Source organism: Rhodanobacter sp. UC4437_H4, assembly GCF_052978425.1.
The window spans coordinates 1,180,005-1,237,409 of the sequence record NZ_CM129673.1 but is presented as its reverse complement, the minus strand read 5'-3'; the positions used below and the strand labels follow the sequence as shown (position 1 = coordinate 1,237,409).

Annotated in this window: 55 protein-coding genes (2 of these 55 running past the window's edge); 52 read left to right on the top strand and 3 right to left on the bottom strand. The window is 66.8% G+C overall.

All coding sequences use genetic code 11. From position 1 onward, the window contains the following. The 34 genes from rpoC to ACVCL3_RS05715 all read left to right on the top strand — a co-directional run. Positions 1-1,855 carry the 3' end of a DNA-directed RNA polymerase subunit beta' gene (rpoC, locus tag ACVCL3_RS05880; protein ID WP_395117258.1) on the top strand. It extends 2,357 nt beyond the left edge of the window, so the window shows 1,855 of its 4,212 coding nt (coding positions 2,358-4,212); the start codon falls outside the window, past its left edge; the stop codon is at positions 1,853-1,855. Positions 1,856-2,032: 177 nt separating this feature from the next. Next, complete coding sequence (rpsL, locus tag ACVCL3_RS05875) at positions 2,033-2,407, top strand: 30S ribosomal protein S12 (protein ID WP_007083021.1); 375 nt, start codon at positions 2,033-2,035, stop codon at positions 2,405-2,407. 203 nt (positions 2,408-2,610) lie between these two features. Beyond that, the gene (gene rpsG / locus ACVCL3_RS05870; RefSeq protein ID WP_007514548.1) at positions 2,611-3,078 is read left to right on the top strand and encodes a 30S ribosomal protein S7; all 468 of its coding nucleotides are present in this window, start codon (positions 2,611-2,613) and stop codon (positions 3,076-3,078) included. A 192-nt stretch (positions 3,079-3,270) separates the two neighbouring features. Next, positions 3,271-5,388, top strand: a complete 2,118-nt coding sequence (gene fusA, locus ACVCL3_RS05865; protein WP_395117261.1) for an elongation factor G — start codon at positions 3,271-3,273, stop codon at positions 5,386-5,388. Between the two features lie 158 nt (positions 5,389-5,546). Continuing rightward, positions 5,547-6,737: an elongation factor Tu gene (tuf, locus tag ACVCL3_RS05860; protein ID WP_395117250.1), complete on the top strand. Its 1,191-nt coding sequence runs from the start codon at positions 5,547-5,549 to the stop codon at positions 6,735-6,737. Between the two features lie 535 nt (positions 6,738-7,272). Further along, on the top strand, positions 7,273-7,584 hold the full coding sequence (gene rpsJ / locus ACVCL3_RS05855) for a 30S ribosomal protein S10 (protein WP_007082173.1): 312 nt from the start codon (positions 7,273-7,275) through the stop codon (positions 7,582-7,584). Positions 7,585-7,604: 20 nt separating this feature from the next. Then, positions 7,605-8,246: a 50S ribosomal protein L3 gene (rplC, locus tag ACVCL3_RS05850; protein ID WP_395117262.1), complete on the top strand. Its 642-nt coding sequence runs from the start codon at positions 7,605-7,607 to the stop codon at positions 8,244-8,246. An 11-nt stretch (positions 8,247-8,257) separates the two neighbouring features. After that, positions 8,258-8,860 (top strand): 50S ribosomal protein L4, encoded by a 603-nt coding sequence (gene rplD / locus ACVCL3_RS05845; RefSeq protein ID WP_395117264.1) that lies wholly within the window; start codon positions 8,258-8,260, stop codon positions 8,858-8,860. Continuing rightward, positions 8,857-9,150 carry a 50S ribosomal protein L23 gene (rplW, locus tag ACVCL3_RS05840; protein ID WP_395117266.1) on the top strand — a complete coding sequence of 98 codons (294 nt, stop codon included), beginning with the start codon at positions 8,857-8,859 and terminating at the stop codon, positions 9,148-9,150. Before rplD ends, rplW begins: the two co-directional genes overlap by 4 nt. Positions 9,151-9,167: 17 nt before the next feature. Then, positions 9,168-9,992 carry a 50S ribosomal protein L2 gene (gene rplB, locus ACVCL3_RS05835; RefSeq protein ID WP_395117268.1) on the top strand — a complete coding sequence of 275 codons (825 nt, stop codon included), beginning with the start codon at positions 9,168-9,170 and terminating at the stop codon, positions 9,990-9,992. Positions 9,993-10,004: 12 nt separating this feature from the next. Then, positions 10,005-10,277: a 30S ribosomal protein S19 gene (rpsS, locus tag ACVCL3_RS05830; RefSeq protein WP_108473256.1), complete on the top strand. Its 273-nt coding sequence runs from the start codon at positions 10,005-10,007 to the stop codon at positions 10,275-10,277. Beyond that, entirely contained in the window at positions 10,277-10,612 is a 336-nt protein-coding gene (gene rplV, locus ACVCL3_RS05825) for a 50S ribosomal protein L22 (protein ID WP_007082179.1), read from the top strand. The genes rpsS and rplV overlap by 1 nt, the downstream gene beginning before the upstream one ends. A 15-nt stretch (positions 10,613-10,627) precedes the next feature. Next, complete coding sequence (rpsC, locus tag ACVCL3_RS05820; RefSeq protein ID WP_136259089.1) at positions 10,628-11,380, top strand: 30S ribosomal protein S3; 753 nt, start codon at positions 10,628-10,630, stop codon at positions 11,378-11,380. Positions 11,381-11,392: 12 nt separating this feature from the next. Continuing rightward, the gene (gene rplP / locus ACVCL3_RS05815) at positions 11,393-11,806 is read left to right on the top strand and encodes a 50S ribosomal protein L16 (RefSeq protein ID WP_136259088.1); all 414 of its coding nucleotides are present in this window, start codon (positions 11,393-11,395) and stop codon (positions 11,804-11,806) included. Further along, on the top strand, positions 11,806-11,991 hold the full coding sequence (gene rpmC / locus ACVCL3_RS05810; protein WP_136259087.1) for a 50S ribosomal protein L29: 186 nt from the start codon (positions 11,806-11,808) through the stop codon (positions 11,989-11,991). Before rplP ends, rpmC begins: the two co-directional genes overlap by 1 nt. A gap of 12 nt (positions 11,992-12,003) precedes the next feature. Beyond that, positions 12,004-12,264 (top strand): 30S ribosomal protein S17, encoded by a 261-nt coding sequence (gene rpsQ, locus ACVCL3_RS05805; protein ID WP_136259086.1) that lies wholly within the window; start codon positions 12,004-12,006, stop codon positions 12,262-12,264. A 15-nt stretch (positions 12,265-12,279) separates the two neighbouring features. Beyond that, positions 12,280-12,648, top strand: a complete 369-nt coding sequence (gene rplN, locus ACVCL3_RS05800; protein ID WP_395117270.1) for a 50S ribosomal protein L14 — start codon at positions 12,280-12,282, stop codon at positions 12,646-12,648. A gap of 15 nt (positions 12,649-12,663) precedes the next feature. Then, complete coding sequence (rplX, locus tag ACVCL3_RS05795; protein WP_136259084.1) at positions 12,664-12,978, top strand: 50S ribosomal protein L24; 315 nt, start codon at positions 12,664-12,666, stop codon at positions 12,976-12,978. A gap of 8 nt (positions 12,979-12,986) precedes the next feature. Further along, positions 12,987-13,529 carry a 50S ribosomal protein L5 gene (gene rplE, locus ACVCL3_RS05790; RefSeq protein WP_395121356.1) on the top strand — a complete coding sequence of 181 codons (543 nt, stop codon included), beginning with the start codon at positions 12,987-12,989 and terminating at the stop codon, positions 13,527-13,529. A 63-nt stretch (positions 13,530-13,592) separates the two neighbouring features. Then, on the top strand, positions 13,593-13,898 hold the full coding sequence (gene rpsN / locus ACVCL3_RS05785) for a 30S ribosomal protein S14 (protein ID WP_395117272.1): 306 nt from the start codon (positions 13,593-13,595) through the stop codon (positions 13,896-13,898). Between the two features lie 224 nt (positions 13,899-14,122). Continuing rightward, positions 14,123-14,518 carry a 30S ribosomal protein S8 gene (rpsH, locus tag ACVCL3_RS05780; protein WP_395117275.1) on the top strand — a complete coding sequence of 132 codons (396 nt, stop codon included), beginning with the start codon at positions 14,123-14,125 and terminating at the stop codon, positions 14,516-14,518. Positions 14,519-14,529: 11 nt separating this feature from the next. Next, positions 14,530-15,057, top strand: coding sequence for a 50S ribosomal protein L6 (gene rplF / locus ACVCL3_RS05775; protein ID WP_447099333.1), 528 nt, complete (start codon positions 14,530-14,532; stop codon positions 15,055-15,057). Positions 15,058-15,159: 102 nt separating this feature from the next. Next, positions 15,160-15,513 carry a 50S ribosomal protein L18 gene (gene rplR, locus ACVCL3_RS05770; RefSeq protein WP_136259079.1) on the top strand — a complete coding sequence of 118 codons (354 nt, stop codon included), beginning with the start codon at positions 15,160-15,162 and terminating at the stop codon, positions 15,511-15,513. Between the two features lie 151 nt (positions 15,514-15,664). Continuing rightward, positions 15,665-16,174 (top strand): 30S ribosomal protein S5, encoded by a 510-nt coding sequence (gene rpsE / locus ACVCL3_RS05765; protein WP_136259078.1) that lies wholly within the window; start codon positions 15,665-15,667, stop codon positions 16,172-16,174. After that, the gene (rpmD, locus tag ACVCL3_RS05760; protein WP_136259077.1) at positions 16,167-16,364 is read left to right on the top strand and encodes a 50S ribosomal protein L30; all 198 of its coding nucleotides are present in this window, start codon (positions 16,167-16,169) and stop codon (positions 16,362-16,364) included. Before rpsE ends, rpmD begins: the two co-directional genes overlap by 8 nt. Continuing rightward, positions 16,364-16,801 carry a 50S ribosomal protein L15 gene (gene rplO, locus ACVCL3_RS05755; RefSeq protein ID WP_447099479.1) on the top strand — a complete coding sequence of 146 codons (438 nt, stop codon included), beginning with the start codon at positions 16,364-16,366 and terminating at the stop codon, positions 16,799-16,801. Before rpmD ends, rplO begins: the two co-directional genes overlap by 1 nt. 4 nt (positions 16,802-16,805) lie before the next feature. Then, entirely contained in the window at positions 16,806-18,128 is a 1,323-nt protein-coding gene (gene secY / locus ACVCL3_RS05750; protein ID WP_395117281.1) for a preprotein translocase subunit SecY, read from the top strand. A gap of 125 nt (positions 18,129-18,253) precedes the next feature. Further along, positions 18,254-18,610, top strand: coding sequence for a 30S ribosomal protein S13 (gene rpsM, locus ACVCL3_RS05745; RefSeq protein WP_136259074.1), 357 nt, complete (start codon positions 18,254-18,256; stop codon positions 18,608-18,610). Between the two features lie 90 nt (positions 18,611-18,700). Further along, complete coding sequence (gene rpsK, locus ACVCL3_RS05740) at positions 18,701-19,087, top strand: 30S ribosomal protein S11 (protein WP_007513384.1); 387 nt, start codon at positions 18,701-18,703, stop codon at positions 19,085-19,087. Positions 19,088-19,154: 67 nt separating this feature from the next. Next, positions 19,155-19,781, top strand: a complete 627-nt coding sequence (rpsD, locus tag ACVCL3_RS05735; protein ID WP_136259073.1) for a 30S ribosomal protein S4 — start codon at positions 19,155-19,157, stop codon at positions 19,779-19,781. 16 nt (positions 19,782-19,797) lie between these two features. Beyond that, positions 19,798-20,796, top strand: a complete 999-nt coding sequence (locus tag ACVCL3_RS05730; RefSeq protein ID WP_395117283.1) for a DNA-directed RNA polymerase subunit alpha — start codon at positions 19,798-19,800, stop codon at positions 20,794-20,796. 204 nt (positions 20,797-21,000) lie between these two features. Then, entirely contained in the window at positions 21,001-21,384 is a 384-nt protein-coding gene (gene rplQ, locus ACVCL3_RS05725) for a 50S ribosomal protein L17 (protein WP_395117285.1), read from the top strand. Positions 21,385-21,499: 115 nt separating this feature from the next. Then, the gene (locus ACVCL3_RS05720) at positions 21,500-22,063 is read left to right on the top strand and encodes a disulfide bond formation protein B (protein WP_447100693.1); all 564 of its coding nucleotides are present in this window, start codon (positions 21,500-21,502) and stop codon (positions 22,061-22,063) included. Further along, entirely contained in the window at positions 22,060-23,460 is a 1,401-nt protein-coding gene (locus tag ACVCL3_RS05715; protein ID WP_447100692.1) for a class II 3-deoxy-7-phosphoheptulonate synthase, read from the top strand. The genes ACVCL3_RS05720 and ACVCL3_RS05715 overlap by 4 nt, the downstream gene beginning before the upstream one ends. Before the next feature lie 12 nt (positions 23,461-23,472). Here ACVCL3_RS05715 and ACVCL3_RS05710 read toward each other — a convergent pair whose 3' ends face one another. After that, positions 23,473-25,080, bottom strand: coding sequence for an amidase (locus tag ACVCL3_RS05710; RefSeq protein ID WP_447100691.1), 1,608 nt, complete (start codon positions 25,078-25,080; stop codon positions 23,473-23,475). A gap of 95 nt (positions 25,081-25,175) precedes the next feature. Here ACVCL3_RS05710 and ACVCL3_RS05705 point away from each other — a divergent pair, with 95 nt between their 5' ends. Beyond that, positions 25,176-25,946, top strand: coding sequence for a c-type cytochrome (locus tag ACVCL3_RS05705; protein ID WP_447100690.1), 771 nt, complete (start codon positions 25,176-25,178; stop codon positions 25,944-25,946). Positions 25,947-25,959: 13 nt separating this feature from the next. On the opposite strand, the gene ACVCL3_RS05700 is transcribed toward ACVCL3_RS05705, so the two are convergent. Beyond that, complete coding sequence (locus tag ACVCL3_RS05700) at positions 25,960-26,475, bottom strand: mismatch-specific DNA-glycosylase (protein ID WP_447101571.1); 516 nt, start codon at positions 26,473-26,475, stop codon at positions 25,960-25,962. After that, complete coding sequence (locus ACVCL3_RS05695; protein WP_447100689.1) at positions 26,459-27,151, bottom strand: Dph6-related ATP pyrophosphatase; 693 nt, start codon at positions 27,149-27,151, stop codon at positions 26,459-26,461. The genes ACVCL3_RS05700 and ACVCL3_RS05695 overlap by 17 nt, the downstream gene beginning before the upstream one ends. Before the next feature lie 163 nt (positions 27,152-27,314). Here ACVCL3_RS05695 and rng point away from each other — a divergent pair, with 163 nt between their 5' ends. From rng to ACVCL3_RS05610, 17 genes are all read left to right on the top strand, one after another. Beyond that, entirely contained in the window at positions 27,315-28,814 is a 1,500-nt protein-coding gene (gene rng / locus ACVCL3_RS05690) for a ribonuclease G (protein ID WP_447099326.1), read from the top strand. A 21-nt stretch (positions 28,815-28,835) separates the two neighbouring features. Next, entirely contained in the window at positions 28,836-32,780 is a 3,945-nt protein-coding gene (locus ACVCL3_RS05685) for a YhdP family protein (protein WP_447100688.1), read from the top strand. Between the two features lie 67 nt (positions 32,781-32,847). Next, positions 32,848-34,287: a metalloprotease TldD gene (gene tldD / locus ACVCL3_RS05680; RefSeq protein ID WP_447100687.1), complete on the top strand. Its 1,440-nt coding sequence runs from the start codon at positions 32,848-32,850 to the stop codon at positions 34,285-34,287. Positions 34,288-34,369: 82 nt separating this feature from the next. Then, on the top strand, positions 34,370-34,657 hold the full coding sequence (locus ACVCL3_RS05675; protein WP_395117304.1) for a PAAR domain-containing protein: 288 nt from the start codon (positions 34,370-34,372) through the stop codon (positions 34,655-34,657). A 144-nt stretch (positions 34,658-34,801) separates the two neighbouring features. After that, on the top strand, positions 34,802-36,115 hold the full coding sequence (locus ACVCL3_RS05670) for a tetratricopeptide repeat protein (RefSeq protein ID WP_447099478.1): 1,314 nt from the start codon (positions 34,802-34,804) through the stop codon (positions 36,113-36,115). 112 nt (positions 36,116-36,227) lie between these two features. Beyond that, on the top strand, positions 36,228-38,189 hold the full coding sequence (locus ACVCL3_RS05665; RefSeq protein ID WP_395117306.1) for a type VI secretion system Vgr family protein: 1,962 nt from the start codon (positions 36,228-36,230) through the stop codon (positions 38,187-38,189). 11 nt (positions 38,190-38,200) lie between these two features. Next, the gene (locus ACVCL3_RS05660) at positions 38,201-38,743 is read left to right on the top strand and encodes a DUF6931 family protein (protein ID WP_395117308.1); all 543 of its coding nucleotides are present in this window, start codon (positions 38,201-38,203) and stop codon (positions 38,741-38,743) included. Between the two features lie 261 nt (positions 38,744-39,004). Then, on the top strand, positions 39,005-40,345 hold the full coding sequence (gene tagH / locus ACVCL3_RS05655; RefSeq protein ID WP_447100686.1) for a type VI secretion system-associated FHA domain protein TagH: 1,341 nt from the start codon (positions 39,005-39,007) through the stop codon (positions 40,343-40,345). A 201-nt stretch (positions 40,346-40,546) separates the two neighbouring features. Next, entirely contained in the window at positions 40,547-41,881 is a 1,335-nt protein-coding gene (tssK, locus tag ACVCL3_RS05650) for a type VI secretion system baseplate subunit TssK (protein WP_395117312.1), read from the top strand. 4 nt (positions 41,882-41,885) lie between these two features. After that, complete coding sequence (icmH, locus tag ACVCL3_RS05645) at positions 41,886-43,262, top strand: type IVB secretion system protein IcmH/DotU (RefSeq protein WP_447100685.1); 1,377 nt, start codon at positions 41,886-41,888, stop codon at positions 43,260-43,262. Positions 43,263-43,267: 5 nt separating this feature from the next. Continuing rightward, entirely contained in the window at positions 43,268-46,795 is a 3,528-nt protein-coding gene (gene tssM, locus ACVCL3_RS05640) for a type VI secretion system membrane subunit TssM (protein WP_447100684.1), read from the top strand. Between the two features lie 4 nt (positions 46,796-46,799). Beyond that, positions 46,800-48,371, top strand: coding sequence for a type VI secretion system-associated protein TagF (gene tagF / locus ACVCL3_RS05635; RefSeq protein ID WP_447100683.1), 1,572 nt, complete (start codon positions 46,800-46,802; stop codon positions 48,369-48,371). Continuing rightward, complete coding sequence (locus ACVCL3_RS05630; RefSeq protein WP_395117320.1) at positions 48,368-49,084, top strand: PP2C family protein-serine/threonine phosphatase; 717 nt, start codon at positions 48,368-48,370, stop codon at positions 49,082-49,084. The genes tagF and ACVCL3_RS05630 overlap by 4 nt, the downstream gene beginning before the upstream one ends. 16 nt (positions 49,085-49,100) lie before the next feature. Beyond that, positions 49,101-53,501, top strand: a complete 4,401-nt coding sequence (locus ACVCL3_RS05625) for a protein kinase domain-containing protein (RefSeq protein WP_447100682.1) — start codon at positions 49,101-49,103, stop codon at positions 53,499-53,501. Beyond that, entirely contained in the window at positions 53,498-53,869 is a 372-nt protein-coding gene (locus tag ACVCL3_RS05620) for a hypothetical protein (RefSeq protein ID WP_447100681.1), read from the top strand. Before ACVCL3_RS05625 ends, ACVCL3_RS05620 begins: the two co-directional genes overlap by 4 nt. Positions 53,870-54,112: 243 nt before the next feature. Next, on the top strand, positions 54,113-55,882 hold the full coding sequence (locus tag ACVCL3_RS05615; protein ID WP_447101570.1) for a ShlB/FhaC/HecB family hemolysin secretion/activation protein: 1,770 nt from the start codon (positions 54,113-54,115) through the stop codon (positions 55,880-55,882). Positions 55,883-55,896: 14 nt separating this feature from the next. Then, a protein-coding gene (locus tag ACVCL3_RS05610; RefSeq protein WP_447100680.1) for a filamentous hemagglutinin N-terminal domain-containing protein crosses the window boundary here: on the top strand, positions 55,897-57,405 show its 5' portion. Its footprint extends 9,300 nt past the window's final position; only the first 1,509 of its 10,809 coding nucleotides appear in the window; the start codon lies at positions 55,897-55,899; the stop codon falls past the right edge of the window.

Sequence of the window (57,405 nt, the reverse complement as noted above, 5' to 3'; positions counted from 1 at the left end):
CGCGCTGAAGACCGCCAACTCCGGTTACCTGACCCGTCGCCTGGTCGACGTGGCGCAGGACGTGGTCATCACCATGGACGACTGCGGCACCGAGGACGGCATCACCATGCAGCCGATCGTCGAAGGCGGCGACGTGGTCGAGCCGTTGCGCGACCGCGTGCTCGGCCGCGTGGTGGTCGAGGACGTCTACGCCCCGGGCGACGACGACCAGCCGATCGTCACCCGCGACACCCTGCTCAACGAGGCACTGGTCGAGAAGCTGGACAAGGCCGGCGTGCAGATCATCAAGGTGCGTTCGCCGATCACCTGCGAAGCCGAACATGGCGTGTGCAAGCTGTGCTACGGCCGCGATCTGGCCCGTGGCCATCTGGTCAACATGGGCGAGGCCGTGGGCGTGGTGGCCGCGCAGTCGATCGGCGAGCCCGGCACCCAGCTGACCATGCGCACCTTCCACATCGGCGGTGCGGCTTCGCGTGCGGCGGCGGTGGACAACGTGACGGTGAAAACCACCGGTTCGCTGAAGTACAACAACCTGAAGTCGGTGCAGCACAAGCAGGGCCATCTGGTGGCGGTGTCGCGTTCCGGCGAACTGAGCGTGATCGACGCCAGCGGCCGCGAGCGCGAGCGCTACAAGGTGCCGTACGGCGCCACCATCGCGGTCAAGGACGGTGCGGCGGTCAAGCCGGGCCAGACCGTGGCCAACTGGGACCCGCATACCCACCCGATCGTCACCGAGGTGGCTGGCGTGGTGCGCTTCATCGACTTCCTCGACGGCGTCACCGTGCAGAGCCAGACCGACGAACTCACCGGCCTGGAGTCGGCGGTGGTCACCGATCCGAAGCGCCGCGGCGCACAGGCGAAGGACCTGCGTCCGATCGTGCGCCTGGAAGACGCCAAGGGCCGCGAGCTGAAGCTGCCGGGCACCGACATCGCCGCGCAGTACTTCCTGCCGGCCGGTGCCATCGTGTCGATCCAGAACGGCGCCGAGGTGGGCGTGGGCGACGTGATCGCGCGCATTCCGCAGGAAAGCTCGAAGACCCGCGACATCACCGGCGGTCTGCCGCGCGTGGCCGACCTGTTCGAGGCGCGCAAGCCGAAGGAGCCGGCGATCCTGGCCGAGCGTTCGGGCATCGTCAGCTTCGGCAAGGACACCAAGGGCAAGCAGCGCCTGGTCATCAAGGACGTCGACGGCAACGAGCACGAGGAACTGATTCCGAAGTGGCGTCAGGTCATCGTGTTCGAGGGCGAGCATGTGGAGAAGGGCGAAACCGTCGTCGACGGCGAGCCGAGTCCGCATGACATCCTGCGCCTGCTGGGCGTGGAGCCGCTGGCCGGTTACCTGGTCAAGGAGATCCAGGACGTGTATCGCCTGCAGGGCGTGAAGATCAACGACAAGCACATCGAGGCGATCATTCGCCAGATGCTGCGCAAGATCGAGATCGTCGAGCCGGGCGACAGCCATTACCTGCGCGGAGAGCAGATCGAGCGCGTGCGGATCAACGCCGAGAACGAGCGGGCCGTGGCCAAGGGCGAGCGACCGGCCGAATACCAGTCGATCCTGCTTGGCATCACCAAGGCTTCGCTGGCGACCGAGTCGTTCATTTCGGCCGCCTCGTTCCAGGAAACCACCCGCGTGTTGACCGAAGCTGCGGTGCGCGGCACCCGTGATACCTTGCGGGGCCTGAAGGAAAATGTTATTGTCGGCCGTCTCATTCCGGCAGGCACGGGCTTGGCGTACCACGCATTGCGTCGTCGCCAGGGCGGTTTGACCGCCACGGAGCTCGAGACGCTTTCCGGAACCACGCCTGCGACCCCGGTCGCAGAGGTGACCGGTGCAGATGGTGGTGCCGAGTAAGCCCGTTCGAGGCTTCACTCGCTGACATACGAAATGAGGCGCAGGGACGCGCCTCGTGTTCGGGTCAAGGACGGCAGGGCGTCAGCTTGCCCATGGCAAGCGGCTCATGTTAAATTCCCGCTTCTTGGCAGACCGAGCTTGATCGGGCTGCCTTTATGTTTTCAGGAACAGCTACGCATGACGACAGTCAACCAGTTGGTGCGCAAGAACCGCAGTCCCAAGACCTACAAGAGCGGTTCGCCGGCCTTGCAGAGCAGCCCGCAGCGCCGCGGCGTCTGCACGCGCGTTTACACCACCACCCCGAAAAAGCCGAACTCGGCCCTGCGCAAGGTCGCCAAGGTGCGCCTGACCAACGGTTTCGAGGTCATCAGCTACATCGGCGGTGAAGGGCACAACCTGCAGGAGCACTCCGTGGTGCTGATCCGCGGCGGCCGTGTCAAGGACCTGCCGGGTGTGCGCTACCACACGGTGCGCGGCAGCCTCGATTGCGCCGGCGTGACCAAGCGCCGCCAGTCGCGTTCCAAGTACGGCGCCAAGCGCCCGAAGAAGTAACGCCCGGGCCTGCCAGGCAGGCGGGCAGGGTCGACCGCCCGGGTTGCCGGGTCGGGCACCTGCAAGAGTGAGACATCTGGAAAGTGCGGCCATGGACGGGCGCTTTGGCTTCGCAGGCGGGATGCCTGCAAAAACATCGATGCGGCCATAACGGCTGCTTTTCGTGCGGGCAGGGTTGCCTGCGAAAACAACGGACAACAAACATGTCGCGCAAAGGTTCACATCCCGCCCGTCTGGTTCTGCCGGATCCCAAGCATGGCAGCCAGCTGATTGCCCGCTTCATCAACATGGTGATGAAGAGCGGCAAGAAGTCCGTGGCTGAGAGCATCGTTTACGGTGCGCTGCAGCACATCGGCGAAAAGAATGCCGAGCCGGTGGCCCTGGTCGAGAAGGCACTGAACAACATCGCCCCGGCGGTTGAGGTGAAGTCCCGCCGCGTGGGTGGTGCCACCTACCAGGTGCCGGTCGAGGTGCGTCCGGGCCGTCGCATGGCGCTGGCGATGCGCTGGGTCATCGATGCTGCCCGCAAGCGTGGCGAAACCTCGATGCCGCGCAAGCTGGCTGCCGAGCTGCTGGAGGCCTCCGAAAGCCGCGGCGGCGCCGCCAAGAAGCGTGAAGAGACGCACCGCATGGCCGAGGCCAACAAGGCCTTCTCGCACTATCGCTGGTAATTGAAGTTGCGCTTGCCGCCAAACAGTGGCGGCGAGCGACAAAAGCCGCCGTCCATGGCGGACCAGGGATACCGGGCCGCTTCAATGGCGGCCAAAAGCAAGCCGCCTTCAAGGGCGGATTTCTCACAAGCTCTCGGCCCGGACGGCCGCGTCCAGACATGGGGCAGGGCTGCCCGGCAAAGGTAATCATCCATGGCACGCAACACTCCCCTCGACCGCTACCGCAACTTCGGCATCATGGCCCACATCGATGCCGGCAAGACCACGACCACGGAGCGCATCCTGTTCTACACCGGCGTCAGCCACAAGATCGGCGAGGTGCATGACGGCGCGGCCACCATGGACTGGATGGAGCAGGAGCAGGAGCGCGGCATCACCATCACCTCCGCGGCTACCACGGCCTTCTGGAAGGGCATGGATGGTTCGATGGAGCAGCATCGCTTCAACATCATCGACACCCCCGGACACGTCGACTTCACCATCGAGGTGGAGCGCTCGCTGCGCGTGCTCGACGGCGCCGTATTCGTGCTGTGCGCGGTCGGTGGCGTGCAGCCGCAGTCCGAGACCGTGTGGCGCCAGGCCAACAAGTACAAGGTGCCGCGCCTTGCGTTCGTCAACAAGATGGATCGCACCGGCGCCAATTTCGAGAAGGTCGTCGGCCAGCTGAAGTCGCGCCTCGGTGCCCACCCGGTGCCGATGCAGGTGCCGATCGGTGCCGAGGACAACTTCACCGGCGTGATCGACCTGTTGCGCATGAAGGCGATCAGCTGGGACATGGAAACCCAGGGCATGAAGTTCGAGCTGAACGACATCCCCGCCGAGCTGGCCGACAAGGCGGCCGAGGCGCATTCCTTCATGGTGGAATCCGCTGCGGAAGCCACCGAAGAGCTGATGAACAAGTACCTCGAAGGCGGCGACCTCTCCACCGAGGAGATCATTGCCGGCCTGCGCCAGCGCACGCTCGCCAACGAGATCATTCCCGTGTTCTGCGGTACCGCGTTCAAGAACAAGGGCGTGCAGGCGATGCTCGACGCCGTGGTGCAGCTGTTGCCGTCGCCGGCCGACCGCCCGCCGGTGGCCGGTATCGACGAGAACGAGCAGGCGGCCACGCGCAAGGCCGATGACGCCGCGCCGTTCTCCGCGCTGGCGTTCAAGATCATGACCGACCCGTTCGTGGGCTCGCTGACGTTCTTCCGTGTCTACTCGGGCACGCTGAACTCGGGCGACGCCGTGTACAACCCGGTCAAGAGCAAGAAGGAGCGCATCGGCCGCATCCTGCAGATGCACGCGAACGAGCGTCACGAGCTGAAGGAAGTGCGTGCCGGCGACATCGCCGCCGCGGTCGGCCTCAAGGACGTGACCACCGGCGACACGCTGTGCGCGCAGGATCACGTGATTACCCTGGAGCGGATGACGTTCCCGGAGCCGGTGATTTCGATGGCGGTCGAGCCGAAGACCAAGTCGGACCAGGAAAAGATGGGCATCGCGCTGGGTCGCCTGGCTGCCGAAGATCCGTCGTTCCGCGTCCGTACCGACGAGGAATCCGGTCAGACCATCATCTCCGGCATGGGCGAGCTGCACCTGGACATCCTGGTCGATCGCATGCGCCGCGAGTTCAACGTCGAGGCCAATGTCGGCAAGCCGCAGGTGGCTTACCGCGAGACGATCCGCGCTTCGGACGTCAAGTCGGACTACAAGCACGCCAAGCAGTCGGGCGGCAAGGGTCAGTACGGCCACGTCGTGATCGAGCTGTCGCCGATGACGGAAGAGGAGCGCAAGAGCCCGGACGTCAAGGACGATTTCCTGTTCGTCAACGAGATCACCGGCGGCGTGATCCCGAAGGAGTTCATCCCCTCGGTCGAGAAGGGCCTGCGCGAGACCATCACCAGCGGTCCGCTTGCCGGGTTCCCGGTGGTGGGCGTCAAGGTGAAGCTGGTGTTCGGTTCGTATCACGACGTCGACTCGTCGGAAATGGCGTTCAAGCTGGCCGCCTCGATGGCGTTCAAGCAGGGCTTCAACAAGGCCAATCCGGTGCTGCTCGAGCCGATCATGAAGGTCGAGGTGGTGACTCCGGAGGAATATGTCGGTGACGTGATGGGCGACATGAGCCGCCGTCGCGGCCTGCTTCAGGGCCAGGACGACACGCCGTCGGGCAAGACCATCGACGCGATGGTTCCGCTGGGCGAGATGTTCGGCTATGCGACCACCATCCGCTCGCTGACCCAGGGCCGTGCAACCTTCACGATGGAGTTCGACCACTACGCCGAGGCACCGAACAACATCGCCGAGCAGGTGATCAAGAAGGCCTGATTGGCGCGATCGTCCTGATCGCAAGAGCAAGATCAAACAGCGGCCATCCATGGCCGTACTCTTCAAGAAAAGCAGTGCGACCTTCGACGGGTCGCGTAGGTTGAAAGCGACGCGGCGGACGCCGCACTGACGAACGTTCCAGCTAGAGGTCTCAAGTCATGGCAAAGGGTAAATTCGAACGCACCAAGCCGCACGTCAACGTCGGCACGATTGGTCACGTGGATCACGGCAAGACGACGCTGACGGCGGCGCTGACGAAGGTCGGTGCCGAGCGTTTCGGTGGAGAATTCAAGGACTACAGCGCGATCGACGCGGCGCCGGAAGAGAAGGCGCGCGGCATCACGATCTCGACCGCGCACGTGGAATACGAGTCGCCGACCCGTCACTACGCGCACGTCGACTGCCCCGGCCACGCGGACTACGTGAAGAACATGATCACCGGTGCGGCGCAGATGGACGGCGCGATCCTGGTGTGCTCGGCCGCGGACGGCCCGATGCCGCAGACGCGCGAGCACATCCTGCTGTCGCGCCAGGTCGGCGTGCCGTACATCGTGGTGTTCCTGAACAAGGCGGACATGGTCGATGACGCCGAGCTGCTCGAACTGGTCGAGATGGAAGTGCGCGAGCTGCTGAGCAAGTACGACTTCCCGGGCGACGACACCCCGATCATCCACGGTTCGGCGCTGAAGGCGCTGGAAGGCGACCAGAGCGAAATCGGCGTGCCGGCGATCATCAAGCTGGTGGACGCGCTGGACAGCTACATCCCCGAGCCGGTGCGCACGATCGACAAGCCGTTCCTGATGCCGGTGGAAGACGTGTTCTCGATCTCCGGCCGCGGCACCGTGGTGACCGGTCGTATCGAGCGCGGCGTGATCAAAGTGGGCGACGAAATCGAAGTGGTCGGCATCCGCGACACGCAGAAGACCACGGTCACCGGCGTGGAGATGTTCCGCAAGCTGCTGGACCAGGGCCAGGCGGGCGACAATGCCGGCCTGCTGCTGCGCGGCCTGAAGCGCGACGACGTGGAGCGTGGCCAGGTGCTGGCCAAGCCGGGCACGATCACCCCGCACACGGACTTCGAGGCCGAGGTGTATGTGCTGTCGAAGGACGAGGGTGGCCGTCACACGCCGTTCTTCAAGGGCTACCGCCCGCAGTTCTACTTCCGCACGACCGACGTGACCGGTGCCGTGACCCTGCCGGAAGGCGTGGAAATGGTGATGCCGGGCGACAACGTGAAGATGGTGGTGAGCCTGATCCACCCGATCGCGATGGACGAAGGCCTGCGTTTCGCCATCCGCGAAGGCGGCCGCACCGTCGGCGCCGGCGTGGTGGCCAAGGTCATCAAGTAACGGTTCTTGCGGGAATTCCGGCATGGATGCCGGTTTGATCTTTGCCATCAGGGAGGATGGCTGAAGTAAAGGTCACGGGGTCGCGGGACGAACGGAACCACGCGCTGCCGGGACAACTCCCGCCGTTGAACCGGCCGCGGCTGCGCCGCGCCGGTTCACCCCGGGGCGAGTCGAGGGTGAAGTTGTTTCGCACCTCTTCACTAATCCCGGATTTACCGGTATACTTCGCAGCTCACTTGTCGGACAGACGTGTTTCTGGACGACCAACCGCGAAATGAGGCACAGGACGTGCTTCGAGTTCGCTGGCCGTGGATCGGCCTTCGCAAGTCGACGTGATCGCGGGGCTAGCCCTGTTGACACGTCGTTTTGCGCGAGATTCGGATTGTGCCAGGCGAGCGGATCGATGCTCGCCTGGTGTTTTTCAAAGGGGCCGGCAAATCATCGAGGGCCCCGGACAAGTGGCAAAAGGGCAGTGCGGAGTGGTGAGAAGCCGCTCCGGCATCACAGAACGTTCTTTCGACAACAGGACACGGTTATGGCGAACCAGAAGATTCGCATTCGGCTGAAGGCATACGATCATCGACTGATCGACCGCTCCGCCAGCGAGATCGTCGAGACGGCTAAGCGCACGGGTGCCACGGTACTCGGCCCGATTCCCCTCCCGACCAAGATCGAGCGTTACACCATTCTGACGTCGCCGCACGTCGACAAGGATGCACGCGACCAGTACGAGACCCGTACGCACAAGCGTGTACTCGACATCGTCGACCCGAACGACAAGACCGTGGACGCGCTCATGAAGCTTGATCTCGCCGCTGGCGTCGATGTTCAGATCAAGCTCGGTTGAGCGACAGACAGGATACGAAGATGAGTATCGGATTGGTTGGCCGCAAATGCGGCATGAGCCGACTCTTCACTGAAGACGGCCGCTCGATTCCGGTGACGCTGATTGAAGCGACGCCGAACCGCGTGACCCAGGTGAAGACGGACGACAACGATGGCTACAGCGCCGTCCAGGTTTCCGCAGGCAGCAAGCGTGCGAACCTGCTGACGCAGCCGCTGAAGGGCCACTACGCGAAGGCGAAGGTCGAGCCGGGTCGCGGTCTGTGGGAGTTCCGCGTTGCTGCCGAGGATCTCGGCAAGTACGCGGTGGGCTCGGAGATCAAGGCGGACGACGTGTTCTCCGTCGGCCAGATCGTGGATGTCGCCGGCGTGTCGAAGGGCAAGGGCTTCCAGGGCACGATCAAGCGCTGGAACTTCAAGATGGGCGACGCTACCCACGGCAACTCGCTGTCGCATCGCGCACCGGGCTCGATCGGTCAGCGCCAGACCCCGGGTCGCGTGTTCCCCGGCAAGAAGATGGCCGGCCAGATGGGCAACGTGAATCGTACCCAGCAGGGCCTGGAAGTGGTCAAGGTCGACGCCGAGCGTCATCTGATCGCGGTCAAGGGTGCGGTACCGGGTGCCACCGGTAGCGACGTCGTCATCCGCCCGACGACCAAGAGCTGAGGAGAGACACCATGGAACTCAATGTCATGGGTGCCAAGCCGCTCAGCGTGTCGGACGAAGTGTTCGGCGGCGAGTACAAGAAGGCCCTGGTGCACCAGGTCGTGGTTGCCTATCAGGCCGCTGGCCGCGCCGGTACCAAGGCGCAGCTGTCCCGCGGCGAAATGTCCGGCACCACCAAGAAGTTCAAGAAGCAGAAGGGCGGCGGCGCCCGCCACGGTGACTACCGTGCCCCGATCTTCGTCGGTGGTGGTGTCACGTTCGCCGCCAAGCCGCGCAGCTACGAGCAGAAGGTCAACCGCAAGGCTTATCGCGTCGCGATCCGCTCGATCTTTTCCGAGCTGGTTCGCCAGGGTCGCCTGAAGGTGGTCGAGAGCTTCGGCATCGAGACGCCGAAGACCTCCGCGATGGTCGCCAAGCTGGCCGAGCTGGACGTGTCCGGTCGCGTGTTGCTGGTGTCCGAGGATGCCTCCGAATCCGTGTTCCTGGCTGCGCGCAACATCCCCTACATCCATGTGCTGGATGTCATGGGCCTGAACCCCGTCAGCCTCGTCGGCTCCGACCACGTGGTGGTCACGGTCGATGCGGTGAAGAAGATCGAGGAGTGGCTGGCATGAGCAACGAACGCATTCTCGATACGCTGCGTGCGCCGCATATCTCCGAGAAGTCGGCGCGTCTTGCCGAGCACAACCAGTATGTGTTCCTGGTCGCCCCCGCGGCGACCAAGGCCGATGTCCGCGCTGCGGTGGAAAAGCTGTTCGACGTCAAGGTCGAGCAGGTGAACCTCGTCAACGTCAAGGGCAAGGTCAAGTCCTTCCGTTTCCGCGCTGGCAATCGCCAGGGCAAGCGCAAGGCCTACGTGCGTCTTGCCGATGGCCAGGCCATCGACGTGTCCGCCAAGGCCTGAGCCAGGAGTTCTGTGAAATGGCACTAATCAACCACAAGCCGACCTCGCCGGGTCGCCGCGACGCAGTCAGCGTCCGCACGGAAGGCCTGTACAAGGGCGCGCCCTACGCTCCTTTGACCGAGGCGCAATCCCGTACCGGCGGCCGCAACCATCATGGCCGGATCACCACGCGTCATCGTGGCGGCGGTCACAAGCAGCATTACCGCATCATCGACTTCAAGCGTGACAAGGAAGGCATCGCCGCCCGCGTCGAGCGCATCGAATACGATCCCAACCGCACCGCGCACATCGCGCTGCTGTGCTACGCCGATGGCGAGCGTCGCTACATCATCGCGCCCAAGGGCGTGCAGGTGGACGATCGCCTGGTGTCGGGTCGCGAGGCGCCGATCAAGGCCGGCAACTGCCTGCAGCTGCGCAACATCCCGATGGGCAGCACGATCCACTGCGTGGAGCTGCGTCCCGGCAAGGGCGCGCAGATCGCCCGCAGCGCCGGCGCCTCGGTGCAGCTGGTTGCCCGCGAGTCCGGTTACGCCACGTTGCGCCTTCGCTCCGGCGAGATGCGTCGCGTCTCGGTCGATTGCCGCGCCACCATCGGCGAAGTCGGCAACGGCGAGCACAGCCTGAAGAAGCTGGGCAAGGCCGGCGCCAAGCGCTGGGTAGGCATTCGCCCGACCGTCCGCGGCGTGGTGATGAACCCGGTCGACCACCCGCACGGTGGCGGCGAAGGCAAGACCTCCGGCGGTCGTCATCCGGTCAGCCCGTGGGGCACGCCGGCCAAGGGCTACAAGACCCGCAACAACAAGCGCACGCAGCACTTCATCGTGCGTCGTCGTACCAAGTAACAGGAAGCCGACATGCCTCGCTCTTTGAAGAAAGGTCCCTTCGTCGACCTTCACCTCGCGAAGAAGGTGGAAGCTGCGGTTTCCGCCAACAACAAGCGCCCGATCAAGACCTGGTCGCGCCGCTCGATGATCCTGCCGGAAATGGTCGGCTTGACCATCGCCATCCACAACGGCCGTCAGCACGTGCCCGTCCTGATCAACGAGAACATGGTCGGGCACAAGCTCGGCGAGTTCGCGGTGACCCGCACGTTCAAAGGCCATGTCGGCGACAAGAAGGGCAAGTGATGAGCACTGAAGCCAAAGCGATCCTGCGCGGCGCCCGCATTTCGGCGCAAAAGGCACGCCTGGTGGCCGACCTCGTCCGCGGGCTTCCCGTGGGCCGGGCCAGCGACGTGCTCACCTATACCAACAAGAAGGCTGCGCACCTGGTTCGCAAGGTGCTGCTGTCGGCCGTCGCCAACGCCGAGAACAATCTCGGTGCCGACGTCGACGAGCTGAAGGTGTCCAGCATCTTCGTCGACGAAGGTCCGGCGATGAAGCGCATGTACGCCCGCGCCAAGGGCCGCGGTTCGCGCATCCTGAAACGTACCAGCCACATCACTGTGGTTGTCGGCAACTGACTGAGGATATAGACGATGGGTCATAAAGTTCATCCCACCGGTATCCGCCTCGGCATTGCCAAGGACTGGAACGCGAAGTGGTTCGCCAACAAGGGCGATTACGCCAAGTATCTCGTGGCCGACATCAAGGTCCGCGACATGCTGAAGAAGAAGCTGGCCGCCGCCGGCATCTCGAAGATCCAGATCGAGCGCCCGGCCAAGACCGCGCGCGTGACGATCCACACTGCCCGCCCGGGCGTGGTGATCGGCAAGAAGGGCGAGGACATCGAGAAGCTGCGCAAGGAAGTCAGCGACATGATGGGCGTCCCGACGCACATCAACGTCAACGAGGTGCGCAAGCCCGAGCTGGACGCGCAGCTGGTGGCAGAGTCCATCGCGCAGCAGCTGGAGCGCCGCATCATGTTCCGCCGCGCGATGAAGCGCTCGGTCGGCAACGCGATGCGCCTGGGCGCCCTGGGCATCAAGATCAACGTCTCCGGCCGCCTGAACGGCGCCGAGATCGCCCGCTCCGAGTGGAGCCGCGAGGGCCGCGTGCCGCTGCATACGCTGCGCGCCGACATCGACTACGGTTTCGCCGAGGCGAGCACCACCTACGGCATCATCGGCATCAAGGTCTGGGTGTACAAGGGCGAGATCTTCGATCTGGCCGCTGCCAGCCAGGAGTCGAAGGACGAACCGTCGCCGTCGCGCCGTGAAGGTGGCGAAGGCCGTCGTAATGATTCGCGTCGCGAGGCCGGTGAAGGCCGTCGCGAGCGGTCTGCGAAGTAAGGGAGAGTTGCCATGTTGCAACCCAAGCGAACCAAGTACCGCAAGCAGTTCAAAGGCCGCAACGACGGTCTGGCCCAGTGCTCCAACCTCGTCAGCTTCGGCGAGTACGGCCTGAAGGCGACCACGCATGGTGCGCTCACCGCGCGCCAGATCGAGGCGGCTCGTCGTTGCATCACCCGCTTTGTCAAGCGTGGCGGCAAACTGTGGATCCGCGTGTTCCCGGACAAGCCGATCACCAAGAAGCCGATCGAAGTGCGCATGGGCGCGGGCAAGGGCGGCGTCGAGTTCTGGGTCGCCCCGATCCAGCCCGGCCGCATGCTGTATGAAATCGAGGGCGTCGACGAGACGACGGCACGCGAGGCGTTCCGCCTGGCCGCCGCCAAGCTCTCGGTGCAGACCCAGTTTGTGACACGGGCGGTGATGTGATGGCCAGCAAAGATATCAACAACCAGTCGGCCGACGAGCTGAACCAGCATCTGCTGGACCTGCGCAAGGAGCAGTTCAACCTGCGCATGCAGAAAGGCTCCGGCCAGCTCACCCAGCCGCACCAGCTTCGCCGCGTTCGGCGTGACATCGCCCGCACGAAATTCGTGCTCGGCAGCAAGAAGTAAGGGACGGCCGAGATGAGCGAGAACCAGAAGAAGGCACGCACCCTCGAGGGTCGCGTCACCAGCAACAAGATGGACAAGACGGTCACCGTCCTGGTCGAGCGCCAGGAGCAGCATTGGCTGCTGGGCAAGACCATTCGTCGGTCGACCAAGCTGCATGCGCAGGACGACCTGGGCGCGAACGAGGGTGACCTCGTGCGTATCGCCGAGTGCCGTCCGTTGTCCAAGACCAAACATCACCGCGTGGTTGAAATCATCACGCGCGCCAACGTCTAAAGGGAGGGTGCAGCCATGATCCAGATGCAAAGCACGCTTTCCGCAGCGGACAACAGCGGCGCCAAGGAAGTGATGTGCATCAAGGTGCTCGGCGGCTCCAAGCGCCGTTACGCCTCGATCGGTGACGTGATCAAGGTCACCGTGAAGGATGCCATTCCCCGCGGCAAGGTGAAGAAGGGCGAGGTGTACAACGCCGTGGTGGTGCGTACTGCCAAGGGCGTGCGCCGTCCCGACGGCTCGCTGATCCGTTTCGACGGCAATGCGGCTGTCCTCCTCAACAACAAGCTCGAGCCGATCGGTACCCGTATCTTCGGGCCGGTTACCCGCGAGCTGCGCAACGAGAAGTTCATGAAGATCGTCTCGCTCGCGCCCGAAGTGCTCTGAAGCGGAGTCAAGACAATGAACCGTATCCGCAAGGGTGATCAGGTCCTGGTGATCACCGGCAAGAACAAGGGTCAGCGCGGCGACGTGCTGCGTGTTGCAGGCGATCGCGTATTCGTCTCCAACGTGAATCTGGTCAAGCGTCACACCAAGCCGAACCCGCAGGCCAACCAGGCTGGCGGTATCGTCGAGCGTGAAGCCTCGATCCATCTCTCCAATGTGCAGCTGTTCAACCCCGCCACGAACAAGGGTGAACGCGTCGGTTCCAAAACGCTCGCTGATGGGCGCAAGGTCCGCGTGTTCCGTTCGAATGGCGAGGTCGTGGACGCGTAAGGAACACGATCATGACGCGCCTTGAAAAATTCTACAAAGACCAGGTAATCGGCAAGCTCACCGAGCAGTTCGGCTACCAGAACGTGATGCAGGTTCCCCGCATCACCAAGATCACGCTGAACATGGGCGTGGGCGAAGCGGCGGGCAACAAGAAAGTGCTCGAGAACGCCGTGGCCGACATGGCCAAGATCGCCGGCCAGAAGCCGATCACCACGAAGGCCCGCGTTTCGGTGGCTTCGTTCAAGATCCGCGACGGCTGGCCGATCGGCTGCAAGGTCACGTTGCGCCGTGCGCAGATGTGGGAGTTCCTCGATCGCCTGATCAACATCTCGCTGCCGCGCGTGCGCGACTTCCGCGGTGTTTCGGCCAAGGCGTTCGACGGTCGCGGCAACTACAACTTCGGCATCAAGGAACAGATCATCTTCCCCGAGATCGATTTCGACCAGGTGGATGCTCTGCGCGGCATGGATATCTCCATCACCACGACGGCGCGAACCGACAACGAGGCGAAGGCCCTGTTGACGGCCTTCAGCTTCCCGTTCCGGAACTGAGCGGTCATCCTTGACGAACCCGGCCGTCCGCGGCCGGACTCTTTGAAAGAGCAGCGATAAATTATGGCCAAGAAATCAATGGTGAACCGCGACGTCAAGCGGGCCAAGCTGATCCAGAAGTACGCCGCCAAGCGCGCCGAACTGAAAGCGATCGTGCTCAACCCGACGGCTTCGTACGACGAGAAGATGGAAGCGCAGGCGAGCCTGCAGAAGCTTCCGCGCGATGCCAGCCCGGTTCGCGTGCGGACGCGTTGCGCCCTGACCGGTCGTCCGCGCGCCGTCTACGCGAAGTTCGGCCTGGGTCGCAACAAGCTGCGCGAAGCCACCATGCGCGGCGACGTGCCGGGCCTGCGCAAGGCCAGCTGGTAATTCACAACCTGCAGGATCGGCGCGTCGGCTGTTCCGGCGCACCGATCCGACCGGCGGCACCGCATGCCACCGGTGGATGCGACTAACGCATCCGATGTTCGCCAAAACCCGAAATTGCTGTTATAGTCGGCGGTCTGCGCAACGCAGGCTGGCTTCTTTGCCGGCTCACAATCTGATTGATTTCCGGTTTTATCGGATATCGGTGCACTCTGAAGGATGTTTTCATGAGCATGACTGATCCCATCGCCGATCTGTTCACGCGCGTCCGCAATGCCCAGGCCACGGGCAAGCCGGTCGTGCGTATGCCGTCGTCGAAACTGAAGGTGGCCATCGCCGACCTTCTCAAGAACGAGGGCTACATCCTCGACGCCAAGACTTCCGTCGAGGAAGGCAAGCCGGTGCTCGAGATCAAGCTCAAGTATTTCGACGGTCAGCCCGCCATCGAGAACATTTCCCGTGTCAGCCGTTCCGGCTTGCGCGTTTACCGCGGCAAGGACGAGCTGCCGAAGGTCCTCGGCGGCCTGGGCATTTCGATCATCTCGACTTCCGCTGGTCTGTTGACCGATGCGCAGGCCCGTGCCAAGGGCCTGGGCGGCGAAGTCATCGGCCAAGTGGCATAAGGAGTCTTTCAATGTCACGTGTAGCCAAACAACCCATTTCACTGCCGAAGGGCGTCGAGCTGACGATCGCCGGAGGCAACATTTCGGTGAAGGGCCCGAAGGGCACCTTGTCCGTGCATCAGCTGCCGGGCGTCACGGTCGCCGTCGACGGCGGCGTGGCGAATGTCACGCTGGGCGAAGGCGTGGACGACAAGTTCGGCGGTACGGCGCGTGCGCTGATCGCCAACATGGTCACCGGCGTCTCGCAGGGTTACGAGCGCAAGCTTGAGCTGGTCGGCGTCGGTTATCGCGCCGCCATGCAGGGCAAGGCGCTGAGCCTCAGCCTGGGCTTCTCCCACCCGGTGGTGTTCGACGCGCCCGAGGGCATCAGCATCGAAACGCCGACCCAGACCGAAGTGCTGATCAAGGGCACCGACAAGCAGGTCGTCGGCCAGGTCGCAGCCAAGATTCGCGGCTTCCGCCCACCCGAACCCTACAAGGGCAAGGGCGTGCGCTATGCCGGCGAGAAGATCACCCTGAAGGAAGCCAAGAAGGCGTAAATGCGCTGTCCCTGCGCGTAGAGACCGGTCATCCATGGCCGGACTTTTCACAAAGAGCAGATGACAGCCATCCGAGCCGATCCGCTTTCGAGGAATTGAGAGATGAACAAGAACGAAAATCGCCTGCGCCGCGCCAAGTCCACCCGCAGCCACATCCGCAAGCTGGGCGTGGCCCGCCTGTCGGTGCATCGCACCGGGCAGCATCTTTATGCGCAGGTGTTCGACGCCTCCGGCAAGAACGTGGTAGCGGCTGCCTCCACCGTGCAAAAGTCGGTCGCCGAAGGCCTGAAGGGCACCAAGAACCTGGCTGCTGCGGCGGCCGTGGGCAAGGCTGTGGCCGAGCGCGCGAAGGCTGCCGGTGTGGAGTCGGTGGCGTTCGACCGCTCCGGTTTCCGCTATCACGGCCGCATCAAGGCGCTTGCCGAGGCGGCGCGCGAGGCGGGCTTGAAGTTCTGAGGCGCCGGGATGCGGGACGCGGGATTCGGGATTCGAAAGAGCCCGCTTCCGCGAGTCGCCAATCCGGTTGCTGATCCTGGCAGCACATACAACTACAAGCGGCCAAGCCGCAAGCAAAAGTCCCGGATGGTCCGGGCACACGGAATAGAACATGTCTTCTAACGATCGCGAAAATTCGGACGGCCTGCTCGAGAAGCTGATTGCCGTCAACCGGGTGGCCAAGACCGTCAAGGGTGGCCGCCAGATGAGCTTCACCGCACTGACCGTGGTCGGTGACGGCGAGGGCAAGGTCGGCTTCGGCTATGGCAAGGCGCGTGAAGTGCCGGTGGCCATTTCCAAGGCGATGGAGCGTGCCCGCCGCCAGATGGTCAACATCGAACTGAACAACGGCACCCTGTGGTACGCCATCAAGGCGAACCATGGTGCGGCCCGCGTGTACATGCAGCCGGCTTCCGAAGGTACCGGCGTGATCGCCGGCGGCGCCATGCGTGCGGTGCTGGAAGTGGTCGGCGTCAAGAACGTGCTGGCCAAGGCCGTCGGTTCGCGCAATCCGATCAACCTGGTGCGCGCCACCATCAAGGGCCTGCAGGCGGTTGCCTCGCCCAAGAAGATCGCCGCCAAGCGGGGCAAGAGTCTGGAAGAGGTGCTGGGCAATGGCTAAGAAGAACGAATCCGCTGCCACCGTGCGCGTGCGCCTGGTCAAGGGCCTGCGCGGCGTGCAGGCGCGCCATCGCCTCAGCGTCAAGGCGCTGGGTCTGGGCAAGGTCAACGACGTGCGCGAGCTGAAGGACAGCCCGCAGGTGCGTGGGCTGATCAACACGGTCTACTACCTGGTCCGGGTCGAGGAGTAATCATCATGCGTCTGAATGACATCAAGCCGGCCGCCGGTTCCCGCAAGACCCGCCTGCGCGTGGGTCGCGGCATCGGTTCGGGCCTGGGCAAGACGGCCGGTCGCGGCCACAAGGGTCAGCATGCCCGCGCGGGTGGCACCCACAAGTTCGGTTTCGAAGGCGGCCAAATGCCGCTGAACCGCCGGTTGCCGAAGGTCGGCTTCCGCTCGAAGCTGAAGGCGCAGAGCCAGGAAGTCTTCCTGTATCAGCTGGCCAACCTCAAGGGCGACGTGATCGACGTGGTCGCGCTGCATCAGGCTGGCCTGATCGACAGCCGCGCCAAGAAGGTCAAGGTAGTGCTGAAGGGCGAGATCGGTCGCGCGGTGAAGCTGTCCGGTCTGCTGGCCACGGCGGGCGCGAAGGCGGCCATCGAGGCGGCCGGCGGAAGCGTGGAGTAAGACGGTGGCCGTAGCCAAGGGCAACGCACTGGGCAAACTCGGCAAGCTGACGGAGCTTCGTCAGCGCATCCTGTTCGTGGTGGGTGCGTTGATGGTGTTCCGTCTCGGCTCGTTCATTCCGGTTCCGGGCGTCAACCCGGAGGCGATGACGAACCTGGTCAACGGCAACGGTCTGATGGACATGTTCAACATGTTCTCGGGCGGCGCGCTGGAGCGGTTCTCGGTCTTCGCGCTCGGCGTGATTCCGTACATCTCGGCGTCGATCGTGTTCCAGATGATGGGCGCGGTGGTGCCGAGCCTGCAGGCCCTGCGCAAGGAAGGCGAGGCCGGCAAGCGCAAGATGACGGCGTACACCCGTTATGCCACGGTGCTGCTGGCGGCGTTCCAGTCCTTCGGCATTGCGGTTGCCTTGCAGGGCCAGGTGGCCGCGGGCGGCGCGCCGGTGGTGTACACGCCGGGCTTCGGCTTCGTGTTCTCGTCCGTGGTCGGCCTGACCGCCGGCACCATGTTCCTGATGTGGCTGGGCGAACAGATGACCGAGCGCGGCATCGGCAACGGCATCTCGCTGCTGATCTTCGCCGGCATCGTGGCCGGCTTGCCCGGCGCGGTGGTGCACACGCTGGGCATGGCCAACAACGGTGAGCTGTCGCTGCTCATGCTGCTGGTGGTGTTCGGGCTGGTGCTGGCCGTGACCGCCTTCGTGGTGTTCGTGGAGCGCGCCCAGCGGCGCATCACGGTGAACTACGCACGACGTTCGGGCGGACAGAAGGCCTACCAGAACCAGAGCTCCAGCCTGCCGCTGAAGATCAACATGTCGGGCGTGATTCCGCCGATCTTTGCGTCGAGCTTGCTGATGTTCCCGGCCACCGCGGTGAGCTGGTTCAGCACGGGTCATTCGTCGCGTTGGGTGCAGGATCTGACGCAGTCGCTGAGTCCGGGCAACCCGTTGTATGAAATCACCTTTTCGGTACTGGTGATCGGTTTTGCATTCTTCTACACCGCGATCGTGTTCAACGCGGAAGAGACGGCGGACAACCTGAAGCGCTCCGGCGCCCTGATTCCCGGCATTCGTCCGGGCAAGGCCACGGGCAGCTACATCGACGCGGTGATGACACGCCTGACGGCGGTCGGCGCGATCTACCTGGTGCTGGTCTGCCTGGTGCCGTCGTTCATGCAGCAGGCGTGGCACGTACCGTTCTATTTCGGCGGCACCTCGCTGCTGATCGTGGTGGTGGTGGTGATGGATTTCACGGCGCAGATCCAGGCGCATCTGGTCAGTCATCAGTACGAAAGTTTGCTCAAGAAAGCCAACCTCCGTCGCAGTTGACGCGGCGAGGGACGCTCCAGGTCGGAGAGTTGCGGTGCCTTGGCGCCGCAGGGCTTTCCTGTTCGGGTAATTCAGGTTAAAATTGCGCGTTTACCGCGCACGAAACGCATTCGGAGAGAGTACTCATGGCGCGCATTGCGGGTGTCAATTTGCCGGTTCAGAAACACGTCTGGGTCGGTCTGCAGAGCATTTATGGTATCGGCCGCAGCCGCGCCAAGCAGGTTTGCGTGGACGCGGGCGTGGTCCCGACCACCCAGATCAAGTCGCTGAGCGAAGGCGAAGTGGAAAAGATTCGCCTGGAGATCGCCAAGTACACCGTCGAAGGCGATCTGCGCCGCGAGGTGGGCATGGCGATCAAGCGGCTGATGGACCTTGGCTGCTACCGCGGCCTGCGTCATCGTCGCGGCCTGCCGGTTCGCGGGCAGCGTACCCGTACCAATGCGCGTACCCGCAAGGGTCCGCGTCGCGCAATCAAGAAGTGATTGCCTGCGGATTTGTGCGGTCACCGATGACCGCGAAGATCAAAAAAGCGGCCATCCGTGGCCGCACTCATCGAGAAGAGCCTTCAAACCATGGCTAAGCCGGTCAAGACCAAGAAGAAGATCAAGCGCGTTGTCACGGATGCCGTGGCCCACGTGCAGGCCTCCTTCAACAACACCATCGTTACCATCACCGATCGCCAGGGCAATGCCCTGTCGTGGGCGACCGCCGGCGGTGCCGGTTTCCGCGGCTCGCGCAAGTCCACCCCGTTCGCTGCACAGGTCGCCGCCGAGAAGGCCGGCCGCGCCGCGGGCGACTACGGCGTGAAGACGGTGGAAGTGCGCATCAAGGGTCCCGGCCCGGGCCGCGAGTCGGCGGTGCGTTCGCTGAATGCGCTGGGCTACAAGGTGCTCAACATCATCGACGTCACGCCGATCCCGCACAACGGCTGCCGTCCCCCCAAGAAGCGGCGTGTCTGAGGGCGGTCGTCTTCGATCGCGAGAATCAAGCACCGGCCGCGGCCGGACTATCTGAAAGAGAAGAAACATGGCCCGTTATCGTGGAGCTACCTGCAAACTCGCCCGGCGCGAAGGTGCGGATCTCAGCCTGAAGAGCCCGGCGCGTGCGCTGGATTCAAAGTGCAAACTGGAAAACAAGCCCGGCCAGCATGGCGCGAACAAGCGCATGCGCATGTCCGACTACGCCGTCCAGCTGCGTGAGAAGCAGAAGGTCAAGCGTATCTACGGCGTGCTCGAGCGCCAGTTCAGCAACTACTACACCAAGGCGACCACGCTCAAGGGCAATACCGGCGAGAACTTGCTGCGTCTGCTCGAGAGCCGCCTGGACAACGTCGTGTTCCGCATGGGCTTCGCGGTCACCCGCGCCCAGGCCCGCCAGCTGGTTGCCCACAAGGCGGTGCTGGTCAACGGCAAGAAGGTGAACATTCCTTCCTACCAGGTGCGCCCGGGCGACGCGATCGCGCTGACCGAGAAGGCGCGCAGCCAGCTGCGCGTGCAGGAAGCGGCCACCGTGTTCGACACCATGGACCTGCGCCCGGTCTGGGTCGAAGTGGATTCCAAGAAGTTCGAAGGCACGTTCAAGTCGGTGCCGGATCGCGGCGACCTGCCGTCCGACATCAATGAAGCATTGATCATCGAGCTTTACTCGAAGTAATTAACCGGAGCTCTGCATGGCAGTTTCGTCAACTAGTGTGCTGCGGCCACGTGGCCTCAGCGTCGAACAGCTCGGAGCCAACCGCGCCAAGGTGGTGGTCGAGCCGCTCGAGCGTGGCTTTGGCCATACCCTGGGCAACGCGCTGCGCCGCGTGCTGCTCTCCTCGATCCCCGGCAGCGCCATCGTCGAGGTGGAAATCGACGGCGTGCTGCACGAATACACCACGCTTGAAGGCCTGCAGGAGGACGTCATCGAAGTCCTGCTGAACCTCAAGGACGTGGCGATCCGGCAGCATTCGGGCGATGAAGTGACCCTGACCTTGTCCAAGAAGGGCAAGGGCGTGGTGACCGCCGGCGACATCGTGGTCGACCATACGGTGGAGATCGTCAACCCCGAGCATGTCCTGTGCCACCTGACCAAGGACATCGCGCTCAACATGCGCCTCAAGGTGCGTCGCGGCGTCGGCTACCAGCCGGCCAGCGCGCGCCAGCATCCTGACGACGAGGCGCGCCCGATCGGCCGCCTGCAGCTGGATGCCTCGTTCGCGCCCGTGTTGCGGGTGGCCTACGAGGTGGACGCCGCGCGTGTCGAGCAGCGCACCAACCTTGACAAGCTGGTGCTGGACATCGAGACCAACGGCACCATCGACGCCGAGGACGCGGTGCGCAAGGCCGCCGAGATCATCAACGACCAGCTGTCGGTGTTCGGTGACTTCTCGCGTCGCGAAAGTGCCACGGACAAGGCCGAGAAGAGCGGCTTCGAGCCGCTGCTGCTGCGTCCGATCGACGATCTGGAGCTGACCGTGCGTTCGGCGAACTGCCTGAAGGCCGAGAGCATCTATTACATCGGCGACCTGGTGCAGAAGACCGAGGTCGAGCTGTTGAAGACGCCGAACCTGGGCAAGAAGTCGCTGACCGAAATCAAGGATGTCCTGGGCGGGCGCAGCCTGTCCCTCGGCACCAAGCTGGAAAACTGGCCGCCGCCGGGGCTTTCGCACGGCATGCAGCTGGGCTAGGGCGATCCTCCTTGATCGCTGTTGTAGCCGGATATTGGCCAGGGTGTGTACAGCACCTTGGCCATGCAGCAGAAGCGGCCATCCATGGCCGCACTTTTCACAAGAGCCTGCTCCGATGGGGCTCACATAAAAGCGGGTAACCGCGGGGTGTCGGACACAAGCGCCGGCACTTCATAACAACAGACCTACAGAGAGTATTCCGTCATGCGCCACCAGAAATCCGGACGCAAGCTCAACCGCACCAGCAGCCACCGCGAAGCGATGTTCAAGAACATGGCCTCGTCGCTGTTCAAGCATGAGCTGATCCGCACCACCCTGCCGAAGGCGAAGGAACTTCGCCGCGTCGCCGAGCCGCTGATCACGATGGCCAAGACCGATGGCGTCGCCAATCGCCGCCTTGCGTTCTCGCGTCTGCGCGACAAGGAAGCGGTGGGCAAGCTGTTCGTCGAGCTGGGCCCGCGTTACAAGGAGCGTCCCGGCGGTTACCTGCGCATTCTCAAGTGCGGCTTCCGCGACGGCGACAACGCGCCGATGGCGTACGTCGAGCTGGTGGGGCGTCCGCAGGTCGAGTCCGTCGACGCGGAGTGAGATGCCGGCCGGACGACCTGACGGTCGCCTGCAGCGTCATGCAAACCCGGCCTGGTGCCGGGTTTTGCGTTTTCGGCCCGACGCCGGTCCGTCTTCGCGGTTGCTGCAGCATTGCGTGCTGACAGCGCTGCGCCGAACGGGTAATGTCATCGTTTCGCATCGCAGCAAAGCCCCTATGAACCCATTGCGCTGGTCGTACCGCTTCAGTTTCGCCGTCGGTTTCCTGGTGTGCGCCGCCCTCATGGGCTTCGCGCTGTATGCCGAATATGCCTGGGAAATGACGCCGTGCCCGCTGTGCATCTTCCAGCGCGTCGGCTTCATCGTGATGGGCGTGTTCTTTCTGCTTGGCGCCTTGCATGCGCCGCGCGGCGGGCTGCGCTGGATCTATGCCGCGGGCGTGTGGCTCGGTGCGGTGTTCGGCATCGTGGTGGCGGCGCGGCACCTGTGGATCCAGTCGCTGCCCGCCGACCAGATTCCGTCCTGCGGGCCGCCGCTCGATTACATGTTCAGCGCGTTCCCGTTTGCCAAGGTGTTGCGCATGGTGTTTACCGGTTCCGGCGAATGCGCGGCGGTCGAGCCGATCCTGGGCTTGCCGATGCCGGCGTGGACGCTGCTTTGGTTCGTGCTGCTCGCCGTGCTGACGGTGGTGGCGGTGCGCCGCCGGACGTCGCACGCATGAACAAGCTGCGGGATTCCGGCGTCGGCGTCGTGGCTGCTGATGTGGCTTGTGCCGGCACGGCGCCGTGGACGCCGGATTCCTGGCAGCGTCGTCCGGCCCTGCAGCAACCGAGCTACGACGACCCGGTCGAGCTGGCCAAGGCAGGTGCGCTCCTGGCCCGATTGCCGCCGCTGGTCACCTCGTGGGAGATCCTGGCGCTCAAGGAGGCGGTGGCCGAGGCGCAGGAAGGGAAGCGCTTCCTGTTGCAGGGTGGCGATTGCGCGGAGAGCTTCGCCGACTGCACCAGCCCGGTGATTTCCAACCGGCTGAAGGTGCTGCTGCAGATGAGCCTGGTGCTGGTGCACGGGCTGAAGAAGCCGGTGCTGCGGGTGGGGCGCTTTGCCGGGCAGTACGCCAAGCCGCGTTCGGCCGATAGCGAAACGCGCCACGGCGTGAGCCTGCCGAGTTTTCGCGGCGACGTGGTCAACAGCCAGGAGTTCACCGCCGCCGCGCGGCGTCCCGATCCGCAGCGGTTGATCCAGGCGCATGCGCATTCGGCGTTGACGATGAACTTCGTGCGCGCGTTGATAGACGGCGGTTTTGCCGACCTGCGCCATCCCGAATATTGGGACCTGGCCTGGGTCGAGCATTCGCCGCTGGCCGCCGAGTACCGGCAGATGGTCGCCGCGATCAGCGATTCGCTGCACTTCATGGAGACGCTGGCCGGCCCGATCGCCGGCTTCTCCAAGGTGGATTTCTTCACCTCGCACGAGGCGCTGCTGCTGCATTACGAACAGGCCCTGACTCGCCAGGTACCTCGCAATCCGGGCTGGTTCAACCTGTCCACGCATTTCCCGTGGATCGGCATGCGCACCGCTGCACTGGATGGCGCGCACGTGGAGTACTTCCGAGGCATCCGCAATCCGGTGGCGGTCAAGATCGGCCCCTCGGTGACTCCCGATCAACTGCTGCCGCTGATCGACGCACTCGATCCGCACGCCGAGCCGGGCCGGCTGACCCTGATCCACCGGATGGGCCAGGCGAAGATCGCCGATGCGCTGCCGCCGCTGCTGGACGCGGTGAAGCGCGAAGGTCGACGCGTGCTGTGGGTGGCGGACCCCATGCACGGCAACACCGAGAGCACCTCGAACGGCCACAAGACGCGCCGCTTCGACAACATCCGTGGCGAACTGGATCGAGCCTTCGACATCCACGCGGCGGCTGGCACGCGGCTGGGTGGCGTGCACCTGGAGCTGACCGGCGAAGACGTGACCGAGTGCATCGGCGGCGCGCGCGACCTCAAGGAGGGCGACCTGGATCGCGCCTACAAGTCGATGGTCGATCCGCGCCTGAACTACGAACAGTCGCTGGAGCTGGCGATGCTTATCGTGCGCAAGTCGACCGGCGGGGCGGGCTGATGCACTGCATGCTCAGCGCGGGGACGCCGCGGGCGGATCGCCCACGGTGGGCAGAAACTGCGGCGCTTGCCATGCCTTGGCGTGCTGCTCGAAACCGTAGGCGATCGAGATCAGCACCGGTTCGCTCCACTTCGCGCCGAACAGCACGATGCCGACCGGCAGGCCGTGGGCGAAGCCGGCGGGCACGGTGATCGACGGGTAGCCGGCCACGGCTGCCGGTTGCGAGGCGCCGCCCACGGTCGGATCACCGCTGACGATGTGATCGCCCAACACCGGGTCGGTGACGAAAGCCGGGCCCCACGACGGCGCCAGCAGCGCGTCCAACTGCTGCGATTGGAGCGCCGCGTCGATGCCTTCCGGCCCGGACAGGCGCTTGGCCGTGGCCAGCGCGTCCGCATAGGCCTTATCCGTGAGCGGCCCCTTCTGCTCGGCCTTTTCGAACAATTCCTGGCCGAACCACGGCAGTTCTTCGGCGGCATGCGCCTGGTTGAACGCGATCAGATCGGCCAGCGTATGCACCTTCAGTCCGCGGCGGTTGGCCAGATAGGCGTTGACGTCGTGCTTGAAGTCGTACAGCAGCACGGTGAATTCCCGGTCGCCGAGTTCGGCCAGGTGCGGCAGCGTGACCGGATCGACGACGATGGCGCCCTGCGCTTTCATCAATGCGATCGACTGCGCCAGCACGCGGTCGGCGTTCGGCTCGGCGCCGGCGAGCTGACGCACCACGCCGATGCGCTTGCCCCTGAGTCCGTTAGGGTCGAGGAACTTCGTGTAGTCAGTGGCGTGCCGGTCGGCCTCCAGGGTGGCCGGGTCGCGCGGGTCGCTGCCGGCGATCACACTGAGCAGGGTCGCAGCGTCGGCGACGCTGCGCGCCATCGGGCCGGCGGTGTCCTGGTTGTGACTGATCGGCACGATGCCGCGGCGGCTGACCAGGCCCAGGGTGGGCTTGATGCCGACGATGCCGTTCATTGCCGCGGGGCAGATGATCGAGCCGTCGGTTTCGGTGCCGATCGCCACCGTGGCGAGCCCGGCCGCCACCGCGACGGCGGAACCGGCGCTGGAACCGCAGGGATTGCGATCGAGCACGTACGGGTTCTTCGTCTGCCCGCCGCGCCCGCTCCAGCCGCTGCTGGCGTGACTGGAACGGAAGTTCGCCCATTCGCTCAGGTTGGTCTTGCCGAGGATCAGCGCACCGGCCTTGCGCAGCCGCTCGACCAGGCTGGCGTCGCGTGCGGCCGGTGCATCGATCAGTGCGAGCGAGCCGGCGGTGGTGAGGATGTGGTCGCCGGTCTCGATGTTGTCCTTGAGCAACACCGGGATGCCGTACAACGGGCCGTGGGATCTCGTGCGCTTGGCGTCGAGCGCGTCGGCCAGCGGCAGCACGTCGGGGTTCGTCTCGATCACTGCGCGCAGGGTGGGGCCGGAGCGATCGATCCGCTGGACGCGATCGAGCAACGCGCGGGCCAGCTGGCGGCTGTCCAGCGCGCCGGCATCCATGCGTTGCTGGAGTTGGTCGATCGACGCGTAGGCGACATCCGGCGACGTGGCTTCCGTGGCCAACGCGAGGCCCGGGAGCAAGGCGATGGTCAGTGCGGCGATACGGACGGCTGGACGGTTCACGGTAACCCCCGATTTCGGGACACGGCGTGTGGTCGCCCGGCCAGCTTAGCGCCGTTGCGGTTTGGGCGCTGCGGCCGTCAGCGTACAATCGTCGGATGATCACGAACCTCAGCCTGCGTCACGCCAAGCCGTTCGGTGTCGCCATGCTGTTTGCGGCCGCCCTCGGGTACGGCGCCGCCAGTTGCGCCGCCGACCGACTCCCGATTCCCGATACCTTGCAGCAGCGCATCGCCGCCTGCACCACCTGCCATGGGAAGCAGGGCGAGGGGCGTGCGGCCAGCGGATATTTCCCGCGCCTGGCCGGCAAGCCGGCGGCCTACCTGGCGCGGCAGCTGCAGGATTTCCAGGACGGTCTGCGCAAGTACGCTCCGATGGAATACACCGTGCGCGAGCTGACGCCGACGTACATGCAGGAAATCGCCGAGTACTTCGCCGCCCAGCGCGTACCGTTCGCACGCTCGCCGACGCCTGCCATGCCCGCCGCGGTGTTGCAGCTTGGTGCACAATTGCTGGACAAGGGCGATCCGTCGCGACGCATTCCCGCCTGCAGCAGCTGCCACGGCAGCCAGTTGACCGGCGTGGAACCGTCGACTCCCGGGCTGGTCGGTCTGCCTTACGACTATGTCAGCGCGCAACTGGGTTCATGGCGCACGCACACCCGCGCCACGGTGGCGCCGGACTGCATGGCCGAGGTGGCCAGCCGGTTGAGCGAGTCGGACATCAGCGCGGTCGCCGCCGCGCTGGCCAACCGTGAACTGCCGACCGATACCCATCCGCTGCCGGCCGGTTCGGTGAAACCGCCGCTGCATTGCGGGGTGCTGGATGCGGCGATCGAAGCGGCACCGCCGGCCACGACGGTCAACTGAAGCTGCGGACGCGTCAGCGCGCGCCATCGCCCCGGTACAACGCACCCAGTGCCAGCCACGGCTGCAGGTTCCAGTGTCCGCGAGCCTGGCCGGAGGGCGAAGGCAGCACGAACAAGCGCGTGGCGCCGAAGGTTTCCTCCTGCATGCCGTAGTCGAGCGCGCCACCCAGCACCGCGCGGGCGGCGTTCTTGCTGGTGAAGGCGAGCAGGCGCGGTCGGCAGCGCCGGATCTTGCGGCGCAGCGCGGCGGCGTCGAAGGCGTCGCGGGGCAGTGCGGCGTCGTTGCCGCTGTGGTGTTTGGCCAGGTCGGTGAGGCCGATGCCGAGCGGCAGCAGGTGCCTGAACTCGGTCGGCGCAAACAGGCGCGGAGTGAGCCCGGCGTCGAACAATGCGCGCCAGAACAGGTTGCCGGGATGCGCGTAGTAGGCTCCTTCGGCAGCCGAGCGCGCACTGGCGGCGGTGCCGCAGAACACCAGGCGCAATCCGGGTGCCAGCAGGTCGGGCAGGATGGTGTCAGGCCCGGCCGGCATGCTCATCGAGCAGGAAATCGGTGTACTGGAAGCGCCCGTCGCGCAGCACCGACTCGCCCCGGCGCAGCCGCAGCGGGTGGCGGAACAGCGGTCCGGCGTAGCTCAGCGTGTGGAACTCGCCGTGTTCGCCGCAGGGATCCACGCCGGCCGGCAGGGCGTCGAGCAGGCCCGCATCGTAGTCGCGGCCGCAGAAGCCGGCGTCCAGTTGCCCGGTGTCCACGCAGCACAGCACGGCGCGGTGGCCCTCGCCCACGAAGCGGCGCGACAACGCCGCCGTGTCCTCGCCCCACAGCGGGAACACCGCGCGCCAGTTCTCGCGGCCGAGCTGGCGCACGCGGTAGTCGCGCACGTCCTCCAGGAACAGGTCGCCGAACGCGCAGTGGCGGATGCCGGGCCAGCGCATGCGTGCCTCGACCAGCGCGCGGGCGTGGGCTTCCTCGTAGGCTTCGTTGCTGCCGGGCCAGTCCAGCAGGACTTCGACCAGCGGCAGGCCGAGCGCGGCGGTCTGCGCCAGCAGCACTTCGCGATGGACGCCGTGCATCGCCACGCGCTGATAGTTGCGGTTGAGCGTGGTCAGCAGGCCGACCACCTGCCAGGCCGGATCGGCCTGCAGCCGCTGCAGCGCCAGCAGGCAATCCTTGCCGCCGCTCCAGGCCAGCAGAATCGGGGTGGTCATGCGCGACTGGCTCCAGAGGGGCGGGAACGTCTCGCGCCGGAAGCGAGACGAAAACGGACCCATTTTGCAGTATCGGTGCGGCCGGGTCGATTTCCGCGCGCCGTTCATCGACAGCCTGCATGGCCAACGGCTATAAAGATGGCTTGTATCCTGGGGGTGTGCGGTGAGTGAAGAAATCCTGATCAACGTGACACCGCGTGAAACCCGGGTCGGCGTGGTCGAGAACGGCATGTTGCAGGAGGTGCACGTCGAACGGGCCTCGCGGCGCGGCTACGTCGGCAACATCTACAAGGGCCGCGTGCAGCGCGTGATGCCGGGCATGCAGGCGGCGTTTGTCGAGATCGGGCTGGAGCGCGCCGCGTTCCTGCATGCCTCGGACATCGTGCGCCCGGCGCTGTCGGCGGTCGAGGATGACGATGCCGGCAGCAACGGCAACGGCCACCTGCCCTCGATCAGCGAACTGGTGCACGAGGGCCAGGAGATCGTGGTGCAGGTGGTGAAGGACCCGATCAGCACCAAGGGCGCGCGGCTGTCGGCGCACCTGTCGATTCCCTCGCGCTACCTGGTGCTGCTGCCGCATTCGCGCACGCTGGGCATCTCGGCCCGCATCGAGGATGAAGTCGAGCGCCAGCGCCTGCGCGAGGTACTCGGCACGCTGATCGGTGCCGATGCAACCGATGGCAACCGCCTCGGCTACATCGTGCGCACCAATGCCGAGGGCCAGGGCGCGGAGTCGCTGGCTTTCGACGTGACCTACCTGGGCAAGGTGTGGCGCGTGGTGCAGGAGAACATCGCCAAGGCGCGCGTGGGCGAGCGGGTCTACGAGGAGCTGTCGCTGCCGCTGCGCAGCCTGCGCGACATGCTCAACGAGGACATCGAGAAGGTGCGCGTCGATTCGCGCGAGACCTTCGAGCGGGTGGCCCGGTTCGTGCACAAGTTCATGCCGCAGCTGGACGATCGCGTCGAGCACTACGATGGCGAGCGACCGATCTTCGACCTGTACGGCGTCGAGGACGAAATGCAGCGAGCGCTGAAGAAGGACGTGCCGCTGAAATCCGGCGGCTACCTGATCGTCGACCAGACCGAGGCGATGACCACCATCGACGTCAACACCGGCGCCTATCTCGGCACGCGCAACCTCGAGGAAACCGTCTACCGCACCAATCTGGAAGCCGCGCAGGCGGCGGCGCGCCAGCTGCGCCTGCGCAACCTGGGCGGCATCATCATCATCGACTTCATCGACATGACCGATGAGGAGCACAAGCGCCAGGTGCTGCGCATGCTCGGCAAGGGGCTGGCGCGCGACCATGCCAAGACCACGGTGTACCCGATGTCGGCGCTGGGCCTGGTCGAGATGACCCGCAAGCGCACCACCGAGAGCCTGGCCCGCCAGCTGTGCGAGCCTTGCCCGGCCTGCAACGGCCGCGGCGCGCTGAAGACCGCCGAGACGGTGACCTACGAGATCTTCCGCGAGATCACCCGTGCCGTGCGCCAGTTCAACGCGGAGAAACTGCTGGTGATGGCCAGCCCCTCCGTGGTGAACCGCATCCTGGAGGAGGAGTCCGCGGCGGTCGCCGAGCTGGAGGAGTTCATCTCCAAAAGCATACGCTTCCAGGCGGAAGAGCATTACTCGCAGGAACAGTTCGATGTGGTCTTGCTGTAAGTCGACGCCGGCCCACGGCGCATGAACAAGGTGTGGCGTCGTCGATTGCACGGTGGCGCGCGCGGCCTGGGTTGGGTCGCGGGCGTGCTGGTGATCCTGTTCGCCGTGCTGACGGCGCTGGCGCAGTTGCTGTTGCCGCTGCTGGCGCGCCATCCCGAATGGGTGGCCGCGCAACTGAGCCAGCGCCTGCAGCGGCCGGTGGGTATCGCCTCGATGGCGGGGCGATGGACGGCGGGCGGTCCGGAATTCGTGCTGCATGACGTGCGCATCGGCCCGGCCGCCGGGACGAATGGCGCGGCACTGCAGTTGCCGGAGTCTCGCCTGAAACTGGACCTGGGTGGTTGGCTGCTGCCGTCACGGCATCTGTTCAACGTGTACCTGCGCGGCTTGCAACTGGATCTGCTGCACGACGCCAGCGGCTGGCGCGTCAGCGGGCTTGGCACCGCCGCCGGTGCGGACCAGCCGGCGCTCTCCCTGCGCCACCTGTCGCTGGATTTGTGGCTGGATGACCTGCGCGTGGTAGTGACCGATGCCACGCTGGGCGAGCACTACGCCTTGCTGTCGCGGCAGTTGCGGATCAGCTTGCAGGGTGACCGCATCCGCTTCGGCGGCAGCCTGCGGCGCGAGGGCGTGGCCGAGGCCAGCGTGCGCGCGGTAGGCGACCTGCGCCAGGACGAACGCTCCGGCAAGCTGTGGGTCAGCGCCGATGCGGCCCATCTGAAACCCTTGCTCGACGGCATCGACCTGAAAGGTTACGGGATCGAACACGGCACCGGCCGCCTCAGCGCATGGCTCGACTGGCGCCAGGGTCAACTGGGCGACAGCGTGGTGCGTGTCGACCTTGACACGCTGTCGGTGCGCGGACCCGCCGGCGGCGTGGCCGAGGTGGCGACGCTGCATGGCTTGGCCGGCATCCATGCCGAGGGTGCCGGTTACGCGCTGCGCTGGGCCGGCGACGACGGCAGTGCCGCGGTGGTGGAACTGGATCAGCCGGGCACGCCGCAATTGCGCGTGGAGGCCGCCGCGCACAAGCTGCAGTTGGCACCGCTGCTGCCATGGCTGGCGTTGAAGCCGGATCTGCCCCCGGGCCTCGCGCGCTGGCTCGGTCGCGGGCATCCGCGTGGCGAACTCGAGCGGCTCGCGCTGCACTGGACACGGGCCGGCGGATTGCAGCGCCTGGAAGTGGCGTTCGATCGGCTCGGCATCGATCCGGTGGACAAGTCGCCGGGCTTGAGCAACCTGCGCGGCACGCTGCGTGGGGACGCCGAAGCCTTCTCGCTGGAGCTGCCGGCGCAGGCCACCACGGTGACGTTTGCGCAGGTGTTCCGCCACCCGTTCGCGTTGTCGAACCTGTCCGGCACGCTGGCGTTCTGGCCGCAGGATGGCGACTGGCACATCGGTGCCGACAGTCTGGAATTCGTCGGCGCCGGCTATGCCGGCAGCGCGCGCGGCGAGGCGGTGCTGCCTGCCGGCGGCGGCGCGCCGTGGCTGGGTCTGTACGCGTCGATCGACCACGCCGAGGTTCCCGCGGCGAAACTGTTCTGGCCGGTCAACGTGATGCCGCCGGCGACCGTGGCATGGCTGGACCGCGCGCTGGTGGCCGGCACCGTCGAGCAGGCGCAGGTGCTGGTGCGCGGCGATCTGGCGGACTGGCCCTTCCACCACAACGAGGGTCGCTTCGAAGCGCGGGCCGAGATCCACGGCCTGACCCTCGACTACGGCGACGAGTGGCCGCAGGCCGAAGGCGTCGATGCGGTGGCCAGCTTCGTCAACGGCGGCATGCTGGTGCAAGCCGGCGCCGGCCATTCGCTGGGCGTGAAAGTGGACAGCGCGGTGGCGCTGATCCCGGACTTCGGCCAGCCCCTGCTTGACCTCAACGTGCGCGGTGGCGGCAGCGGTGCGAGCCTGCTGAACTTCTCCCGCAGGAGCCCGGTAGCCCGCCGCGCGTCCGATACGCTGGCCAAGCTCACGCTTGGTGGCCGCGGCACGTTCGAGTTCCATCTCAGCCTGCCGTTGACGCACATTGCCGATGCGCAGCTCGACGGCACCGCGCAGTTGCACGATGCCGACCTCGCGGCACCGGACTGGCAACTGGCATTGGCCGGCATTGCCGGTCCGCTGCGCTTCGACCTGCACGGCCTGCAGGGTGGGCCGCTGGATACCGTGTTCCATGGCCAACCCGCGCAGTTGCAGCTGGCGATTGCCGGCGCCAACGCCGCGCCGGACACGGTGTTCTCGGCGACCCTCCAGGGCAATTACCAGGTCGCCGAGCTGGTGCAGGGTTATCCCTCGCTGGCATGGCTGGCGGACCTGGCGCACGGGCGTGGCCCGTTCAGCATCGGCTTCACGCTCGCCCATCCGCCGGGCAGCGAGGAACTCGCGCAGACGCTCAGCATCGATTCGCCGCTCAGCGGCATCGGGCTGGCGCTACCCGCGCCGCTGGACAAGCCCGCCGTGGGCAACCTTCCGCTGCATCTGCAGATGAGCCTGCCGACCGCCGGAAGCGACGTGCAACTGGAGCTGGGCCAGGTGCTGCGCGGCCACCTGCGGCTGGCCGATGACGCCGCCGGACGACCGCTGGCCGGCACCTTGGCATTCGGCAGGCAGATGCCGCCGGCGCTTCCCACGCAAGGCTTGCGCATCCGCGGCCATGCGGCCCGGCTGGATGTCGCCGGCTGGGTCCAGCGTGCGGTGGCGGGTGCGGGCGGCGACGGCCCGGCGCTGGAAAGCATCGACGTCAGCACCGACCAGGCGATCGGTTTCGAGCGCCCCCTCGGCGCGCTGACCGTGCGTGCCGCGCCCCAGCCCGGCTTGCTCAGCGTGGACGTGGATGGCCCCGCCATGGCCGGCAACATCAAGGTGCCCACCGACGAACTGGACAAGCGTGGCGTCACTGCGCGCATGGAACATCTGCACTGGCCACGGCAGCCCGCCGCGTCGGCCACGGCGGCGAGTGCGCCTGCCGTCGCGGCGACCGCGGCCGCCCCCGGGCCGGCACCGGCGGCAATCGTCGATGACCCGGCGAACACCGGCATCAATCCCGCGGCGCTGCCGCCACTGCATCTGTGGGTGCGCGACCTGCGCCTGGGCGATGCCAGACTGGGCGAAGCGCGGCTGGAGACGTGGCCCACGCCCAAGGGCATGCACATCGAACAGCTGCGCGCGCTGTCCGAGCGCGTGCAGGTCACCGCCAGCGGTGATTGGGACGGCACCGCCACCGACAGCCGCACCCACATGCGGATCAGCTTCTCCGCCGAAGATCTCGGCGCGATGCTCTCGGCATTCGGGTACGACGGCCTGGTCGATGGCGGCCGGACCCGCGACGAACTCGATGCCAGCTGGCCCGGCAGCCCCACCGCGCTGTCGCTGGCCACGATGGACGGCACGCTCAAGGTGCAGGTCAACGATGGCCGTATTCCCGAGGCAAGCTCGCCCGGCGTGGGGCGCCTGCTCGGCCTGGTCTCGCTGGCCGACCTGCCGCGCCGGCTCACGCTGGATTTCGGCGACGTGTTCGGCAAGGGGCTGGGCTTCGACACGATCAGCGGCGATTTCCGCCTGGCCGACGGCAACGCCACTACCGACAACCTGATCATCAAGGGGCCGGCGGCCAACATCAGCGTCACCGGTCGCACCGGCCTGCGCGCCCGCGATTACGACCAGCAGATGGTGGTGGTGCCGCACGTCGGCAACAGCCTGCCGGTGGTCGGCGCGGTGGTCGGCGGCCCGCTCGGCGCGGCGGCCGGTTTCGCGGTGCAAGGCCTGCTCGGCAAGGGGCTGAACAAGGCGGCCAGCGCGCGCTACCGGATCACCGGGAGCTGGGACGACCCGAAGATGACCCTGGTCGAGAAGCACGACGTGGTGGTGCCGCCGAGCCTGTTGCTCGAACCCGCGCCGGCTTCGTCCGGCGGCATCGCGCCGACCGGGTCCGTGCCTGCTCCGGCCAGCGCCGGTTCGTCGGGGCCGTGAAGCTTTAAAGCCGCCCCCGCCAGCCCCATGTGGGGTAGTTCCGGATCGACCACAGGCACGCTGACCCATGGATTCACTGATCAATCTCGCCGAAAGCAAGCTGCTGTCCCCCGGCGGCATCGCCACCGGCGACCTCGACCGCGTGTTCGGCCAGCTGATGGGTCCGTCGATCGACGCCGCCGACTTGTACTTCCAGCATTCGCGCAGCGAGTCGTGGACGCTGGAGGAGGGCATCGTCAAGGACGGCAGCCACTCGATCGAGCAGGGCGTGGGCGTGCGCGCGATCTCGGGCGAGAAGACCGGCTTCGCCTATTCCGACGAGATCGTGCTGCCGCAACTGCTGGAGGCGTCCAGGGCAGCCCGCGCGATCGCGCACGGCGGCAACGGCGCCGGCAAGCCGCTGGCACTGCACGACGCGCGCGCGCTGTATCCGGCGATCGATCCGGTGGAGAGCCTGCCCAATCCCGACAAGATCGCGCTGCTGCGCGAGGTCGACGCCTACGCGCGCTCGCGCGACCAGCGCATCAAGCAGGTCATCGTCAGCCTCGCCGCGACCATGGACACCATCCTGATCGCTGCCTCCGACGGCACCCTGGCCGCCGACGTGCGCCCGCTGGTGCGCATCAACGTGCAGGTGATCGCCGAAGCCAGCGGTCGCCGCGAGCAGGGCTATTCCGGCGGTGGCGGCCGTTACGGTTATCGCGAATTGCTCGAGAACGGACGTGCGCTGCGTTTCGCCGACGAGGCCGTGCGCCAGGCGCTGGTGAACCTCGATTCAACCGACGCGCCCGCCGGCCAGATGACCGTGGTGCTCGGCCCCGGCTGGCCCGGCGTGCTGCTGCACGAGGCAATCGGCCACGGCCTGGAAGGCGACTTCAACCGCAAGGGCAGTTCCGCGTTCTCCGGCCGCATCGGCCAGCGCGTGGCCGCGAAAGGCGTCACCATCGTCGACGACGGCACCCTGGCCGGTCGCCGCGGTTCGCTCAGCATCGACGACGAAGGCACGCCGACCGAATGCACCACCCTGATCGAGGACGGCATCCTCAAGGGCTACATGCAGGACAAGCTCAACGCGCGCCTGATGGGCATGGCGCCGACCGGCAACGGTCGTCGCGAATCGTTCACCGCGCTGCCGATGCCGCGCATGACCAATACCTACATGCGGGCCGGATCGCACGATCCGGCCGAAATCATCCGCTCGGTGAAGAAGGGCCTGTACGCGCCGAACTTCGGCGGCGGCCAGGTCGACATCACCAACGGCAAGTTCACCTTCTCCGCCTCCGAGGCCTACCTGATCGAGGACGGGAAAATCACCCGCCCGGTGAAGGGCGCCACCCTGATCGGCTCCGGCCCCGAGGTGCTCAATCGCGTGTCGATGATCGGCAATGATCTGGCGCTGGACGAGGGCGTGGGCGTGTGCGGCAAGGACGGCCAGAGCGTGCCGGTGGGCGTGGGCCAGCCGACACTGAAGATCGATTCGATGACGGTGGGCGGTACGGCCTCGTAATCCGGGCATGCGACGCGGCTGACTCCTTGCGCCGAACTGGCGTACCATCGCCGGGTCACGCCATCGAGCCACGGAGTTCGCCATGCCTCCCGCCGCACGCCTCACCGACATGCACGTGTGCCCGATGGTAACCGGCGTGGTGCCGCACGTCGGCGGCCCTATCGTCGCGCCGGGCGCACCCACCGTGTTGATCGGCGGCTTGCCGGCCGCACGGGTGAGCGACATGGTCACCTGCGTGGGCCCGCCGGACACCATCGTCATGGGCGCACCCAAGGTGTTGATCGGAGGCCTGCCTGCGGCGCGCATGGGCGACAGCACCGCACACGGCGGCACCATCGTGCTCGGCTGCTTCACCGTCATCATCAACTAGACGTCGTTCGGTTCCGGTATCCCGTCCGCGGCGGACGGGGCTTGTGCCGGACGCGACTGCGCGTGGCAAGGGGGCGACTTGAAGCGTGTTTCGTCGGATCGAAGCCGACGCCGGCCGCACGGCAGTGCGCTGGCTGCCGGTGTGCTGGCCACCCTGGGCGACGCGATCGCCGCGCATCGCGACGGCCAGCTCGACGCGGCGGAGGCGCTCTACGGCAAGGTCCTGCAGCGACAATCCGGGCAACCCGATGCCCTGCATTTCCTCGGCGTGCTGTGCCACCAGCGCAACCGCAGCGAGGAAGGCATCCGGCTGATCCGCATGGCGCTGCGCGCGACCCCGCAGCATGCCGATGCGCACAACAACCTGGGCAACATCCACAAGGAGTGCGGCCAGCTGGCCGAGGCCGAGGCCTGCTACCGGCGCGCGCTCGGCCACCAGCCGCGGCACCACGACGCGCTGAGCAATCTGGCCCTGGTGCTTGAGGCGCAGGGCCGCGTGGACGACGCCGGCGAGATCTACGCCCGCTTCCTGGCGCAGGAGCCGCAACTGGGCCACGCGCACTACCTGATGGGCATGTTCCGCCGTCGGCACATCAACCAGATCGAAGACGTGGAGGAAGCGGTGCGCTGCTTCACGCGTGCATCGCAGCTTGATCCGCAGAACCTGCGCGCGCGTGATGCGCTCGGCGTGTCGCTGTACATGCTCGGCCGCAGCGGCGAGGCGATCGAGGTCTATCGCGACTGGATGGCGCGCGAGCCCGACAACCCGGTGCCGCGGCACATGCTGGCCGCGTGCGGCGGCGAGGCGGCGCCTGCACGCGCGGAGGACGCTTATGTCCGCCAGGTGTTCGACGGCTTCGCCGCAAGCTTCGACGAGATGCTGCTGAAGAACCTCAACTATCGCGCGCCGCAGGTGCTCGTGGGCGCGCTGGCGGATCGTCTCGGTGCGCCGCAGGCCATGCTGGACGTGCTCGATGCCGGTTGCGGCACCGGTCTGTGCGGGCCGCTGATCGGACCGCATGCGCAGCGCCTGGTGGGCGTGGACCTGTCCGGCGGCATGCTGGAAAAGGCGCGCCAGCGCGGTGGTTACGACGAGCTGGTGGAGGCGGAACTGGCCGGGTGGCTGCGCGCGAGCCCGCCCGTCTGGGATGTCGTGCTGTCCGCCGACACCCTGATCTATTTCGGTGACCTGGTGCCGGTGTTGTCGGCCGCCCATCACGCGTTGCGCCCGGGCGGCTGGCTTGCCTTCACGCTCGAAGTGCTGGACGGCGAAGGCGATCGTCTGGAGCTGTCCGCCAGCGGACGTTATCGGCACACGCGCGGGTGCGTCGAACGCGTGCTGTCCGCCGCCGGATTTCCCGATCCGTCGATCAGCGCGGATTCGCTGCGCAAGGAGTTGGGCAGGCCGGTGGCCGGCTGGGTGGTGCTGGCGCAAAAGCCCGCCGCGAACGGCAATTGAAGAGGCGCGCAAGCGCCGCAGGGCGCCAATGGACTCCCCAAACAGGCCAGACGTATGATACCCGGACTGGTTTGCCGGCCCATGCCGTCGGGACCGTTGGGGGAGGACGGACATGCCGCATCAAATGACACTGAAGTCAGATCTCGGTGACAAGCTGCAACCAGCCAGCTTTTCCGGCAGCGAACAACTGGGGCAGCTGTTTTCGTACAACCTCAAAGTACTCAGCAAGGATGGCGAAGTTGCGCTGCTGCCGTTGCTGGGCAGCTCGATGACCGTCACGTTCGACACCGGCGACTACACCCGGCATTTCAACGGCATCGTGGCGGAGATTTCGCAGACGGGGTTCGAGAGCTTTTCCGGCAAGCGCCAGGCGGAGTACGCGTTGACCCTGGTGCCGAAGCCCTGGTTGCTGCTGCACAAGATCGATTGCCGCATCTATCTCAAGAAGTCCGTGCCGACGATCGTCAAGGACGTGCTCGCCGAAATCGGCTACAGCGACGTCAAGCTGAGCCTGAGTGGGGACTACCCGGAGCGCGATTACTGCGTGCAGTACCGCGAGAGCTACTTCAACTTCATCAGCCGACTGATGGAGCAGGAGGGCATCTACTATTTCTTCCAGCACCGCGATGGCGTGCACACGATGGTGCTGGCCGATTCGCTCGGTGCGCACGGAGCCACCGGCGGCTTCGACGAATTGCCGTATCGGCCGCAGACCGGCACCAGCAAGGCGTCAAGCGAGCCGGCGATCACCGAGTTCAGCACCGCGCGTTCGGTGCAGACGATCAAGTATTCGCTGACCGACTACGACCCGCTGGACCCGAAGAAGTCGCTGCTGGGGTTCGAGTCGATCAGCAACGCCGACGGCAACCATCGGGTGCCCAAGCTCGATTCGTTCGACTACCCCGGCGACCACCTGACCGCCGCCGCCGGCAAGCATTACGCGCAGGTGCGGCTGGAGGCGATCAACGTCGCGCAGTCGCTTTGCACCGGCGCGACCAACGTCTGCGGCGTGCTGACCGGCGCGCTGTTCAAGCTGACCAAGTTCCCGCGCGCGGAGTTGAACCAGGAATACCTCGTGGTCGGCTCCACCGTGCACATCGAGAATGCCGCCGAGGTCTCCGGCGCGCAGGGCAGCAACCAGTTCTTCTGCCATTTCTCGGCGATCCAGAGTCGCCAGCCGTTTCGCAGCATGCCGACCGCGGTCAAGCCCGGCATCGTCGGCCTGCAGACCGCGGTGGTCTCCGGCAGCGACACCGCCGAAGACATCTCGGTGGACAAGTACGGCCGCATCCAGGTCACGTTCCACTGGAACAAGCCGGACAAGGAAAACTTCCACATCTCCTGTCCGGTGCGCGTGGCCTCCTCGTGGGCCGGCAAGAACTGGGGCGCGGTGAGCATTCCGCGCGTCGGCCAGGAAGTGGTGGTGAGCTTCCTCGAAGGCGATCCGGACCGGCCGCTGGTAATCGGCAGCGTCTACAACGCCGACAACATGCCGCCGTACACGCTGCCCGACAACATGACCCAGAGCGGCATCAAGAGCCGCAGCCACAAGGGCGGCGGCGCGGAGGATTTCAACGAGCTTCGCTTCGAGGACAAGAAGGGCAGCGAAGACTTCTTCATGCATGCGCAGAAGGACATGCATGTGGAGGTGGAGAACGACCGTGTCGTGACGGTGGACCACGACGAGAAGATGACCGTCAAGAACGACCAGACCGAGGACGTCACGGGCAAGCGCACGACCACCGTGGGCAAGGACGACAAGCTTGACGTCACCGGCAACGGCACGACCACCATCGGGCAGAAGTTCAAGCTCAGCGCGGGCACCGAGATCGAGCTGGTGACCGGTGCGGCGAGCATCGTGATGAAGTCATCCGGCGCCATCGACATCAAGGGCGTGAACGTCAGCATCAAGGGCGTGAGCGTCAAGATCGACGGCGACGCCACGGTGGCGGCCAAGGCCGGTGCCTCGGCGGAGTTTTCCAGCAGCGGTGCGACCACGGTCAAGGGCACCATGCTGTCGCTCAAGGGCGACGCCATGGCGCAGTTGTCCGGCGGCATCATCATGATCGGCTAGAGGACGCACAGATGTCATCCGTGATGCAGGCATCGATCCAGATGGAGTTGTCCGAGCCGGCCAGTGCGCTGCTGCGGCCGGAGATGACCGCGCACGCGGCGGTGCAGGCGCTGGTCGAGGCCGGCCAGGTGCAGGATGCGCTGAAACTGCTGGCGCGGATGCTGCCCAAGCGCTACGCCGTGGCATGGCTGTGCCAGTGCGCACGCGACCAGACGCTCGATGCGGAAGACCGCGCCGGCGCCTCGCTGGCCGAGAAGTGGGTGCGCGAGCCGAACGAGAGCAATCGCCGCGCGGCGTTCGAGTTCGCCACCGCAGGCGGTTACAAGTCCGCCGGCGCCTGGGTCGCCGCTGCCGCGGGCTGGTCCGGCGGCAGTCTCGCGCCCGCCACGCAGGAGGCGCCGGTGCCGCCGGCCGACCATCTCACGGCATGCGCGGTGGTGGCCGCGATCAACATGCTGGCGGCGCTGGATGTCGATACCTTCGCCGCGCGTCGCGCCGCCTTCATCAAGCCGGCCTTGAGCCTGCTCAACGGCGACGGCGCGGCGGGAGCCTGAGGCCGGTCGCGCGCGTTCGCGGCTTGCCCGCTGCACCTCGGGACGATACGATGGCGCGGACGGTTTCCGCGCGTCAGTCAGGCCATGCCGGCAGTTCCGATCACGCGCTTCGCGCGTGGCGGCGACCGATCCACGGAGCCGCGGTTTTTCGCGAACAGTCAGCAGCCAGGCCGGACGGCGAGCCCGGTCGGGACGTGGATGGAATCCATCGTGCGCGGCGCCGGCTGATTCACCTTGACCAGGGAACACTCGAGCAAACCGATGTCGCAGAGCCTGATCCTCGCCGTTGCCGGTCATCAGGCTGCCCAATTCGGCAGCCGCAGCAGCGGGACGTTCGCGGGCGTCGGCGGCAGCATCGGTCGTTCCGAGGATTGCGACTGGGTGCTCGGCGCCTCGGGCGTGTCGCGCGTGCATGCGATGGTGCGCTACCTCAACGGCATCTACTTCATCGAGGATCGCAGCACCAACGGCATGTTGCTCAACGGTGCGCCGCTGGTGAAGGGCGAACCCTCCGCGCTGACCGACGGCGATCGCCTGCTGATCGACACCTTCGAGGTGGAAGTGCACCTGGGCGATGCCGGCGCCACGATCCCGCCGCCCGACCTGCTGGCGCCGCCGACCTCCGCCGCGATCGGTGCCGACATCGACCCGCTGGATTTCGGGCTGTCGTCGCCGATGGCGTCGCTGCCGCCGCAGCCCTCGCCGAACACGATTCCGGCCGATGCCGACCTGATCCCCGGTGCGGTCGGTGTCGGTGGTGCGCTGGACCCGCTGAGTTTCCTCGGCCCGGGCGATCCCGCTTCCGAACTGCTGTCTGGTGCCACCACCGGCAATGCCAGCGCCAGCTGGAACCACACCGCCAGCACGCAGGATCATTTCCACCCGCCGATGACCAACGAGCAGCGGCAGGCCAACCAGCTCCCGGAGAACTGGGACCTGACCATGGGCGACTTCTCCGCGCCGGTGCCGCCTGTGGCGGCGGCGCCGGTCGCCGCGGCGCCGCGCGTGATGCCCGCCGCGCCGATGCCGATGGCCGCGGTCGATCGCGCCGAGGCCACCGGGTCGCACGCCTTGCCGGCCGGCGTGGACGAGATCTTCCGCGTCGTGGTCGACGGCGTGATGGACGTGCTGCGTGCGCGCGCCGAGATCAAGAACACGTTCCGGCTGCCGGTCACCATCATCCAGCGCTCGGAGAACAACCCGCTGAAGTTCGCGCCCAACCCGGAGGAGGCGCTGCAGAAGATCATGGCGCCCAGCGGCGGCGCCTTCATGTCCGGCACCGCGGCGTTCGAGGATGCCTTCGACGACATCCGCTGTCACCAGATGGCGATGCTGGCAGGCGTGCGGGCGGCATTCGAGTCGTTGCTGGTGCATTTCAACCCGGATCGCTTCGAGCAGGAGGCCGATGGCGGCTCCAAGCGTTCGGCGTTCGCCGGCAAGGGCAAGTACTGGGAAAGATATCGCGAGCATTTCGAAGGCTTGAACAAGGACCCGGACGATTGTTTCCGGCGCCTGTTCGGCGACGAGTTCGCGCGTGCGTACGAAGAACAGTTGTCACGCCTGAAATCGGCGCGGAGAATGCGGCAGGCAACGCATCGCTAGCGGGTACATGGCGATTGCGGACGCGCCGCGTTCGATGGGGTGCAGGAAGGGCAGGGCCGCTCTTTCTCGACGGATTTCCGGGCGCCGGGGGCGCCACGGACGCGGATGTTTTTCCATGCAGCATCGGTCGGCGACAGCGGGTCGACGCGGCATATCCCGGCAGCGCAGCCGGGGGAACTTCTGACAGGGGCAGCGCGACGCATGGAAAACAACAAGGTTGTGTGGAGTGAGGGGCTGTTCCTGCGCCCGCAGCACCTGCAGCAGCAGGAGCGTTACCTGGAGCGTTTCGTCGAACTGCGCGCCGGCAGCCTGCGTCCTTACACCTGGGGCTTCTCCGAACTGGAGCTGGAAACCGACCTGCTGGCGATCGGCAAGCTCGGCATCAAGCGCGCGCGTGGTGTGTTTCCCGATGGCACGCCGTTCGACATGCCCGGCGACGATCCGCTGCCGCTGGCGCTGGACGTCAACGACAACTGGCGCGACCAGACCGTCTTCCTGACCCTGCCGCTGCGCTCGCCGGCGCAGCCGGACAGCGGCCGGCCCGAGGCGCCGGCGGAAAAGCTGTTCCGTTATCGTGTGCGCGAGACCGAGGTGCGCGACGCCTCCGGCAGCGTCGACGGGCTCACCGTGCTGGAGGTGGGCGGGCTCAACAGCCGGCTGTTGCCGCAGTCGCAACCGCTCGAAGGGCTGGCGCAGATTCCGGTGGCGCGCATCGTCGAATGCCGCTCCGATCGGCGGGTGATCCTGGAAGAGGCGTTCATGCCGACGGTGCTGAGCTGCCAGGCCGCGTCGCGGTTGAGCACGTTTCTGTCCGAACTGCTGGGCCTGCTGCACCAGCGCGGCGAGGCGCTGGCCAGCCGCGTGGCGGTCACCGATCGCGGCGGTGCCGCCGAGATCGCCGACTTCCTGCTGCTGCAGGTGGTCAACCGCTATCAGCCGCTGATCGCGCACCTCTGTGCCGCGCCGATCCTGCATCCGGAGGATTTCTACCGGGTGCTGGCCGAGATGGCCGGCGAGCTGGCCACTTTCACCGCTGCCGGCAAGCGTCCCCCGGCATTTCCGGCGTACCGCCACGAGGCGCTGTACGCGAGCTTCGAGCCGCTGATCGCGGCGCTGCGCACCAGCCTCAGCGCGGTGATGGAGCAGACTGCGATCCCGATCCCGATGCAGCAGCGCAAGTTCGGCGTGTGGGTGGCGGTGGTGCCGGACCTGAGCCTGATCGATACCGCGGCCTTCGTGCTGGCGGCGAAGGCGGACCTGAAGTCCGAAGACTTGCGCCGCCAGCTGCCGGCGCAGTCGAAGATCGGTCCGGTGGAGAAGATCCGCGACCTGGTGAACCTGCAGCTGCCGGGCATCCCGGTGGCGCCGATGCCGGTGGCGCCGCGGCAGATTCCGTACAACTCCGGCTACCTGTATTTCGAGTTCGACAAGAATTCGCCGATGTGGCGGAGCCTGAAGACGTCGGGCGGCATCGCGTTCCATTTTGGCGGCGAGTTCGCCGGTCTCGACCTGCAACTCTGGGCGATCCGAGGTTGAGCGCATGAGCAGCAATGGTCCCCACGACGACGATCCGCAGCAGGACCGGACCATAGTCCGCCCGCGCGGCGCACCTGCACCGGCTGCGCCGACCCCCGCGCCCGCTCCTGTTCCCGCAGCGCTTCCCGCCACCCGGCCGACTGCCGCGCCGGCACGGCCGGCGGCGGGTCACGCACAGGTTCCCGCGGCCGCAATCGGCGATTTCCTGGGTGCCGGACTCAATACCCTGGTTCAGGCGGCCAGCCCCTTGCTGCTGTTGTCGGTGCAGTTGCGCAACAGCGCGTCACAGCCCGACGCGGCGCGCCTGCGCGAGCAGGTCATCGCCCAGGTGCGCCAGTTCGAGAGCAACGCGCAAGCCGCCGGCATTGCGGCGCAAACCATCACCGCCGCGCGTTACGTGCTGTGCACCACGCTCGACGAGGCGGTGATGAACACGCCGTGGGGCGGGCAGAGCGGCTGGGCGGCCAAGACGCTGCTGGTGGCCTTCCACGGCGAATCGTACGGTGGCGAGAAGTTCTTCCTGATCCTGGATCGCCTGTGCGCGGATTTCTCGCGCCACATCGACCTGATCGAACTGATGTACATCTGCCTCACGCTCGGTTTCGGCGGGCGTTACCAGATCGAGGCCGACGGCCGCGCCAAGCTGGCCGACATCCAGGAGGAGCTCTACCGCCGCATCAAGGCGCAGCGCCCGCCGGCGGCGGACGAACTGGCACCGCACTGGAAGGGCATCGAGGACCGGCGCAACCCGCTGGTGCGCTACGTGCCGCTGTGGGTGATCGTGGCGGCCGGCGCCTGCATCCTGCTGGGCGCGTTCCTGTACTTCTACACCCGCCTGAACGAGTTGTCCTCGCCGGTCAGCGCGCAGGTGGCGCAGATCGGCTTGCGCAGCGCGGTGCCGCCGGACGAGTCGCGGCTGCGCCAGACCCAGCCCAAGGTCGAGCGCAAGAGTCTCAAGCAGTTGCTGGCGCCGCAGGAGCAGGCCGGCGCGTTGACCGTGGAGGAGAAGCCCGACGGCTCGGCGCTGGTGCGGCTCGATGCACCGGCGATGTTCGCCTCCGGCGGTACCGAGGTTACAGCGCGGCAGATCCCGATGCTGCACGCGATCACCGCGGCGCTGAACCAGGTACCGGGCCGGGTGGTGGTGGTTGGCCATACCGACGACCAGCCGGTTCACTCGCTGAAGTTCAAGGACAACTACGCGTTGTCGGCGGCGCGCGCGCGTTCCGTGGTGCAGATCCTCAGCGAGGGCATCGACAACGCCGGGCGGCTCGAATCCAGCGGTGCCGGTTCGTCGCAGCCGATCGCGCTGCCGCCGGACCTGCCAGCCAACCGGGCGCGCAACCGTCGCGTCGAAATTCTCTACAGCCCGGAGGACTGAACATCGTGGGCAAGCTTCTTGCGCTGTTCAAATCCCGCCTGTTCATCACCCTCGTCGGCCTGCTGCTGCTGGGTCTGCTGATCTGGTTCGGCGGCCCCTACCTCGGTTTCGGCGAGTCGCATCCGCTGGAAAGCCAGGTCGTGCGGCTGCTGGTGATCCTGGTGATCGTGGTGATCTGGGCGGTGTGGCTGCAGGTGCGGCAGATGCGCGTGCGCGGCAAGGCGCGGCAGATGGCCAGTGACCTCAGCGAGCAGGGTGCGCCGGCGACTGCGGGCATCGACGATCGCGCCGCCAACGAACGCGCGCAATTGCAGGGGCGCTTCCAGGAAGCGGTGGACACCTTGCGCAAGAACCGCAGCGGCGGCACCAACCTGTACGCGCTGCCCTGGTACGTGGTGATCGGCCCGCCGGGTTCGGGCAAGAGCACCCTGCTGCAGAACTCCGGCCTCAACTTCCCGCTGTCGAACAAGTTCGGCAAGGAAGCGATCCGCGGCGTCGGCGGCACCCGCAACTGCGACTGGTGGTTCACCGACGAGGCGGTGTTCCTGGATACCGCCGGACGCTACACCACCCAGGACTCCGACCGCGGCGCGGATGCGTCGGCGTGGACGGAGTTCCTCAACCTGCTGCGCAAGTACCGCAAGCGGCGGCCGATCAACGGCGTGATCGTGGCGATGAGCCTGTCGGACCTGCTCACCCTGGATGAGGCCGGGCGGCAGCAGCACATCATGGCGGTGCGGCAGCGGCTGGACGAGCTGGCCAAGCACCTGCGCATCGGGGTGCCGGCCTACCTGGTGTTCACCAAGTGCGACCTGGTGGCCGGCTTCACCGAGTTCTTCGACGACCTCACGCCGGAGCTGCGCAGCCAGGTCTGGGGCATGTCGTTCCCGGTCGACCAGACCATGGCCGGCACCGCGGCCAAACAGTTCCTGGCGGAGTTCGACCTGCTGCTGGAGCGGCTCAACACGCGCATCCTCGATCGCCTGCATCGCGAGCGCGACCGCCAGCGGCGCGCGGCGATCCTGTCGTTTCCGCAGCAGCTGGGCGCCTTGCGCGAGATCACCCGGCAGTTCGTCGAAGGCGTGTTCACGGGCCATCAGTACGACGCGCCGCTGCTGCTGCGTGGCGCGTATTTCACCTCCGGCACGCAGGAAGGCACGCCGATCGACCGCATGATGGGCGCGGTGGCGCGCACCTTCGGGCTGGACGCCTCGCGCCTGCACGTGCCCGGCGCGCAGAGCCGCACTTTCTTCGTCGAGCGTCTGCTCAAGGACGTGCTGTTCCGCGAATCGGGCTTCGCCGGCACCGATCCCAAGCTGGAGCGCCAGAAGGTGCTGCTGCAGGCGGCCTGCTACATCGGCGTGCTGCTGGCCTGCGGCCTGCTGGTGTTCGGCCTGGCCACCAGCTATCGGCGCAACGGCAATTATCTGGCCGACGTGCACACGGCGCTGGCCAAGTATCCGGCGCAGAGCGATCTCTCGCTGGCGCCGAACCAGCAGGCGTATTTCGCGCTGGTGCTGGAGCGGCTGGAAGCGCTGTCCGCGGCGGTCGACGTGGCCGACCAGCACCAGGGCGACGTGCCGCTGTCGATGCGCCTGGGCCTGTACCAGGGCAACGCGGTGGGCGACGAGGTGCGCGATGCGTACTACCGCGAGCTCAACGCGATCCTGCTGCCCGGCGTGGCCTCGCAGTTCCGCGCCGGGCTGGCCGCCAACGCCGGCGACCCGCAGATGCTTTATTACTACCTGAAGGGTTACCTGATGCTGGGCGAGCCCAAGCATCTGGACCACGACCAGATCGTGGCGCTGGCCGGGGTCGAGTGGCAGCGCCTGTTTCCGAACGACCCGGTGCTGCAGAAGGCGCTGAGCAAGCACTTCGACGCACTGGTCGCGCACGAGGGGCGCCTGCGCCCGCTGAGCCTGGACGACAACCTGGTCGAGCAGGCGCGCAGCACGCTGCGCACCGCGGACCTTGCCACGCTGATCTACGGCAACCTCAAGCTCACCGCCGGCAGCGGCAACTACCCGCCGCTGCGGCTGGACAAGGAACTGGGCCTGCTCGGCAACGTGTACCAGCGGCGCAGCGGCAAACCGCTGTCCGATCCGATCCCGGCGTTGTTCACCCAGCCGGTGTTCAAGCATGAGGTGGACAAGGGCATCGAACAGTCGGTGGCGCAGTTCGCCGCGGACGACTGGGTCTTCGGCGCCACCAAGATCGACGCGGTGCAGAAGGCTCAGCTCGCGCAACAGGTGCTCGGGCTTTACGAGCAGGACTACATCAAGGCCTGGGACGATGTTCTCGCCGACCTGCAACTGCAGCCGATCAACAACATCCAGGACGCCAGCGCCATCGCCGCCAAGCTGGCCGGCCCCAACTCGCCGCTGAAGCTGCTGCTCAAGGTGGTGCGCGACAACACCAGCGACCTGATGCGCGCGCCGCCCGGCGATGCCGCCGACAAGGCCGAGGACGTGGCCAAGAAGCTGGCGCAAAAGCGTGCCACGCAAACTGCGCTGGCGCGGGCGCTGGCGCAGGCCGGGGCCACCGGTGCGGCGGGTGGCGATGCAGCCAGCGAGAAACCGGGCAAGGTCATCAGTGACCATTTCGCCGAGATCGACAAGCTCACCGAGGGCGCGCCCGGCGCGCAGCCGATCGACCAGACCCTGAAGACGCTGGACGACCTCAGCAAGACCTTGCTGACCATGGGCGATTTCAGCAACGCGGCCGGCCAGCCCAACCCGCAGTTGCTGCTGGCCCAGCAGGCTGCGGCGCAACTCCCGCCGCCGGCCTCCAACTGGTTTGCCGCACTCACCGGCAAGAGCCAGGCGCTGGTGGCCAGCGGCACCAAGAGCGCGCTGGACGACCAGTACCAGCAGGCCGTCGGCAAGGACTGCGCCGACTTCACCCGCGGACGCTACCCGTTCTCGCCGTCGAGCAACAACGACATCCCGCTGCAGAACTTCGGCGAACTGTTCGGCTATGGCGGGCGCTTCGACAGCTTCTTCAACCAGACCGCCGGCAAGCTGATCGACGCCAGTGGCCGCAACTGGCAATGGAAGACCGGGCCCGGCGCGATCAGCGGCTCGGCCGGAATGCTGGGTCAGTTGCAGGGCGCCGACCGGATCAAGCAGATGTTCTTCCGCAGCGGCAACCTGCCGGAAGTCGATTTCACCTGGCTCACGCCGGTGCTTGATGCCGGCATCGGCAAGCTGGTGATCGACGTCGACGGGCAGAAATACGAATACCAGCCGGGTGGCGCGACCAACGTCAGCATGAAATGGCCCGGACCGCAGCCGGGCCGCGTCTCCATCTCCGCCTACGACACCGCCGGCAACCTGCTCACCACGTTCGACTATCGCGGCGACTGGGCGTTCTTCCGCGCACTGCAGGCGGCCAACCTGCAGAAGCAGTCCGACCTGCGCTTCGTGGCCAGTTTCAATTTCGGCGGCCACGTGGCGAAGGTGACGCTGCAAGCCAACAACCTGAAGAATCCGTTCCTCAGCAACGCCCTGTCCAGCTTCCGGTGCGGAGGCTGAGCGCGTGCCGTCCGCGGCCGCAGGCTTCTTCGGCAAGCTGCCCTGCGCGGGAGACTTCGTGCAGCGACGGCTGCCGGCCAGCTTCGTCGATGCCTGGGACCGGCACTTCGAGACAGCCGTGGCGCACAGCCGCGACGCGTTGGGCGATACCTGGCACGAGGCGTTCCACGCCAGCCCGGCGTGGCGTTTCGCACTCGCGCCGGGCGTATGCGGCGAGGCGGCGTGGGTTGGCGTCATGGGGCCGGGCGCCGATCGCGTGGGTCGCTGTTTTCCGATGGTGATCGCTGCGCCGCTCTCCGACGTTGCTGCAGCCATCGGCGATGGCGCGGAATGGTTCGAACGCGCCGAGCAGTTGCACCGCGCGGCGCAGGCCGATGCGGGCATCGGCGTGGACGACTTCGACGCGCAGGTCGCGGTCTTGGGCAGCCCGCTCGATGCCGGCCAGACGCGGCCCGATCCGTGGCGTGAGGTGGACTGGACAGCGGCCAGCCACTGGCGCCTGCCGTTGCCTGCGCATGGCGGTGCGACAGCCTTGGCTGATCTGTGGAAGCGCCTCGGCGCCGTCCCCGGGCGCTGGTGTCTGTGGTGGACCGATGGCGCGGGGCGCGTCCCGGCCAGTGTGCTGGCGACCGATGGCTTGCCCGGCGCCGATGCTTACGCCGGCTTGCTCGACGCCGGGCAGGGCACGGCCGCGTGGCAGACGCTGGGCAGCTTCGAGCTTGCAACTCCGCGCGCAACCGCGCCACTGACGATGGACGCGCCACCACCGGTGGCCTCCATCAACTCCTGGCTGCCGGACGATCTCGACCTGCTTGCCGACCTGGGCGGCAGCTCGCCCGCCGCATCCACGGCCATGCCGCTCGGCGACGTGACCCTCGCGGCGGATGTCGCCGCGGCAGCGAACACGCCGGTCGCCGCCCTCGCCGTGCTGCAACGGCCGGAGGTCGGCCTGAGCCTGGTCGCCGCCGAGGTCGGCGTGGCCGATCCGCGCCAGCAGGCCGTGGCGGCAGTGGCGGCGATTGCCGGCGACATGCTCGGCGCCGAACTGATCGGCGGCATGCAGGTGCTGCGCACGCGCATCATGGCGTTGAACCCGCAACTGCGGCAGTTCGGCGAGGATCTCGTCGACCCGGTGCCGGAGGATTGCGCGGTGATCGCCGCGCACGTGGCCGACGGCCAGGCCGCATTGCTGCGTATCGGCGCGGCGGCAGGCTGGCATTGGCGGCACGGCCGGCTGCAACCGTTCTTCGCGCGCAGCGATGCGCCACCGGCCGCCAGCGCGAGCAACAGCAGCGACGACCTCGACGACCTGCTGTTCAGTCCCGTGTCGCTGGCTGCGCCCGGCCTGGGCGCGACCGCGCAGCCGACTTGCGGCGAAGTCAGCTGCGCGCTGCAGGCCGGCGACCGGCTGCTGCTGATGGCCTCGCACCCCTTGCTGCAGCTGCCGCCGGACTTGCTGGCGCGCAGCCTGGCCGCAGGCACCTGCAGCGAGGCGCGCGCACGCATCGCGGCGGCTGCCGGACTGGGCGCCAGTCCCGACCACTGGCCGTTGGCGGTCATTGAGGTGCACGCATGACCACCCGTTATGTTTCCGCCGGCCGCACGGTGACCGGCAAGGTGCGCAAGCACAACGAGGACGCGATCCTGGTGCGCGATGAAGTCGGCCTGTGGGTGGTGGCCGACGGGTTGGGCGGGCACGCTGCCGGCGACTACGCCAGCAACATGATCGTCGAACGCCTCGGCGCGTTGCCGCGTGCCGGCAGCGTGTTCGATTTCATCGAGTCGATCGAGGACACGCTGGTCGGGATCAATGCGGAGCTGCTGCAGACCGCGGCCTCACGCGGCGTCGACCTGATCGGCTCGACCGTGGTGGTGCTGGTGCGCGACACCGATTTCACGCTGTGCGGCTGGGTCGGCGACAGCCGCGCCTATTGCTACGAGAACGACCGCCTGCGCCAGATCACCCGCGACCACGTGCATGGCGGCGACGTCGACGTCACTCATTTTGGTGCCGCACCGCCGCCGGCTGCCGGTTCGGGCGTGCTGACCCGCGCCGTGGGTGCCGAGGACCAGTTGTTCGTCGACTGGGTGGTGGCGGGGAGCCAGCCCGGCACCACGTTCGTGCTTTGCTCCGACGGCATCAACAAGGAGATGTCCGACAGCGAGCTTCACGAACAGTGCCGCGTGCATCCGCAGCCCCAGGATCTGGTCGAGAGCCTGTTCGAGCTGGCCATGGGCCGCGCCGGGCGCGACAACATTTCGGCCGTCGTCGTCGGCCTGCAAGCATGAAGACAGCAACCAATCCATGAATTCCATTGCCGAACTGGTCAGCGCCTACCAGGCCGAAAAAATCAAGCTGCCCGCGCTGTTCGAAGCGCTGGGCGCGCTGCCGTCGTTGTCCGCCGACGAGCATCGTGCCGGCGTCGAATGGATCGGCCAGGAGCAGGCGGCGGGCCGGATTGATCCGCTGATCGCCAAGGCCTTGCTGGCCAAACTGGCGACACTGCAGCCGGGCCCGGCGAGCCCGGACGAAGACGTCACCATGGTCAAGCCGACCACCCGGCGACCGCCACCGCCGTCCGCGGACGACGAGGCCACCCGCGTGGCGCCGCCCTCGCGCCCGCCGGCGCCGCCGCTGGACGAGGCCACCGTGGTCAAGCCGGCCTCGCGGCCACCGCAGCCGCCGACCGACGAGGCCACCATCGTCAAACCGGTGTCCAGCGCGCCGTTGCCGCCGCGCGAGGGACAGATCACCAGCCATACCGGCACCCAGGGCACGCGTCAGGGCATGACCGGCACCAGCTCCAGCATGGGCAGCCAGTCCAGTTGGCAGCACATCGGCGATGCGGAGGCCGCCGATTTCGTCGCGGTCGGCTCGCTGCTCAAGGGTCGCTTCTATCTCGAACGCGAGATCGGTCGCGGCGGCATGGGCGTGGTGTACAAGGCGCGCGACGAACGCAAGGTGGAGGCGCGCGATCGCGATCCGTACGTCGCGGTCAAGGTGCTGAACGACGAGTTCCGCCGTCACCCCGATTCGCTGATCTCGCTGCAGCGCGAGTCGCGCCGCTCGCAGCAGCTGGCGCACGACAACATCGTGCGCGTCTACGATTTCGACAAGGATCGCACCATCGTCTTCATGACGATGGAGTACGTCGACGGCTCCGACCTCAAGCAACTGATCCGCGAAAAGGCCTACAACGGCATGCCGCTGGAGCAGGCGCGCCCGCTGATCGAAGGCATGGCCCGCGCGCTCAGTCGCGCGCATGCGGCCGGCGTGGTGCATTCGGATTTCAAGCCCGCCAACGTGATGATCACCCGCGAGGGCGTGCCCAAGGTGTTCGACTTCGGCATCGCCCGCGCCGGCAAGCACATGGGCGATGCGGTGGGCGAGCAGACCGTGTTCGACGCCGGCACGCTCGGCGCGCTGACCCCGGCCTACGCCAGCCTGGAGATGATCCAGGGCAAGGACCCGGTACCCAGCGACGATGTCTACGCGCTCGGCTGCGTGGCGTTCGAACTGCTTACCGGCACCCATCCCTACGGCAAGGTCAGTGCCGAGGTGGCGATGCGCGAAGGGCGCAAGCCGCCGCCGGTGAAGGGCCTGACCAAGCAGCAGTACAAGACGCTGTGCGCCAGCGTGGCGTTCCGCGCCGAGGACCGCCTGAAGAGCGCCACCGAGCTGGTGGACGGCCTGCGCGACGTGGGCTTGCGCGAGCGCGCGCTGCCGTTCCTGATCTACGGTGTGCCGGCGGTGCTGATCGTCGCCGGCGGCGTGTGGGGCTGGGTCACCTGGCGCCACGACCATCACGTCAACGAAGTGATCCAGCGTTTCACGTTGACCCGGCCGGATCGCTACGCCAGCGAGTCGCAGGCGCTGCAGGCACTGGACACGCTCAGCGACGACGACCGCAAGCGCATCGTGGTCGACCAGAGCGACCTGATCCAGAAGTTCCTGCTCAGTCGGATCGACGCGTACTGGAACCCAACCGAGGGTCGCTACGACTACGCCGGTACGCAGAAGGTGTTCACGCTGCGCGACGACCTGAAACTGTATTCGCCCGCGCTGGACATCAAGCGCAGCGAGATCGAGAAGCAGCGCAACGACCTGCTCAACGCGCTCGACACGCAACTCAGCCAGCAGATCGGTGCCGGGGCGATCTTCGAGAACCAGCCGGACAACGTGGTCGCCACGCTGGACAAGATCCGCGCCATCGACCCGACCAGCGCGCTGCTGAAGAACACCGAGCTGGAACTCAAGTACGACGCGGCGATCGGCAAGTCGCTGGATGCCGGGCAGGTCGACCAGGCCGCGACCGAATTCAAGCTGGCCAGCCGCCTGTTCCCCGATTCCACGCGGATCAAGCAGCGCGGCGCGCAACTGGATGAGCTGGGCAAGGCGCTCGCCGCGCAGCAACTGGCGCAACAGCAGGCCGCGCAGTTGCAGCAGCAGCGCGAGCAGAGCCTGCTCTCGCTCAGTGGCCTGCTCGATCATCCCGACAACAGCGACGACTGGCGCAACCGCGCCGCCACCGCCTACCAGGGCGCCGCCAAGCTGCTGGCCGACGACGCCCGCCTGCCGGCGCAGGCGGAGCGCCTCAAGCAGGCGCTGGCCGCCCAGGCTGCCGAACGCCAGGGCGCCGGCGATCTGGACGGCGCCATCGCCATCGCGGGCTTCGGCGTCAACCTGTTTCCCGGCGATGCCGATCTGTCCTCGACTCGCCAGAAACTGCTGGAACAGCAGAACCAGCTGGCGCAGAAGGCCGCCAGCGAAGCCCAACGCAATGCGCTGGCCAAGCGCCGCGTCGACGACCTGCTGGCCAAGCCGCTGGGCACGGCCGTGTGGTTGCAGGACGTCAGCAGCGCGCTGGGTACCGCGCGCGAGCAGATGGGTGTCGGCGCACCGGCTTACGCCGAGGTGCGCGGCAACGTCGATGCCAGCCTGATCAAGCTGGCGCGCGAGCGGATCGCCGCTGGCGATCTCGATGAAGCCCAGCGCATCGTCCAGGCCGGTCAGCGAATGGACCCGGCCGAAGCCGGCTACGCCACCGTGCTGGCCGAGGTCGGTGCGGCCCGCAGCGCCGCGCAGGCGCGCCAGCAGCAACAGCAGGTGCAAGCCATTGCCGCTGCTCGCGCCACCCTGGCCGGGCTCGCCGCCAAGCCGTTGCTCACGCCCGACTGGCAGCAGGCCGTGGCCAGCGCGATGGCCTCACTCAAGGGCGATACCTCGCCGGAAACCACCCGCACGGTCGGTGCGTTGGCCACCTCGATTGCCGACGTGGCCGCCTCGCAGGCTGATCCGCAGCATCTGCCGCAGGCGCGCCTGGCGGTGGACTTCGGGCTGAAGTATGTGCCGCAGTCGCCACGCTTGCTGGCCGAGAGTGCCAAGCTGGATGCGCTGCAGGCCGACCTCCAGGCCAAGGCGGCGCGCGACAGCGCGGATGCGGAAGTGAAGTCGCGCATCGAGTCGATGCGCAGCGCGGCGGCCGCGGCGGACGTCGGCAAGGCGAGTCAGTCGCTGGCGCGGATCAAGGCGCTGCAGCCGGACAACCCGTTCCTGCAGAACGAGGGTCCGAAGCTGCTGGCCGATGCCTATCTCGGCCTGGGCCAGGAAACGTTCCAGAAGGGGCGCTACGAAAAGGCCGCCGAGGTGCTTGGCCAAGGCCTGCAGGTGCTCGGCGGCAATGCCCAGTTGCGTGGCGCGAAGGCACGCTACGACGTGGTGGCGGCGATCATGGCCGCGGCCCGGCAGCCGACCAGCACGGCCGATTACGCACGGTTGAAGCAGCAGCTGGCGAGCGTGCGGCGCAACGATCCGAAGGCGCTGGCCGCGCTCGAGTCGGACATGCGCATTCGTGGCCAGCTGACCGGCAAGACGCTGGAGGAGCAACTCGACCGGGTCAAGCCGAGTGCCGCGGCGGCACCGGCGCCGGCACCCGCACCCGCCACGCCCGTTGAGCCGACGCCGGCCGCGGAGCAGGGCGCCCTGCCGGGGCGGCCCGTGCCGATCCCCCGGCCCGGCGCACCGACACCGGCGCAGCCGGGCAAGGTCGCCAATGTGCCGAGCGGGCCGAGCGGCCCCGATCCGTGCGCCAAAGCCGGGATGGCCGGGACCGGCAAGTTCTGCCGCGACAGCTTCGGGACGTCGTATGGCCCCTTCATGGTGGTGGTGCCTGGCGCGGGCGGTGGACGGCCGTATGCGATGTCGCGTGCGGAGGTATCGATCAACGAGTTCAACGCGTTCTGCCGCGCATCCGGCAAGTGCGCAGCCAAGTCGGTCAGCGATCCGGATCTCGGCAATGCGCCGATCACCAACATCCCGCTCAGCCAGGCGCAGGCTTATGCGCGGTGGCTCAGCGATGTCAGCGGCTTCAGCTATCGCCTGCCGACGGATGCCGAATGGCTCAATGCCGCCAGCGCCGGCGGCCGCTTCAAGCAGGCCGAGGACAGCAACTGCGTGCCGCCTTCGGCTGGCGGCGGCGACGGCAGCGGCGCGCTGGTTTCCGCCCGCGGGCGTTCGCGCAATCCCTGGGGTCTGGTCAACATGACCGGCAACGCCTGGGAGTGGGTCGTCAGCGGTGGCAGCGTGGCCGTGCGCGGCGGCAGCTACACCAGCTATTGGTCCGATTGCAGCGTGGGCACCCAGCGCAGCGATGGCGGCTCGCCGCAGCGCGACGTCGGCTTCCGCATCCTCAGGGAGGTGAAATGATCGATTTCGCTGAACGCGGGCGTGCCGTGAACCAGGATCTGCGTGTGCTCGACGACGCCCATCGTCTTGGCCGGATCACCCGCGCCGAGTATCGCGCGCGTCGCCGGCGATTGCTGGAAAGCCTGTACGACCCCAGTGCGGTGGTCACCGCCCGCAACACCCTGGTGCCGCCGACGGCCACCACCACCCCGCGACCGCGCAGGGCGCCGGCGGCGCCGCGTGACGATGCCTCCGCCGACTCGGCCAGCCATGCCCTGACCAGCCTGCTGGCGATGCGACCGGCCACGCGCTGGAAGTCGGTGGCGGGCGGCGTGCTGCTGCTCGCCATCGCGTTGGGTGCGCTCGCCTACTGGGTGTTGCGCGGCTAGCTTGCGCCGGGCTTGCCGGTTCCGGCATCGGCTGCTGCGGCGCGTCACGAGGGCGGGACGGAGGGCGGAAAATCGCTCGCCAAACCGTCGCGTGCAGGCCTGCGGTGACTGGTTCCGCAGCGCGACGAGGGTGTATCCTGATCGGACGATCCAAGCCCGGGGGCAGCAATTGCTCGATCCGTGGGGGGCTTCGATTTCGCAGCTGGCGCGCCTTCGATGTCCAGGCGTGCCGTCAATGGAAAGATGATGCAGCCGGGGGAGTGTATCGTGCGAATTGTCCGTCTCGCCGCAGCGTTGACATCGGCCTTGGCATTCACCGGCGGCGTGGTTCACGCCCAGGAAGCAGCAACGGCTGCGCCAGGTCAGTCTTCACCCGCACCCACTTCGACTCCCGCGCAGGCGACGCCATCGCCGCCGCCGGGCGGCGTCGTTCCGCCGGTACGCGATCGCGATGCGGCGGCCGTGCAGACGGTCGCGGTACGCGGCTTTCGCGTCAGCGGCGTCGGCAGCCATGCGCAACTCGGCATCACGCCGGCCAGCATCCAGGCACTGGCCGATGCGCAGTTCCGCGGGCTGGCCGCAGGCGCGGGCACGGCCGAGTTGAGCTTCGCCCAGATGCAGGGCGTCGCCGACAAGATCACCGAGCGTTATCGCACCGCCGGCTTCATCGTCTCCAACGCGTTCCTGCCGGCGCAGACCATCGGCTCCGACCAGGTCGTCGGCATCCAGGTGCTGGAAGGGCAGATCGGCAAGATCATCGTCAAGGGCACCAAGCGCTATCGGCCGGACGTGATCTCGGCGGCGGCGCAGGAATTGCGCGGCAAGCCCCTGCTGAAGAGCGACGTCGATTCCGCCTTGCTCTATGCGCGCGACCTTCCCGGCGTCACCGTGGCCTCGACCTTCCAGCCCGGCGAGCAGACCGGCGACACCGACCTGATCATGATCGCCCACGAGAAGCGGCCGGTTCAGTTCACTCTCGGCGCCAACAACTACGGCACCGACCTGACCGGCAAGTACCGCGTGCAGGCCGGCGTGGAATGGGCCAATCCGCTGCACCTGGGCGACACCTTCACGGCCAACGTCGATTACGCGCTCGACCCCAACGACAACATCTACGGTGCGCTGACCTACCGGGTGCCGTTCACGAGCACGCCGGGGTTGTCGGCGGTGGTCGGCGCCTCGCGCAACGAGCTGCAGATCAATACCGGCACCTTCGCCGCGCTCGACGTGAAAGGCCCCAGCTCGCTCTACTACGGCGGCCTCGACTGGAAGTACATCAATCGCGACGACCTGCAGCACGTGGCCACCCTGCACCTGCTGAGGGAACGCTCCCAGCTCGACAGCCTGGGCTTCCACCTGTCCGACGAGAAGTTCACGGTGGCGGAAGCCACCTGGGGCATGCTGCATACCGATCGCCGCTTCCACGGCGTGGACATCATGCAGGTGGCCCTGCGCAAGTCGATCAGGGACGATTCGCGCGAGCCCGACCTGATCAGCCCGCAGCATGACCGCAGCTTCCTCGTCGCGAAGCTCTCCTACACCCGGTTGCAGTTCCTGACCAAGTCGCAGCGCCTGAACTTCAAGTTCATCAGCCAGTACACCCGCGACGCGCTGGTGCCGCTGGAGCAGTTCGCGATGGGCGGCCCGGACAGCGTGCGCTCCTATCCGATCGCCGACGCACTGCGCGACCGCGGCTTCTACACCGCGCTGGAATACCACGTCGATGCTCCCGGTTTCGGCGACAAGGTGTCGCCGTTCTACGGCAGGCCGTGGCGCGAGCTGCTGGAGTTCGAGGTGTTCTACGACTACGCCAGGGGCTACTCGGCCGGCGCCAACCGCATGACCACGCCGGACAGCGCGGAGCTGAGCGGTGCCGGTGCGGGCTTCATCTTCCGCCTGCCGCGATTCAAGCAATTCGAGCTGCACTTCGACGCGGCCAAGACCACCAGTTCGCAGAACGCGTCCAACGGCAAGGGTTTCCACATCTATACCCGCTTCAGCTTCACGTTCTGAGGGATGACGACGACATGAGCAAGCACATCAGCACCCGGCGTGAATCGCGCAACGGCGCTTCCGTGGATCGGATCGCACGCTTGCCCTCCGGCAGCCTGCCGCTGCACAGGACCTGGCCGATCAGCTTGTGCATCGGGCTCGCGATCGGCTCGATCGCCGTCAGTCCTGACGCCTTCGCCGGCGGCCCCACCGGCGGCACGGTGGTCGGCGGCACCGGCAGCATCACCCAGAACGGCAACGAGACGGTGATCAACCAGATCTCGCAGCGACTGGCGCTGAACTGGGAGACATTCAACCTCAAGGCCAACGAATCGGTGCTGTTCAACCAGCCCGGCCGCTCGGCGGTGGCGCTCAACCGCATCCTCGATCAGAACCCCAGCCAGATCTTCGGCAAGATCAACTCCAACGGCCAGGTCTTCCTGATCAACACCCACGGCATCATCTTCGGCGCCACGGCACAGATGAATGTCGGCGGCCTGATGGCCAGCACGCTGGACCTCACCCCGAAGGATTTCCTTGCCGGCAACTACAGCCTCAACGCGGTCGGCGCGGGCGCGGGCATCGTCAACCACGGTCTGATTCAGGCCGCCAGCGGCGGCTCCGTCGCACTGGTCGGCGGCAGCGTGGCCAACGACGGCGTGATCCTGGCCAACTACGGCAGCATCAACCTCGACGGCGCCGAACACGCCGTACTCGACTTCGACGGCAACGGCCTGATCAACATCCAGATCACCGGCGAACTGAAGCAGCGCCTGGACGACAAGGAAGCGGCAGTCAGCAACTCCGGCACCCTCAAGGCCGAAGGAGGCACCGTGGTGCTGCAGGCCTCGGCAGCCAAGGATCTGTTCACCAACCTGGTCAACAACTCCGGCGTGATCGACGCCAGCGGCATCAGCACCGACGGCGGCGTGGTGCGGCTGGTGGGCAACGGCGGCAATGTGCAGAGCAGCGGCAGTGTCATCGCCACGGGCGACCATGGCGGGCGCATCGAATTGCTGTCGGACCATGACGTGATGGTCACCGGCGGCACGGTGGATGCTTCGGGTCGCCGGGGTGGCGGAGCCATTCGCGTCGGTGGCGGCGTCCGTGGAGGCGAAGGCCTCGCCGTGGCCGCGCGCACGTACATCGGGCCGGATGCGTCGCTCAACGCCGATGCAACCGGCAAGGGCGACGGCGGCAGCATCGCCGTGTTCTCGCGCGACAACTCGGTCATCGCCGGCGGCTTGTCCGCGCGCGGCGGCATTGACGGCGGCAACGGCGGTTTCGTCGAGACGTCGAGCCACGGCGCGCTCACCATCACCGGTACGCCGCAGGTCTTCGCGCGCAGCGCCGACGGGTTGGGCGGCAACTGGCTGATCGATCCGAACAACATCACGATCGTTGCGGGCAGCGGCAATACCAAGATCAATGCCGCCAACCCCTTTGTGTCGACCAACGACGGAGCGTCGCTCGGCGTCGACCTGATCACCGCCGCCTTGACCGGTGGCGCCAGCGTCACGGTCACGACGGGTACGGGGGGCGCC

Coding starts and splice junctions, on each gene's coding strand:
- ACVCL3_RS05715 (WP_447100692.1), top strand. CDS start 22,060: ATGAACAAGCTGCGGGATTCCGGCGTCGGCGTCGTGGCTGCTGATGTG.
- rplX (WP_136259084.1), top strand. CDS start 12,664: ATGAACCGTATCCGCAAGGGTGATCAGGTCCTGGTGATCACCGGCAAG.
- rplF (WP_447099333.1), top strand. CDS start 14,530: ATGTCACGTGTAGCCAAACAACCCATTTCACTGCCGAAGGGCGTCGAG.
- rplB (WP_395117268.1), top strand. CDS start 9,168: ATGGCACTAATCAACCACAAGCCGACCTCGCCGGGTCGCCGCGACGCA.
- ACVCL3_RS05675 (WP_395117304.1), top strand. CDS start 34,370: ATGCCTCCCGCCGCACGCCTCACCGACATGCACGTGTGCCCGATGGTA.
- rplR (WP_136259079.1), top strand. CDS start 15,160: ATGAACAAGAACGAAAATCGCCTGCGCCGCGCCAAGTCCACCCGCAGC.
- ACVCL3_RS05665 (WP_395117306.1), top strand. CDS start 36,228: ATGCCGCATCAAATGACACTGAAGTCAGATCTCGGTGACAAGCTGCAA.
- rpsG (WP_007514548.1), top strand. CDS start 2,611: ATGTCGCGCAAAGGTTCACATCCCGCCCGTCTGGTTCTGCCGGATCCC.
- ACVCL3_RS05685 (WP_447100688.1), top strand. CDS start 28,836: ATGAACAAGGTGTGGCGTCGTCGATTGCACGGTGGCGCGCGCGGCCTG.
- ACVCL3_RS05625 (WP_447100682.1), top strand. CDS start 49,101: ATGAATTCCATTGCCGAACTGGTCAGCGCCTACCAGGCCGAAAAAATC.
- rpsK (WP_007513384.1), top strand. CDS start 18,701: ATGGCTAAGCCGGTCAAGACCAAGAAGAAGATCAAGCGCGTTGTCACG.
- rplV (WP_007082179.1), top strand. CDS start 10,277: ATGAGCACTGAAGCCAAAGCGATCCTGCGCGGCGCCCGCATTTCGGCG.
- rpsQ (WP_136259086.1), top strand. CDS start 12,004: ATGAGCGAGAACCAGAAGAAGGCACGCACCCTCGAGGGTCGCGTCACC.
- rpsM (WP_136259074.1), top strand. CDS start 18,254: ATGGCGCGCATTGCGGGTGTCAATTTGCCGGTTCAGAAACACGTCTGG.
- icmH (WP_447100685.1), top strand. CDS start 41,886: ATGAGCAGCAATGGTCCCCACGACGACGATCCGCAGCAGGACCGGACC.
- rplP (WP_136259088.1), top strand. CDS start 11,393: ATGTTGCAACCCAAGCGAACCAAGTACCGCAAGCAGTTCAAAGGCCGC.
- tssK (WP_395117312.1), top strand. CDS start 40,547: ATGGAAAACAACAAGGTTGTGTGGAGTGAGGGGCTGTTCCTGCGCCCG.
- rplC (WP_395117262.1), top strand. CDS start 7,605: ATGAGTATCGGATTGGTTGGCCGCAAATGCGGCATGAGCCGACTCTTC.
- rpsE (WP_136259078.1), top strand. CDS start 15,665: ATGTCTTCTAACGATCGCGAAAATTCGGACGGCCTGCTCGAGAAGCTG.
- rpmC (WP_136259087.1), top strand. CDS start 11,806: ATGGCCAGCAAAGATATCAACAACCAGTCGGCCGACGAGCTGAACCAG.
- ACVCL3_RS05705 (WP_447100690.1), top strand. CDS start 25,176: ATGATCACGAACCTCAGCCTGCGTCACGCCAAGCCGTTCGGTGTCGCC.
- ACVCL3_RS05630 (WP_395117320.1), top strand. CDS start 48,368: ATGACCACCCGTTATGTTTCCGCCGGCCGCACGGTGACCGGCAAGGTG.
- fusA (WP_395117261.1), top strand. CDS start 3,271: ATGGCACGCAACACTCCCCTCGACCGCTACCGCAACTTCGGCATCATG.
- tldD (WP_447100687.1), top strand. CDS start 32,848: ATGGATTCACTGATCAATCTCGCCGAAAGCAAGCTGCTGTCCCCCGGC.
- ACVCL3_RS05700 (WP_447101571.1), bottom strand. CDS start 26,475: ATGCCGGCCGGGCCTGACACCATCCTGCCCGACCTGCTGGCACCCGGA.
- ACVCL3_RS05615 (WP_447101570.1), top strand. CDS start 54,113: ATGATGCAGCCGGGGGAGTGTATCGTGCGAATTGTCCGTCTCGCCGCA.
- rpsS (WP_108473256.1), top strand. CDS start 10,005: ATGCCTCGCTCTTTGAAGAAAGGTCCCTTCGTCGACCTTCACCTCGCG.
- rpsL (WP_007083021.1), top strand. CDS start 2,033: ATGACGACAGTCAACCAGTTGGTGCGCAAGAACCGCAGTCCCAAGACC.
- rplD (WP_395117264.1), top strand. CDS start 8,258: ATGGAACTCAATGTCATGGGTGCCAAGCCGCTCAGCGTGTCGGACGAA.
- ACVCL3_RS05660 (WP_395117308.1), top strand. CDS start 38,201: ATGTCATCCGTGATGCAGGCATCGATCCAGATGGAGTTGTCCGAGCCG.
- rplW (WP_395117266.1), top strand. CDS start 8,857: ATGAGCAACGAACGCATTCTCGATACGCTGCGTGCGCCGCATATCTCC.
- rpsN (WP_395117272.1), top strand. CDS start 13,593: ATGGCCAAGAAATCAATGGTGAACCGCGACGTCAAGCGGGCCAAGCTG.
- rpsD (WP_136259073.1), top strand. CDS start 19,155: ATGGCCCGTTATCGTGGAGCTACCTGCAAACTCGCCCGGCGCGAAGGT.
- rpmD (WP_136259077.1), top strand. CDS start 16,167: ATGGCTAAGAAGAACGAATCCGCTGCCACCGTGCGCGTGCGCCTGGTC.
- ACVCL3_RS05695 (WP_447100689.1), bottom strand. CDS start 27,151: ATGACCACCCCGATTCTGCTGGCCTGGAGCGGCGGCAAGGATTGCCTG.
- rplQ (WP_395117285.1), top strand. CDS start 21,001: ATGCGCCACCAGAAATCCGGACGCAAGCTCAACCGCACCAGCAGCCAC.
- rpsH (WP_395117275.1), top strand. CDS start 14,123: ATGAGCATGACTGATCCCATCGCCGATCTGTTCACGCGCGTCCGCAAT.
- rplN (WP_395117270.1), top strand. CDS start 12,280: ATGATCCAGATGCAAAGCACGCTTTCCGCAGCGGACAACAGCGGCGCC.
- rpsJ (WP_007082173.1), top strand. CDS start 7,273: ATGGCGAACCAGAAGATTCGCATTCGGCTGAAGGCATACGATCATCGA.
- tuf (WP_395117250.1), top strand. CDS start 5,547: ATGGCAAAGGGTAAATTCGAACGCACCAAGCCGCACGTCAACGTCGGC.
- ACVCL3_RS05730 (WP_395117283.1), top strand. CDS start 19,798: ATGGCAGTTTCGTCAACTAGTGTGCTGCGGCCACGTGGCCTCAGCGTC.
- tagH (WP_447100686.1), top strand. CDS start 39,005: ATGTCGCAGAGCCTGATCCTCGCCGTTGCCGGTCATCAGGCTGCCCAA.
- ACVCL3_RS05620 (WP_447100681.1), top strand. CDS start 53,498: ATGATCGATTTCGCTGAACGCGGGCGTGCCGTGAACCAGGATCTGCGT.
- rpsC (WP_136259089.1), top strand. CDS start 10,628: ATGGGTCATAAAGTTCATCCCACCGGTATCCGCCTCGGCATTGCCAAG.